The organism is Actinacidiphila epipremni (genome assembly GCF_012034175.1).
Taxonomy (GTDB): Bacteria; Actinomycetota; Actinomycetes; order Streptomycetales; family Streptomycetaceae; genus Actinacidiphila; species Actinacidiphila epipremni.
This window is the reverse complement of the sequence record NZ_JAATEJ010000007.1, coordinates 226,347-284,017: the sequence shown is the minus strand read 5'-3', so window position 1 is coordinate 284,017 and position 57,671 is coordinate 226,347. Positions and strand designations below refer to the sequence as shown.

Genomic DNA, 57,671 nt, shown 5'->3' with positions numbered 1-57,671 from the left:
CAGCTCAGCGGCGCGCCCCCGCGTCCTCGCGGTCGCCCGGCGCGTCCCCGGCGGCCGGCTGCGGCTCGGTCAGCAACTGCTCCAGTGCCGGCAGCGCCGCGAGCAGCGCGTCGAGCTGCCCGGCGTCGAGCCGGGCCATCCGGCGGGCCAGCAGCTCCGAGCGCCGGCGGCGGATCCGGTCGAGTACGTCACTGCCCTGCGCGGTGACGCTGACCAGCCAGGAGCGCCCGTCGGAGGGGTCGGGCTGCTTGGCGATGAGCCCGGCGGCGGCCAGCGGCGCGACGGTACGGGTCAGGGAGGGCGCGGCGACCTGCTCGTACGCGGCCAGCTCGCCGAGCCGCAGGGGGCCGTGCTCCTGGATCCTGGCCAGCGCGGACAGCTGGGCGTAGGTGAGGTTGAGGTCGTCGTTGCTGGCCTGCGCGAGCTGGCGGTAGAGCCGGGCGATGACCAGCCGGAGCCGGGCCACGGCGGCGGAGGAGGGCGCCCCGCGCCCGTCGGTGTCGGTCATGGCGGGGCGCCTCCTGGGTCGTACCGCGGTCAGCTGTCCTGGGTCTGGCTCACATGCGTCGGGGCGACGCGCCGGCTGCGGATCAGCGAGGCGCCCGCCGCGACCAAGGACATCACGATCGCCAGGGCGAACACCACGACCAGGCCGTCGTGGAAGGGTCCGGAGATCAGGTGCGGGAAGAACTCCCGGCCGGTCAGGGTGTGCGCGTTGGCCTTGGGCAGCGAGCCCAGCAGGTCGGGGCCGAGCAGCTGCTGGATCGGGTTGTAGCCGAGGAAGGCCGCGAAGAGCGTGCCGACCGGCGGCAGGTTCGCCACGTCGTGCGCGTTGGAGGCGGGCACGCCCTGGGCCATCAGGCCGGTGCTGAGGGTGTGCGGCAGCGAGCGGGCGAGACCGGCGACCATCAGCGAGAAGAACACGCCGATGGACAGCACCATGCCGGCGTTCTGGAAGGTGGCGCGCATGCCGGAGGCGGCACCGCGCGACTCGGCGGGCACGCTGGCCATGATGATCGAGGTGTTGGGCGCGGCGAACAGCCCGCCGCCCAGGCCGTTGAGGAAGACCACCAGCGCGAAGACCCAGTAGCTGAAGTCGGTGGGGATCAGCAGCAGCCCGGCGAAGGAGCCGGCCATCACCACGAAGCCGGACGCGGCGAAGAGCCGGGCGCCGTAGCGGTCGGACAGCGCGCCGGCGATGGGTCCGGCGGCCAGGAAGCCGACGGTGAGCGGCAGCAGGTAGATGCCGGCCCACAGGGGCGTGTCGGCGTAGTTGTAGCCGTGCAGCGGCAGCCAGATGCCCTGGAGCCAGATGATGAGCATGAACTGCAGGCCGCCGCGCGCGATGGAGCCGAGCAGCGTCGCGGCGTTGCCGCCGGCGAAGGCGGCGTTGCGGAAGAGCTTGAGCGGGAACATCGGCTCGGCGACCCGGTCCTCGATGAGGCAGAAGGCCACCAGGACGGCGACGCCGCCGATGAGGCCGGCGAGCACCCACGGGTTGGTCCAGCCCATGGTGTGGCCGCCGTAGGGCTGGATGCCGTAGGTGATGCCGGCCAGCAGCGCGGTCAGGCCCACGGCGAAGCTGATGTTGCCCCACCAGTCCATCTTGGCCGGGCGGCGCACCCCGGTCTCGTGCAGCGAGCGGTAGGCCCACACGGTGCCGATCAGGCCGATCGGCACGTTCACCCAGAAGATGGAGCGCCAGTTCCACTCGGCGAGCAGGCCGCCGAGGACCAGGCCGATGAAGGAGCCGGCGATGCCGGCGACCATGTTGACGCCGAGCGCCATGCCGCGCTGGCGGGCCGGGAAGGCGTCGGTGATGATCGCCGCGGAGTTGGCCATCAGCATGGAGCCGCCGACGGCCTGGGCGACGCGCCAGCCGATGAGCCACAGGGCTCCGCCGCCGCCGTGCAGCGGGTCGACCGACAGGATCACCGAGGTGACGGTGAAGATCAGGAAGCCGGCGTTGTAGATCTTGACCCGGCCGAAGATGTCGCCGAGCCGGCCGAGCGTGACCACCAGGACCGCGGTGACCAGCATGTAGCCCATCAGCATCCACAGCAGGTAGCTGACGTTCCCGGGCTGGAGCGGGTCAAGCCTGATGCCGTTGAAGATCGCGGGCAGCGAGATCAGCACGATCGACGAGTTGATCGTGGCGATCAGCATGCCGAGGGTGGTGTTGGACAGCGCCACCCACTTGTAGTGCGGATGGTCGGCCGCGATGCGCGGTGTCCTTCGCTGTATTCGCTTGGTCGCGTCCTGTGTCGCCATCAGGCCCTTCACACCCCGCCCGGGTCAGTGGGTCAATTACTTAACTTAGGTTAAGTAACTCTATCACCGGGGTCAGGGCCTCGGCATCCGGTCACCCCCGGCGGCGCAGCAGGTGGCCGCGCAGGAAGGCGGCCTGCCCGGCGTGCTGGAGGTCGTCGCCGATGACGCTGACCAGCCGGACGCCGAGCGTCACATGCGGGGTCCAGCGGCGGTCCACGACCCGGTCGAGGTCGGCGTCGGCCAGGCCGCCGAGGTAGTCCAGGCTCTGCTCGTGGACGGCGTCGTAGTAGCCGGTGAGCAGGTCGGCGGAGGCGGGGCGGACCTGGGCGACATCGGCGCAGTCGTGGCCGTAGCCGATGTCGGCGGGGTCGAAGGGCAGGCCGAAGCGCTCGTCCCAGCCGCCCGCGGTCCACACCTGCGGGCGGCCGGCGACATCGGCGACATGGTCGTCCTGGACCCGGGTGAGGTGCCAGACCAGCCAGCCGACGGTGTTGGCGTCGGGGTCGACGCGGTGGGCGAGCTCCTCGGCGGTCAGTCCCTCGACGGCGGAGTGGACGGCCTCCTTGATCCGGCCGTAGCCGTCGGCGAGCAGTTCTGCGGTGTTCATCGGGCTCCTCGCGGGGGTACGCGGCGGTGCCGCCGGCGGGGCCGGATGCCCCGGTGGCGGCGTGATGATCCGATCTTCGCCGATGTGCGCCGCGCGGGCCGGGATAGACGCCCCGGCGCCGGGCGGGTCCGCCGACCCGCCCGGCGCCGGGCGTTCACCGCTGCTGCCGCCGGGTCAGGACGGCAGCGTCCACTGCTGGTTGGTGCTGCCGGCGCAGTCCCAGATCTGCAGCCGGGTGCCGTTGGCCGAGCTCGGCCCGGTGGCGTCCAGGCACCTGCCGGACTGCGGGTTGCGCAGGGTGTTGCCGGTGTTCTTCTGCCACACCTGCGAGCCGGTGCCGTTGCAGTCCCACAGCTGCACCTTGGTGCCGTTGGCGGTGCCGGCGGACGTCACGTCCATGCACTTGCCGAGCGCCCGCAGGGTGCCGTCGGAGCCGACGGTCCAGTTCTGCGCGCCCGTGCCGTTGCAGTCGTAGAGCTGCACGGCGGTGCCGTTGGCGGTGGCTGCCGCGGCGACGTCGACGCACTTGTTGGCGTAGCCGGAGCGGATCGGGCCGGTGGAGCCGGTGGGCGGCGGCGGGGTCGTGCCACCGCCGCCGGTGATGCCGTTGAAGATGCTGGAGAACTGCCACGCGGACTGCGAGGTGCCGCTGCAACCGCTCTGCGCGGAGCCGCCGTTGCTGGCGCACGCCTTGTCGCGGCCGAGCGCCCAGAAGGACAGCTCCTGGATGCCGTTGGACTTGGCGAAGTTCGCCACGTCCTGCGCGTCGGAGGTGGAGAAGACCTCGCTGGAGGTGTCGTTGACCCCGATCATCGGGGTGTTGCCCTCCATGGCCCACAGCTGCGCCGAGGACTTGCCGGTCCAGATCTGGCCGAGCTGGTTGTGCAGGCCCTGGGCGGCGCTGATGGCGGCGTTGCCCATGTCCATGGCCGAGCCGTAGTCCATCGTCATGATGTTGACGAGGTTGACGGTGAGGTTGTGGCTCTTGGCATTGTTGAGCAGGCTGATGGAGTTGGACTCCAGGCCGCTCGGCGAGACCGGCAGGGTGTACTGCACGTCCAGGCGCTTGCCCTGGGCGGCGTACTGCTGCTGGAGGTCGGCCAGCGCGGTGTTGCGGCGGTCGTTGGCGGCGGTGTTGTTGAGCGCGCTGCCCTCGATGTCGAAGTCGACGCGGGTGAGGTTGAGGCCGTCGATGACCCGCTTGTACTGGGTCTCCAGCGCGGAGACCGACGTACAGGCCAGCGCCTCCTCGGTGCCGGAGGCGCCGCCGAAGGAGGCGATGACGTCGCCGCCGGCCGCGCGCAGGCTGTTGATCGCCGAGGTCCAGTTGCCGTCGGTGATGGAGGTGTCGCCGTTGAAGGTGGCGTTGCAGCCGCCGCCGTCGATGACGAAGGCGAGCGTGAAGTACTTCAGGCCGGTGGCGTTGCGGACGGTGGTGAGGGCCGAGGGCGAGTTCCAGACCTCGGCGTAGGGGGCGGCGTACTGCGCGGGGAAGCCGGGTCCGGGGTTCGCCGCGGCGTGGGCCGTGCCGCCGGTGGCGAGCAGCAGGCCGGCGGCCAGGGCGGGGACTGCGGTGAGGGCGCCGAGCCTTCTCAGCTCGATGCGCGGTCTTTGCATGGGGGGAGGCCTTCCGTTGCGGACAGACCACACCGTCCGCCGCGTTCAGCGGATGGAACGGTGGACGCCGACCTGACTGTCGGGCGCATCGGTGACCGTAGGACTAGACCAATGCCCCGTCAAGACCCCGCGTTCACCAACTGAATACGAAACCGGGCCCATGACCGCCTGTCCCTGGGCCGTCAGCGGGCACGCGCGGGTGCCCGCGTTCAGCTTTCGAACGCGGGCACCCGCTCTGGCCTGCGGAACTCAGTTGTTGACGTTGATCGTGAACGTGGTGGTGGGGTTCTGGATGTCCACGGCGTTGTCACTTTCGTGCAACCCGTTGATCGTCACCGAGCCCACCGCCGGGCCCTGCCCGGGTTCCGGCTGCGGGTTGGCCCACAGGCCGAAGCCGGACTTGGCGTCGAAGGCGTCACCGCTCTTGTGCGCCCCGGTCACCGACAGGTTGGTGAAGACGGTGTCGGAGATCGGGTTGAGCGAGGTGCTGCCGTTCCACTTGGTCTGGAACATCACGCCCTGGTACGTCGGGTCGGAGATGTCCACGTCGCTGATCCTGATGCCCTGGAGCTTGAACTCCGCGGAGTAGATCCACAGCGCCGGGAAGGCCTGCTGGCCCCAGAAGTGGCCGCCGTCCCTGGCCAGGGTGATGTTGGAGAAGTTGGTCGTCGGCGAGGACTCGAAGCCCAGCGCCGGGATGCCGCCGAAGGCCAGCGAGCCGATGGTGATGCCCGGGTAGGTCAGGCTGTCGGCGATGTAGAGGTTGCTGAAGGTGTTGCCACCGCCGCCGTAGACCGCCAGGCCCGCCGCGCGCCATACCGTCTGCACGCTGAGGTTCTGGAAGGTGTTGCCGGTCTCCTGCTCGTTGTGGTTGTCGATGGCCGGGAAGAGGGCGAAGGAGTCGTCACCGGTGCTGCGGGCCTCGCTGTTGGTGACGGTGTTGCCCGTCGAGCCGTTGGTGAGGTTCACGCCGTCGGCGAACGTGTCGCGGATCCGCAGGTTGCTGATCGTGGAGTTGTCGACGTTGGTCGCCCACACCCCGCAGATCGTGTGCTCGATCCACAGGTTGTCGATCGTCAGGTTCGCCACGCCGTTGAGGTCGAAGACCTTGCCCGGCCCGTCGATCCGGCTGGTGTAGTTGCCGAAGAAGCCGAAGCCGGTGAAGCTCGAACCGCTGGAGCCGGACTGCAGCGAGAAGCCGCCGTCGGTGTTCTCCTGGGTCTGCGGCGTGAAGAACCGGGTGAACCAGGGACCGGCGCCGATCACCTTGATCGCCCGGCCGTAGACGGTGAACTTGTTGGCGGTGGAGTAGTCGCCGGCGGGCAGGTAGACGCCGAGCTTGCTGGTGTCCTGCCGCGCGGTGTCCAGTGCGTTCTGCACATCCTGCTGGGTGAAGCCGGCCGGCACGACGTACTTCGTCGGGTCGGGGTTGGCGACCGGGGTCGCCTGCTCCAGGTTGATGTAGTCGATGTTGTAGTACGAGGCGGTGTTCGCCGCGTCCTTCTCCAGCCGAATCTTGTGGCCGGCCGCGACCGTGGTGCCCAGCAGCACGTTGGCCTCGTCGTAGATGTGCCGCGGGGAGCCGGAGCCGGGCGAGTTGTTCGGGCTCGCCTCGTCGCCGTACAGCCACTCGAACTTCGAGGTCAGCGTGATGGTCTTGAGGAAGGTGCCGTCCACGTAGACGTTGAGCGTCGTGGAGTCGGTGCCGTCGGGGATGTTGAAGCGGGTGACCAGCGTGTTGGTGGGGTTGCGGGTCGTCCACTCGACGTACTGGCCGTTGCCGCCCAGGTGCACCGCCTTGCGGCCGGACGCCTCACCGGCCGGGTCGCCGATGGTGCGGTTCGGCCCGAGGACTGTCGCGCCGCCGCCGGTGACGCCGTCCTCGGCCTCGTAGACGTCGTACGGCATGTTGGCGCCGCGGCCGACGAAGAGGGACTGCGTGCTGGTGTTGTTGGCCTGCTTGATCGACAGCTCGTTGGCGTCCGCGGCGATCACGGTCTTGACCGTGTACTTGCCGTTGGCGGCCGTCCAGCTGCCCAGGTTGACCGGTGCGGTGGTGGCGCCGGCGGCGATCGCGCCGTTGTAGGAGCCGGTGAGGGTCTTCACCACGCTGCCGCTGGAGGCGTCGGCGACGGTGAGGGTCACGTTGTGCGCGCCGGAGGCCGCCGCGACGGTGCCCTGGTTCTTGATGGCGACCGAGAAGGTGACGTTGTTGCCCGCCGACGGGTTGCCCGGCGACCACGCCACCGGGGAGGCCAGCAGGTCGGAGGTGTCGACCGGCTTGACGACCAGGGCGGTGGGGTTGGTGTAGGAGTTGTTGGTGTCGTTCTGCTCGACGACCGTGTTCGCCTCGTCCACCTTGGCCGTCAGCTGGTAGCTGCCGGCGTCCCTGGCGCCGATCGCCGCCTGGACGGTGGTGCTGGCGCCCGCGGCGAGCGCGCCGACGTTGGCGGTGCCGACCTTGGCGGTGCCGAGGTAGAAGTTGACGTTGCTGGCCGGCGAGGCGTTGGTGCCGATGTTCTTCACCGTCGCGTTGAGGGTGATCGGGTCGGTCTCCACCGGGGCCGCGGGCGACGCGGTCAGGCCGGTCACGGTCAGGTCGGGGTTCGGTCCCGGCGTGCCGATGACCTGGAACTCCGCGGCCTGGCCGCCGCCGGCACCGGAGTTGGCGCTGAAGACCAGCCGGACGTCCGCGACCCGGGCGGTCACCGGGATGGTGACGGTGTTGCCGCCGCTGGACGGGCTGAAGGAGTAGCTCTTGGGCGCCACCAGCTGGGTGAAGCCGCTCGCGCTCTGCTCGCGGCCCTGGACCTCGATGGTCTGGGTGCGCGGGCCCCACGCCGGGTCCGGGTTGAGCTTGACCACGACCGAGCTGGTGTCGACGTTGGCGCCGAGCTGCACGGTCAGCGTGCTGGTGCCGGTGCCCTCCCAGTAGGTGGTGACGCTGTCGTCGTTGGCGTTGGTCGCGACGAAGTTCTGCACCGTGGAGGACGCGGTGATCGGCTTGCCGACCGCCTGGTTGGTGCCGCCGGTGGGCGGGGTGGTGCCGGTGCGGGTCACCGTGTTGCTGTTGGCCGACTCGTTGCCGGCCGCGTCGATCGCCCGTACGAAGTACGAGACGGTGGCGCTGTCGGGCTGGTTGTCGGTGTAGGTGAGGGTGCTGCCGCCGGTGGTGGCGATCTTGGTCCCGTTGGCGAAGACCTCGTAGCCGGTGACCGCGGTGTTGTCGCTCGCGGCGCTCCAGGTCAGCTTGATCTGGCCGGAGCCGGGCTGGGTGAACGCCAGGTTCGACGGGGCGCTCGGCGGCTGGGTGTCGCCGGAGGTGCCGGTGCGGGTGACGGTGTTGCTGCTCGCCGACTGGTTGCCGGCCGCGTCGCGCGCCTTGACGTAGTACGACACGGTCGCGGTGTCGGGCTGGCTGTCGGTGTAGGTCAGCACGTTGCCGGCGACCGAGGTGCGCAGCTGGCCGTTGGCGTAGACGTCGTAGGCGGTCACGCCGGTGTCGTCGGTCGCGGCGTTCCAGGTCAGCTTGACCTGGCCGGACGCGGGCTGGGTGTACGCCAGGTTCGACGGCGCCGACGGGGCGGTGACGTCACCGGTGGCGGGGCCGTAGACCTCGAACTCCGAGACCTGGCCGGCCGGCCAGCCGGTGTTGCCGGTGATGTTCAGCCGGACGTACCGGGTGGTGGCGGTGTTGAAGGTGATGGTGACCGTGTTGCCGGTGGCCGGGTTGAACGTGTAGCCCTTGGAGGCCACCAGGTCGGTGAAGGTCGTGCCGTTGGTGCTGCCCTGCACGGCCAGCGTCTGGGTGCGGGTCTGCCACGCGGTGGCCGGCGGCAGCTTCAGGGTGACGGTGTTGACCGGCACCGCGGAGCCGAGGTCGACGCGCAGCCACTGCGGGAAGGCGTTGTTGGTGCTCTCCCAGTAGGTGTTGGCGTTGCCGTCGACCGCGTTGCCCGAGCCGTAGACGTCGGCGTGGCCGGACTCGGCGGTGGGCTTGCCGGCGGCGAGGTTGGCACCGGCCGCGGCGGCCTGCACGGTGATCTCCGACAGCTGCGCCGCGTCGGCGGCGGAGTTGCCGGAGACCTCGGCGCGCACGTAACGCGCCGTCGTGGCCGGGAAGTCGACGGTGACGGTGTTGCCCTTGTCGGGCGAGAAGGTATACGCCTTCGAGCCGACGATCGTGGAGAACAGCGTGCCGTCGTCGCTGGCCTGCAGCGACAGGGTCTCGGTGCGGGCCTTCCAGGAGGCCGGCACCTTCAGCTGCACCCTGTCCACCAGGGTGCTGGCGCCCAGGTTGACCTGGGCCCACTGCGGCTTGGCGGCGCTGACGGCGCCGCTTTGCCAGTACGTGCCCTGGTCGCCGTCGCTGAGCCGGTCGGCGGTGTTCCGGCCGCTGGCGCTGCTTGCCTGCGCCGCCTTGCCGGCCGCGAGGTCGTGGGCCCCGGCGGCGACGGCGGGCAGGGCCGTGCCGCCGAGCAGCAGCAGGCTGCCGGAGACCACCCCCGCCAGCAACCGTGGTATCGAGCGCTTCGTTCTCATGAAGTCCCTCTGTGTGTGTGGGGGATCAGGGGGTTGTCGAGAAGAGCCGAGCCATAGAAGAGCTATTCGAAACGTGCGGGATCAGCAAGTGAAGTTGCGCTCATCCCATGCAGTTCCATCGCTGATCTGCTCATAATTTGCGTACGTGTTGGCAGAGTGTTACAGACGGGCTACGGCGGCGTCTACGCCTGGGAAGGCAACGATTCCTGCACGGAGGGGGCACGTCGGGGCGCGCCGGCCGCCCGGCACCCCGGGGGCGCAGGGACGGGTGCGCCGGGAGGTGCGGGCAAGCGCTTTCCCGCACAGCCGCCGTACAGCCGTGCCGCAGCCGGTGCGGGGCGGCCGGGCAGGCTACCTGAAGACGTCGCGGACCGCGGCCTGCGAGCGGCGGAAGAGGCCGCTGTCCCCCATCCGGCGGCGGATCATCGCCAGCCGCGGATGCCGCTCGCTCAGCTCGCCGCCGATCCGGTCCAGCTCCTCCACCAGCCGCTCCGAGCGCTTCTCCAACCCCAGCTCGTCGAGGATCCGGTCCACCTCGGCCAGCAGCGCGCCGTGCAGCTGCCACTGCCGGGGATGCTCCTGGACGTTGGCCAGCAGCATGTCGGCGATCTTGTCCCGGCTCTCGGCGCTGTCGGAGAGCGCTTGCCCCAGCCGGTCCTCGGCCGCTTCGGCGTTGGCCGAGACCTGACTGGTGATCAGCACCGCGAAGCTCTCGATGGCATAGGCGATATGGTCCATCAGCCGCTCCAGCTCCGCCGACACCTCGTCGGGGAACAGATGCTCGTCCATCCGGTGCTTGGCCAGGTCGGTGAGGGTGCGGGAGAGCACCCGCAGCACCACCGCGCAGATCTCCAGGGTGTCCAGGCCCGTGCGCAGCACGATCCGGGAGAGCGCTCCCTCGCGCACCCGGGGGTTCCACCGCAGGCTGTCCTCGGCCTGCCGCAGCGAGACGTCCACCTCGGCGATGTCGTGGTCGACCCGGCGCGCCTCGTGCAGCCGGGCGGCGGCCCGCTCGACCGGCAGGTGGCCGGCGACCTGGCCGCCGATGTCCCGGAAGAGCCGGCCCATCCGGTGCGCCATGGACTCGATCGAGTCACCGGCGGTCTGCACCCACACCGGCGGGGCCAGCAGGTTGAACAGCAGCCCGACGACGGCGCCGATCAGCGTCTCCCACACCCGGTCCCACGCGGTGTTCGCCACCCGGGTGACGCCCAGCACCAGCATCGCCGAGATCGCCACCTCGATCTCGAACTCGCCGGCCCGCACGAACCGCCCGATCAGCAGCGACGTCAGGATGATCAGCCCCAGGCTCCACCAGCTCAGCCCCACCAGCCAGCTGAAGCCGATCGCGATGAGCACGCCGGCGACGACGGCGTTGACCCGGCTGACGCCGGTGGTGAGGGTGGAGTAGAGCGTCACCTGCACCACCAGCAGCGCGGTGAGCGGGGCGGTCAGCGGCGCCGGGTTCGGCAGCAGCCAGACGGCGACCACATAGGAGATGACGGCCGCCGTGGTGGACCGCAGGATCTGCGCGGCCACCGGCTCCGCGCTCCAGCGGACGAGCTTGACCACAGGTTCTGGTACGTCGGGCATCGCGGGCATCCCATGGTCCTTCCCGCTCTCCTGGCGATCTCACTGGCCCGGCTCAGCCTAGGGTCGGGGCGGTGCGCCGCCGCGGCGCGGCGCGTCCGCAAATGGCCGGTTCACACCCCCGGCGCCACCGGCCGCGCGGGCGCCGACACCGTGTCAAGATCTTGCACTCAGCGACAAGCCGCATAAGTCGTCTATACGGGCAAGGAGTTCACGGACCGTTCGAATATCGACGACAGCCGACGGCGGGCTGAAACAGCCGTACCAATCTCGTTCACTTTCTTGACGGGTCAGCAACAGCGCCGTAATCATCGCTGCCATCAGAGAGCGCTCTCACTCGCACCCAGGAGACGCCGTGACAGGCAACCCCCCACCTGTGTCCCGACTGACCAGACGCACCCCCCGCACCCTCGTCCTCGCGTTCGCCGCCGCCGTGCTCGCGGCCTTCGCGCTCGTGGCGACCCAGAGCCCGGCCAAGGCGGCGGGCACGCTGCTGTCGCAGGGCAAGACCGCGACCGCCTCCTCCACCGAGAACGCCGGCACCCCGGCCTCCGCCGCGGTCGACGGCAACACCGGCACCCGCTGGTCGTCGGCGGCCTCCGACCCGCAGTGGCTCCAGGTCGACCTCGGCGCCACCGCGACCCTCTCCCAGGTGACGCTGAACTGGGAGACCGCCTACGCCAAGGCCTACCAGATCCAGACCTCGGCCGACGGCTCGAACTGGACGTCGGTCTACTCCACCACGACCGGGCCCGGCGGAACGCAGAACCTCGCCGTAAACGGTTCCGGGCGCTATGTCCGGATCTACACGACGCAGCGCGCCACCCAGTGGGGCGTGTCGCTGTGGGAGTTCCAGGTCTACGGCACCTCCGGCACCGGCAACAACGCGTGCGGCACCACCAACGCGGCGCTGAACAAGACGGCGACGGCCTCCTCGACCGAGAACGCCGGCACCCCCGCCTCCTCGGCGGTGGACGGCAACAACGGGACCCGCTGGTCGTCGGCGGCCTCCGACCCGCAGTGGATCCAGGTCGACCTCGGCTCCTCGCAGAACATCTGCGGGGTGCAGCTGAACTGGGAGACCGCCTACGCCAAGGCGTACCAGATCCAGGTGTCGGCCGACGGCAGCAACTGGACGACCGCCTACTCCACCACCACCGGCCCCGGTGCGACCGAGCTGATCACCCTGACCGGCACCGGCCGCTACGTGCGGATGTACGGCACCCAGCGCGCCACGCAGTACGGCTACTCGCTGTGGGAGTTCCAGGTCTTCACCGGCGGCACCGGCAGCAACGGCGGGGCCAACGGCGGCGGCACCAACGGCGGTTCGACCGGCGGCACCCCCCCGCCGCCCGGCAACGCGACGCTGCTGTCGTACAACAAGCCCGCGACCGCCTCGACGTTCCAGGACGACGGCAACTGCCCGGCCTGCAACCCCGCCAAGGCGTTCGACGAGGACCCGGCGACCCGCTGGGCGACCAGTGACGTCAACGGCTGGGTGGACCCGGGCTGGATCCAGGTGGACCTCGGCGCGACCGCGCACATCACCCAGGTCGTGCTGCAGTGGGACCCGGCCTACGCGACCGCGTACCAGATCCAGACGTCCGCGGACGGCAGCAACTGGACGCCGATCTACTCCACCACGACCGGCAAGGGCTTCAAGGAGACCCTGAACGTCGACGGCAACGGCCGCTACGTGCGGATGTACGGCACCGCGCGCAGCAACGGCTACGGCTACTCGCTGTGGACCTTCGACGTCTACGGCACCGGCGGCAACCCCACTCCCCCGCCGGCGCTGCCGCCGAACCCCGGCAACCCCGAGCACCTGGTGTGGAGCGACGAGTTCAACGGCGCGGCCGGCACCAAGCCGGACACCAGCAAGTGGACGCAGGACACCGGCGGCGGCCAGAACGGCGAGCTGGAGTACTACACCAACGGTGACAACACCACGATGGACGGCAACGGCAACCTCGTGATCGAGGCCAGGAAGGAGAACGTCCAGGGCCACCAGTACACCTCGGGCCGGATCAACACCTCGGACCACTTCAACTTCACCTACGGGCACGTGGAGGCGCGGATCAAGGTCTCCGGCACACAGGGCCTGTGGCCGGCGTTCTGGATGCTGGGCTCGAACTTCAAGACCGGCACCCCGTGGCCCAACTCCGGTGAGATCGACATCATGGAGCACGTCGGCAAGGTCCCCGACTCCGTCTACTCCACGCTGCACGCCCCCGCCTACAACGGCGGCAACGGCTACGGCCAGCCGTACCAGATCGCGGGCGCGGACTTCGCGAACGACTTCCACACCTACGCCGTGGACTGGGACTCCAGCCACATGACCTTCTCGGTGGACGGCCACGCCTTCTTCACCGCCGACAAGGCCACGGTGGAGTCCACCCGCGGCCCGTGGGTCTACGACCACCCGTTCTACATCATCCTCAACAACGCGGTGGGCGGTGACTGGCCGGGCGCGCCCGACGCCAGCACGGTCTTCCCGCAGCGGATGCTCGTGGACTACGTCCGCGTCTCGCAGTGACCGCACGGCAGTGACCGCATGACCGCATGACCGCCGGCCGTCCGGGCCCCGCCGCAGCGCGGGGTCCGGACGGCCGCCCCCCACACAGCTCCGACGGCCCCTCAGGGCCGCGCGAGAGAGGCTTCCGACCATGCTGCACACCCTGTACAGCACTCCCCCCCACCTCAGAAGGCGGCTGACCGTGGCGCAGGCCCGGTTGGCCGCCGTCGTCGGTTTTGTGCTGGTGATGGCGCTGGCGCTGGTGGCCGCGCCCCGGCTGGCGCACGCCGCCGACCCGGTCCTGCTCTCGCAGGGCAAGCCGGCGACCGCCTCCTCCACCGAGAACGCCGGGACCCCCGCCTCGGCGGCGGTGGACGGCAACGACGGCACGCGCTGGTCCAGCGCCTTCGGCGACCCGCAGTGGATCCAGGTCGACCTCGGCTCCAGCCAGCCGGTCAGCCGGGTGGACCTGCACTGGGAGGCGGCCTACGCCACGGCCTTCCAGATCCAGCTCAGCGACAACGGCACGTCCTGGTCCAACGTCTACTCCACGACCACGGCGACCGGCGGCAACCAGTCGCTGACGGTGTCCGGCACCGGCCGCTACGTGCGGGTGAACGGCACCAAGCGCGCCACGCAGTACGGCTACTCGCTGTGGGAGTTCCAGGTCTACGGCGGCTCCGGCGGCGGCGGCACCGGCGGCACCACCGGCGGTGGCGGCACCACGCCGGGCGCGTGCGGCAACTCCGGCGCGGCGACCGGCCGGCCGGCGACCGCGTCCTCCACGCAGGACGACGGCACCTTCCCGGCGTCGGCGGCCTTCGACGGCAACACCGGTACGCGCTGGTCGTCGGCGGCCAGTGACCCGCAGTGGATCCAGGTGGACCTCGGCTCCTCGCAGGACATCTGCGGGGTGACGCTCAACTGGGAGACCGCGTACGGCAAGGCGTACCAGATCCAGACCAGCGACAACGGCTCGACGTGGGCGAACGCCTACTCCACCACGGCGGGCAACGGCGGCGTGGAGACCCACGACTTCACCGCGCACGCCCGCTATGTGCGGATCTACGGCACGCAGCGCGCGACCCAGTGGGGCTACTCGCTGTGGGAGGTGCAGGTGCTCTCCCCCGGCGGCGGCCAGACCGAGCCGCCCGGCGGCGGCACCGGCGGTGACGGCGGCAACGGGGTGTGCCCGTGGGTCGGTTCGACCGCGCCGGTCGCCGACCGGGTCGCGCAGGTGCTCTCGCACATGACGCAGGCGCAGAAGCTGACGATGCTGCACGGCAACGGCCAGGCGTACCCGTACATCGGCAACACCGACGCGATCCCGTCGCTGTGCATCCCGGCGATGGGCTACCACGACGGGCCCAGCGGCGTCGGCGACGGCTTCGGCGGGGTGACGCAGCTGCCGGCCGCGGTGTCGTCGGCGGCGACGTGGGACACCGGGCTGCAGAAGCAGTACGGCACGGTGGCCGGCGCGGAGTTCGCGGGCAAGGGCGCGGACGTGGCGCTTGGCCCGACGATGAACATCGTGCGCGACCCGCGCTGGGGACGGGCGTTCGAGACCTACAGCGAGGACCCGTACCTGAGCGCGCAGATGGCGACCGCGAGCATCCAGGGCATCCAGAGCCAGGGCGTGATGGCGCAGGCCAAGCATGTCGCGGTCTACAACCAGGAGACCAACCGCAACGGGCCGGCCGACAACGCGATCGTGGACCAGCGCACGCTGCACGAGATCTACCTGCCGGCCTTCCAGGCGGCGGTCAGCAAGGGCGCGTCGGCGTCGGTGATGTGCGCGTACTCCACCGTCAACGGGGTGTACGCGTGCCAGAACGCGGACCTGCTGAAGAAGGGCCTCTACCAGGAGGCGGGCTTCAACGGCTTCGTCACCAGTGACTGGGGCGGCGCGCACTCCACGGTGGACGCGGCCAACAACGGCATGACGGTGGAGATGCCGGGCGGCTACTTCTACGCCGACTTCCTGGCCCAGGCGGTCGCCAACGGGTCGGTCAGCCAGGCGACGTTGGACACCATGGTGACCCGGGTGCTGACCCAGATGTTCGCCTTCGGCGAGTTCGAGAAGCACAAGAGCGGCAACCGCGACTCGGTGGTGACCAGCGCCGCGCACCAGACCACCGCGCGGCAGGTCGCCGAGCAGGGCACGGTGCTGCTGAAGAACAGCGGCAACGTGCTGCCGCTCAGCGGCGCCAACGCCACCTCCATCGCGGTGATCGGCCCGGACGGCGGCGCGGGCGTGCGCAGCGTCGGCGGCGGCAGCGCGACCTCGACCAGCTCGGGCACGATCGCGCCGATCGACGCGATCAAGAAGCGGGCCGGGACGAGCGCGAGCGTCACGTACAACGACGGCACGGACGTGGGCGCGGCGGTCAACGCGGCGCGTGCGGCGAGCGTGGCGATCGTGTGCGTGGGCTACGGCGAGAACGAGGGCACCGACCAGGCGAACATCGACCTGCCGGGCAACCAGAACTCGCTGGTGCAGCAGGTCGCGGCGGCCAACCCCAACACCGTCGTGGTGCTCAACACCGGCTCCGCGGTGACGATGCCGTGGCTCGGGCAGGTCAAGGGCGTGGTGGAGGAGTGGTACGCGGGCCAGGAGGTCGGCAACTCCCTCGCCGCGCTGCTGTTCGGCGACGTCAACCCGTCCGGCAAGCTGCCGGTGACCTTCCCCGCCTCGCTGGGCGACGTGCCGGCGCACACCGCGGCCCAGTGGCCGGGGCAGGGCAACGTGCAGTACAGCGAGGGTCTGAAGGTCGGCTACCGGTGGTACGACGCGCAGAACATCACGCCGCTGTTCCCGTTCGGGTTCGGGCTGTCGTACACCAGCTTCTCCTTCTCCTGGCTCCAGGTGGGCGGCCTGGACGGCAACGGCAACGCGACGGTGAGCGCCACGGTCACCAACACCGGCAGCAGGGCCGGGGCGGAGATCGCCCAGCTCTACGTCGGCGACCCGGCGTCCACCGGTGAGCCGGCCAGGCAGCTCAAGGGATTCCAGCGGGTGGACCTGCAGCCGGGCGCGAGTGCCAAGGTGACCTTCACGGTGACCGCGCACGACCTGGCGTACTGGAACACCGCGTCGTCGTCCTGGACGACGGCGGCCGGCGCGTACCAGATCTCGGTGGGCGACTCCTCGCGGAACCTGCCGCTGACCGGGACGCTCAACGTGGCGACCGCGATGACGGCCAGGACGGTCGACGCGGCCACGACGGCGTCGGCGTCCGTCGCGGTGGTCAACCCGCAGGGCATGAGCGGGCCTTCGGGCAAGGCGGTGTCGCTGCCGGTGGCCGCGAAGGTGTCGTCGGGCGGCGCGGTGACCTTCACCGCGACGGGCCTGCCGGCCGGGCTCTCGATCGCGAAGGACGGGCTGATCTCCGGCACGCCGACCGCGAAGGGCACCAGCACGGTGAGCGTGACGGCCTCGGACGGCAGGGGCGCGGCGGACACCGCGACCTTCGTCTGGACGGTCACCTGACCGGTGGGCGCGCCCCGGGACCCGCGCGGTGAGGGCCGCGCGGGCCCCGGGGTGACACGCTCCGGGACCCGCGGGGTGAGGGCCTCGCGGGTCCCGGAGCGGCAAAGACTCCAAAGATTCCAAAGACTCTGCCTCCCCATGGGTGAAATCGGTTCCCCATGGGGAGGCAGATGTACATGACAATACGGAGCCGGGTGGGCTCAGCCGCCGTACCAGACGGTGGTGGCGTTGCAGAACTCGCGGATGCCGTGCCCGGACAGCTCCCGGCCGTAGCCGGAGCGCTTGACGCCGCCGAAGGGCAGCGCCGGGTGCGAGGCGGTCATCCCGTCGAAGTACACCCCGCCGGCCTCCAGATCGCGCACGAACCGCCGCCGCTCGTCCTCGTCCGCCGTCCAGACGTTGGAACTGAGCCCGAACGGCGTGTCGTTGGCGATCCCGACGGCGGCGTCCAGGTCCGCGGCCCGGTAGAGCGTCGCGACCGGCCCGAACGCCTCCTCGTGGTGGATGCGCATGTCCTTCGTGATGCCGGCGAGCACGGTGGGCTCGTAGTACCAGCCGTCCGGCAGCGCCTCGGGGCGGCGCGCCCCGCACAGGGCCTCGGCTCCCTTGGCGAGCGCGTCCTGGACCAGCTCCTCCAGGTCCGCGCGGCCCTGCTCGCTGGAGACCGGGCCGACGTCGGTGGACAGGCTCGTCGGATCGCCGACCCGCAGGGCGCTCATGGCGCGCGTGAAGCGCTCGGCGAAGGCGTCGTGGACGTCGGTGTGCACGATGAAGCGCTTGGCGGCGATGCACGACTGGCCGTTGTTCTGCACCCGGGCGGTGACCGCGACCTCGGCGGCCCGGTCGAGGTCGGCGGACGGCATGACGATGAAGGGGTCGCTGCCGCCCAGTTCCAGGACGGTCTTCTTGACCTCGTCGCCGGCGACCGAGGCGACCGCGCGGCCCGCGCCCTCGCTGCCGGTCAGCGTCGCGGCGGCCACCCGCGGGTCGCGCAGCACGTCCTCGATGGCGCCGGAGCCGATCAGCAGCGTCTGGAAGCAGCCCTCGGGGAAGCCGGCCCGGTGGAACAGCTCCCCGAGGTAGAGCGCGGTCTGCGGCACGTTCGAGGCGTGCTTGAGCAGCCCGACGTTGCCGGCCATCAGCGCGGGCGCGGCGAACCGGACGACCTGCCACAGCGGGAAGTTCCACGGCATCACCGCGAGCACCACGCCGAGCGGCCGGTAGCGGACGTACGCGCGCACCGCGCCGCTGTCCTCGACGTCGGCGGGGGCGGGGTGCTCGTCGGCGAGCAGCGCCTCGGCGTGCCCGGCGTACCAGCGCATCGCCTTGGCGCACTTGGCCGCCTCGGCGCGGGCCGCGGTGAGGGTCTTGCCCATCTCCAGGGTCATGGTGCGGGCGATGTCGTCCTGCTCCTTGTCGAGCAGGTCTGCTGCGGCGCGCAGCAGCCGGGCCCGCTCGTCGAAGCCGGTCAGCCGCCACTGGCGGAAGGCGGCGTGGGCGGCGGCGATCCGCTGCTCGATCCCGTCCCTGCCGAGGGCGTCGAAGGTACGGACCGTCTCCCCGGTGGCGGGGTTCACGGTGGCGATCGGCATGGTGCTCCTCCTCGTGCCACGGGCCGTGCGGGACGGGCGCGCGGGCCGGACGCGGGCATGGCGCGGGCCGGCCGCCCACCACGCGCGGGTACCCGCGCCGGGCCGGTCCATGCGGCTGCGCCACCCGCCCGGCGCAACCCGGCCGGCCGACACTCCCTCGTGCGGGTGAATCCGGCGGGATCCCCGGCGGTCGCGGGGAGCCGACCGGCAGCGTTCATCCCGTGGTAACGCACGACACATCGGTCACATTTTCTACGCGCGCAGAATCGTTCCCCGCACCCCCACCCACCGCCCCCCACCTGGAGGTTGACGGATGCCCGGCTCCCGTGTCCCGCACACTCCGCCCGTCGTCGCCCACACCACCGGCTCCACCCGCTCCCACGGCTCGGGCCGCTCCACCGGCTCCGGCCGCACCGCCCGCCTGAGGCCGCGCAGGCTCGCGCTCGCCGCGTCGGCGGTCGTGGGCGCCGCGGCCCTGGCCGCCGCGGGTGTCGCGGCCGGCGGCAGCGCGCAGGCCGCGCCGACCGCCGCCGCGCCCGCGGCGGCGGCCACCCACCGGGTGCTCTTCGACAACACCAAGGCCGAGACGGCCGGCAACGCCGACTGGATCATCAGCACCAGCCAGCCCGACCCGCTCGGCCAGGACTCCTCCCCGAACGCCGAGACCGACTGGACCGGCGCGCTGTCCTCGTGGGGCGTGGCCCTGCAGAAGGCCGGCGGCTACAGCCTGAACACCCTGCCGTCCGGCCGCACCATCACCTACGGCAGCAGCTCCAACGCGCAGGACCTCAGCAAGTTCGACACCTTCGTGCTGACCGAGCCGAACGTGAAGCTCAGCGCCGCGGAGAAGACCGCGGTGATGACCTTCGTGAAGAACGGCGGCGGCCTGTTCCTGATCTCGGACCACAACAACAGCGACCGCAACAACGACGGTTGCGACTCGCCGTGCGTGATCAGCGACCTGCTGACCAACAACGGGGTGGACAACACCGACCCGTTCGGCTTCTCGGTCGACAAGCTCGACATCAGCACCGACAACCCGCGGGCGGTCGCCAGCTCCTCCGACCCGGTGCTGCACGGCCCGTTCGGCACCGTCACCGGCAGCATCCTGCGGGACGGCACGACCTTCACGCTGAACCCCTCGGACAACAGCAGCGTCAAGGGCCTGGTGTACCGCACCGGTTACTCCGGCAACACCGGCGCGTTCTTCGTCACCAGCACCTTCGGCAGCGGCCGGGTGGCGATCTGGGGCGACAGCTCGCCGGTCGACGACGGCACCGGCCAGTCGGGCAACACCCTCTACGACGGCTGGAACGACCCGGCCGGCACCGACGCCGCGCTCGCGCTCAACGCCACGGCGTGGCTGTCCGGTTCGGGCGGCGGCAGCACCAACCCGCCGACGACCCCGCCCACCACGCCGCCGTCCGGCGGCTGCACCTCCCGGCAGCTGCTGGCCAACCCCGGCTTCGAGTCGGGGAGTTCGTCGTGGTCGGCGAGCAGCGGGGTGATCACCAGCTCCAGCGGCGAGGCGGCGCACGCCGGTTCGTACAAGGCGTGGCTGGACGGCTACGGCACCGCGACCACCGACACGCTCTCCCAGTCGGTGGCGATCCCCGCCGGGTGCGCGGCGCGGCTGGCCTTCTGGCTGCACATCGACACCGCAGAGACCGGCAGCACCGCCTACGACACCCTCAAGGTGCAGGTGCTGAACTCCTCGGGGACGGTGCTGAGCACGCTCGCGACGTATTCCAACACCAATGCCGCGGCCGGCTTCACGCAGCGCTCGTTCGACCTGAGCGGCTACGCCGGGCAGACGGTCACGGTGAAGTTCACCGGGACGGAGGGCTCCAAGCTGCAGACGTCGTTCGTCGTGGACGACACGGCGCTCACCGTCGGCTGACGCCGGACCGCCGGCCGGCGGCGGGGCCGAACTCGCACCACACGGCCTTGCCGTCGCCACGCGGCTCGACGCCCCAGCGGCTGGCCAGCGCGTCGATCATCAGCAGCCCGCGGCCGGAGGTCGCGGCCTCGCCGGGGCTGCGGCGGCGCGGCCAGACGCTGGAGCGGTCCTGCACGGTCAGCCGGATCCGGCGCACCGGCTCGGGCAGCACCTCCAGGGTCAGCACCGCGCCGCCCTCGGTGTGCAGCAGCACATTGACCAGCAGCTCGCCGGCGGCCAGCTCCACGTCGTCGGCGAGCTCGGCCAGCTTCCAGCCGGCCAGCGTCTGGCGCAGCGCCACCCGCGCGTCGGCCAGGCCCTCGGGGTCGGCCTGGTGGACGTAGGAGTGCATACGCGGCGCCCGGTGGGTGCCCGGGTCGGGGTCGCGGCGCAGCACCAGCAGCGCCACGTCGTCCTGCGAGCCCCAGCGCTCCCACAGGTCGCCGGCGAGGTCGCCGGCCAGCTCCTCGGCCTCGCGCGGGCCGTCCCGTACGGCCTCGGCCAGCGCCTCCATGCCGATCGTGATGTCCAGGCCGCGCTCCTCGACCAGCCCGTCGGTGCAGAACACCAGCGTCTCGCCGGGCACCAGGTCCAGCCGGGTCTCGGGGAACTCGTGCATGTCGACGGCGGTGGCCAGGCCCAGCGGCAGCCCGCCGCGCACATGCGGCCAGCCGGTGCGGCCGTCGGTGTGCCGCACCAGCGGGCCCAGGTGCCCGGCGCGGGCGGCGCGCACGGTGCCGGTGGCCAGGTCCAGCTCGGCGTACGCGCAGGTCGCGAAGCGCTCGGTGTCCAGCTCGGCGAGGAAGCGGGAGGCGCGGGCCAGCACGGTGGAGGGCGGGTGGCCCTCGGCGGCGTAGGCGCGCAGCGCGATCCGCAGCTGGCCCATGACGGCGGCGGCGTGCGTGTCGTGGCCCTGGACGTCGCCGACGACCAGGCCGACCCGGTTCTGCGGCAGCGCCACCACGTCGTACCAGTCGCCGCCGACCTCCCGGCCGCTGGAGGCGGCGTGGTAGCGCACCGCGATGCCGACGCCGGCGAAGCGCGGGATGTCGCGCGGCAGCATCGACTCCTGGAGCTCGGTGGCGACCTCGCGCTCGCGGTCGAAGAGCATGGCGCGCTGCAGCGACTGCGCCACGATCGCGGCGAGCGCCCCGTACAGCTCGCGCTGCTCGCGGGTGAAGTCGCAGCCGGTGCGGTAGAAGAGCCCGAGGCCGCCGATGGAGCGGCCCTGGGCGATCAGCGGCAGGAAGGCCGCGGAGGCCATGTCGGTGGCGGTGAGGTACGCGCGGGCGGCGGGGAAGCGCTCGGTCAGCTCGGGGAAGGAGGCGGCGAAGCGGGACTGCTGGGTCATGACCGCCTCGCCGAGCGGCAGCGTCCCGTCCAGCCGGCGCGGCGCGGTGCCGTCCAGCCCGGCGACCGGGGAGCCGCTGATGCCGGCGATCCGCAGGTTGCCGCCCTCGACCAGGCCCAGCAGCAGCCCGTCGGCGCCGAACCGCTCCAGGCCGCCCGCGCCGGTCACCACGGCGGTGACGTCTTCCACGCTCACCGCGTTCGACAGCGCCTCGGTGGTGAGCCGGACGACCGGGGCGATGCTGCGGCTGTCGCCGCCGGTGTCCCGGGCCGGCACCTCGGGGGCCTGGGTCAGCTCGTCGGTGGCGTCCCGGACGATGCCGACGATGCGGTAGGCGTTGCCGCGCTCGTCGCGCAGGATCGTGCCCTGGGTGTGGGTCCACTGCTTGACGCCGTCCCTGCGGGTGACCCGGAAGTAGCCGCCGTAGCTGCGCAGGCCCGCCTGGAGCGCCCGGCGCAGCGCGTAGTCGAGCCGGGCGCCCTCCTCGGGCGAGACCCGCAGCACCAGCGACTCCAGGCGCGCGTCGAACTCGTCGGGCCGCAGGTCGAAGACCTCCAGGCCCTGCTCGTCGAGCTCGAAGACGCCGCGGTCGAGGTCCCAGTCGAAGCTGCCGATGCCGTTCAGGGCCAGCCGCTCCCCCGGGCCGATCTCCGGCTCCGCCGGCCGGACCGGCTCGACGAGGGGGCCGACCCTGGGGTCGTACCGGCTGCGGGCCGGCCGCTTGGGTAGTGCCATGCACACGCTCCGGGGGTCGGACCTGCGGGGGAACAGGCCGATTCCGCGGGGCCGCCGCAGGGGCGGCCTCACCGGGCTCTCCAGGCACCCATTATGCCCCGATCCGTCCGGTTTTCCAGGGGCGGAAAAGCCATGAGCCAGGCGGATGCGCACCGCATGGGCCCGCGGCGGCCGGGTACGCGAGAGGGCGACCGGACCGCGCTATCCAGGGAACACCCGATGACCACCTCGTCCCCGGACACCTTCCCCCCGGTGCCGGTACCGCCGGAAGAGCCGGTGCCGGGCCCCGACCCGACACCCTCGCCCGAGCCGCACCCGGTCCCGGGCCCCGTACCGACGCCGCCGTCGCCGACGCCGCCGGCCCCCGTACCGCCGCAGCCCGAGCCCACCCCGGCGCCGGGGCCGCCGCCGATCGACTGACCTCGCAGCGAGCCCTACGTCGAATATGCGGGCGAATATGTAATCCGTACGTGTGACCACTCGAAAATATGCTCGGCCATTCATCATTCAGGTCGATAATCCGCCCGCGGCGTATCCCGGACCAAGGTCATCGCCGCAGGTGGGCGGCACCCCCTGCACTTCCCCTCCTCGGTGCAGGGGGCACCCTTTTCGCCCGGCTTCCGACGACCTCCCCGGGACGGTCACAATTCCTCCGCGGAATGATCCACCATGGGTTCCCGGAAATACGGCCGGAAAAGAGCCGTTGTGAGCGGGAGTACGCCGATGCGCAGTCGGCGGCTGCCGGGGGAGAAAATTCATGGGCAGAACTTTGCGTGCCGCCGCGGTCGCCTCCGCGGCGGCGCTGGTGGCACTCGCCGTCACGCCGACCGCGGCGCACGCCGCAGCGACGGCGCCGCGGGTGGACCTGCGGGTGCTGGTGGTCGACGACGGGGGGCCGGCGACCGCGGCGGTCACCTCGGAGCTGGACGGGGCGGGGACCCCCTACACCACGGTGGACCTGACGGCGGCGGGGCGGCCGGTGATCACCGCGGGCTTCCTCAGCGACACCGTCTCCGGCCGGCCGCGGGCCAAGTTCCAGGCGGTGGTCCTGCCGAACGACAACCCGTTCGGCGCGGGCTCCGCCGAGATGGCCGCGCTCGCCGCGTACGAGACCGCCTTCGGCATCCGGCAGGTCGACGCCTACACCTACGCGCAGCCCTCGGTCGGGCTGAACTACGCGCAGACCGGCGGCTACATCGGCCAACTCGACGGCGTCCAGGGCCAGGTGACCGCGCAGGGCGCCGCCGGCGACTTCGGCTACCTCAAGGGCGCGGTGCCCTTCGAGGACAACGACCCCTACCAGGCCGAGAGTTACGGCTACCTCGCGACACCGCTGGCCGCCCAGGCGGCCGGCACGACCTTCACCCCGCTGGTGGACGCGCCCATCCCGGGCAGCGACCAGCGCGGCGTGCTCGTCGGCCAGTACACCCACGACGGGCGCAGCGAGCTGGTGATCCCGTTCGTCTACAACCAGTACCAGCAGCAGTTCCGGCTGCTGGCGCGCGGCATCGTGGAGTGGATGACGCAGGGCATCCACCTCGGCGCCGACCGCAACTACTTCGAGGTGCAGGTCGACGACGTCTTCCTCGCCGACGACCGGTGGAACGCCGACCTCAACTGCACGCCCGGAGACGTCGACTGCCCGATCGGCACCGGCGGGGACGACGACCCGATCCGGATGACCGCCGCCGACGCCGCCTACGCCGAGCAGTGGTCGGCCGCGCACGGCTTCACCTTCGACTTCGTCTTCAACGGCGGCGGCAGCGAGGACTGGAAGTCCGACCACGACACGACGAGCGACCCGCTCGCCACGCAGCTGCTGAACGACAAGAACAGCTACCGCTGGGTCAACCACACCTATCTGCACCCCTTCCTGGGCTGCGTGCAGAACGTCACGGTCGTGCCGTGGAGCTGCCTGACCACCGCGAGCGGCGCCACGCAGTGGGTGAGCAAGGCCGACATCACCGCCGCCGTCCAGGACAACCGCACCTGGGCCGCCTCCCACGGACTGAGCCTGAACAACAGCGAGTTGGTGACCGGTGAGCACTCCGGCCTGAAGGTGCTGCCGCAGCAGCCCGCCGACAACCCCAACCTCGCGCCCGCGCTCAGCTCGCTCGGCGTGAAGTACCTGGCGAGCGACAACTCCCGGGAGCCGGACCAGCGGACGGTCGGTCCCGCGGTCACGGTGCCGCGCTTCCCGATGAACGTCTTCTACAACGCCGGGACGGCGCAGGAGGAGACCGACGAGTACAACTGGATCTACACCAACTCCGCGCAGGGCGGCAGCGGGGCGTGCGCCACGTCCGGCACCTCCACCTGCCTGGTCGCCCCGCTGGACCCGGCCACCGGCTACGCCTCGTACATCGTGCCGCTGGAGGCGCGGATCGACCTCGGGCACGTGCTGGGCAACAACCCGCGCCCGCACTTCATGCACCAGTCCAACCTCGCCGAGGGCCGGATCGCCTACCCGGTGCTGGAGAAGATCCTCGCCGGCTACGCCGGCCTCTTCGCCGCGAACACCCCGGCGGTGAACCTGCGCACCTCCGACATCGCCGTCGAGCTGCAGCGCAGGGCCGCGTGGAGCGCGGCGTGGAAGGCCGGCAAGGTCACCGCGTACCGCATCGGCGCCGCCGTCACCGTCAGCGCGCCCTCCGGTGTGCAGGTCGACGCGACGATGCCGGCCGGCACCCGGCAGGCCCAGCTGCTCGGCGCCACCGCCTTCGGCACGGCCTACGCCGGGCGGCTGTCGGGGTGGGTCCAGCCCGGGCTGCTCCAGTCGGCGGTGACGCTCACGCTGCCGTCCGGCGCGGTGCCGGCGGCGGTGGCGGCGGGCGCGCCGCGTACGGCCGCGAAGCTCGCGGCGCCGGTGGGCCGGCTGCCGGTCCCGGCGGGCGTCGCGCAGGCGGTGCCGGCGGGGCCCGGCGACACCGGGCGCGGCGGCGAGCGCGGCAGCGCGCCCGGGTCCGGCGCGCACGGCCGCGGGGCACGCGGCTAGACGCACGGCAGCAGTACGTGCGGGCGGGGCGGTGGGCGCCCCGCCCGCACCGCCGGGCGCGCCCGCGGCCCGGCACCCACCCGACCGTCCAGGGGGACGACCACGCCATGCACGCAGTCTTCGGCACGCCGGCGGCGCGCACCGCACAGGTGACGCTGCTGACCGAGGGGACGTATCCGCACAGCCCCGGTGGGGTGAGCGTCTGGTGCGACCAGTTGCTCCGCGCCCTGCCGGACGTCGGCTTCCGCGTCACGGCCGTCACCGCCACCGGCGAGGAGCCGCTGGCCTGGCAACTGCCGCCGAACGTCACGGCGTTGCAGACCGTGCCGATGTGGGGCCGGACCCCGCGGGGGCGCGAGCCGCGCGGCCGGGACCGGCGGGCGCTGCTCGGCGCGTGGGAGGGCCTGCTCACCGCGCTGCTGGCCGAACAGGACGGCGAGGACCGGCACTTCGGGCTCGCGCTGTACGAACTCGGCGAATGGGCGCAGGCCGGCGTGCTCGCGGCGGGGCTGCGCTCGGAGGCGGCGGTACGCATCCTCGCCGCGCTGTGGCGGCGGCCGGGGACGGCGGTCGCGGCGGCGCGGCCGAGCCAGTACGACGCGCTGACCGGCACCGACCTGCTGGAGCACGCGCTGCGCCCGCTGGCCGCGCCCCCGCCGACCGGGGTCGCGCACGCCGTGAGCGGCGGGCTCGCCACACTGCCCGGCCTGCTGGCCCACCACCGCGAGGACGTGCCGCTGCTGCTCACCGAGCACGGCGTCTACCAGCGCGAGCGCTACCTCGGGCACCGCACCGGGCCGTACCGCTGGCCGGTCAAGGCGCTGCTGCTGCACTTCTTCCGGCTGCTGGCCCGCGAGGGCTACCGCAGCAGCGCCCTCATCACGCCGGGCAACCGCTACAACCGCCGCTGGGAGGAGCACGGGGGCGCGGCGCCGGACCGTATCCGCACGGTCTACAACGGCGTCGATCCCGCGGCCTTCCCGCTCGCCGGGCCCGAGCCGGCCCGCCCGACGCTCAGCTGGGCCGGGCGGATCGACCCGATCAAGGACCTGGAGACCCTGATCCGGGCGTTCGCGCTGGTCAGGGAGGAGATGCCGGAGGCCAGGCTGCGGATCTTCGGCGGCACGCCGCGCGGCGGCGAGGCGTACCGGGAGCGCTGCGAGGCGCTCGCGCAGGCGGTGGGCGCGGGGGAAGCGGTGACGTTCGAGGGCCGGGTGGACGACATCCGCACGGCGTACGCGGCCGGGCAGGTGGTGATGCTCTCCAGCATCAGCGAGGGGTTCCCGTTCACGCTCATCGAGGCGATGTCCTGCGGGCGCTGCACGGTCTCGACGGACGTCGGCGGGGTGCGCGAGGCGGTGGGCGACACCGGCCTGGTCGTGCCGCCGCGCGACCCGGCGGCGATGGCGCTGGCGGCGCTGTCCCTGCTGCGCGACCCGGCCCGCCGGGCCGCCCTCGGCGAGGCGGCGCGGCTGCGCGTCATCGACCAGTTCACCCTGCGCCGCACCGTCGACTCCTTCCGGGCGATCTACGCCGGCCTCTCCCCGGCCGAGCCCCGCACGGCCCAGCAGTACGCGGGCGTGACCTGGCTCTCCCGGGTCTGGCGGGAAGCGCCCGCGGCGAGCGGCCCGGCGGCGGAGGGCACGGCGTGAGGGCGGGACGGCCGGGCGTGGGCGCGACGGCGCGGGTGGGCGGCCGGGGCTCCGGCGGCGCCACGCCGGGCCGGCTGCCGCGGACACGGCCGCCCGGCGGCCGGGCGGCGCATGCCGCCGCGCGGCGGGGGCGGCGCGCGAACGGGACGCGAGCGGTGGCCGGTGGGAGCGTGCAGTGAGCGGGGGGCTGTCGCTGGTCGGGGCCGGGGAGCCGGGCGGGGAGTTGGCGGGGGGCGTCGTACGGATGCGGCCGGCGCCCGGCTGGGCGGTGGGGGATCCGCTGGCGGAGCTCGCCGAGCGGCTGGGCGGGCGGGTCGCGAGCGCGGTGCACGCCGAGGAGGTCGCGGCGCTGCTGGAGTCCGAGGGCCTGACGGACGAGCAGATCACCGGGCGGTACCGGCACCGCGACCTCTTCTCCCTCGCCGAGGCGCTGTTCGCGCTCGTGCCGCGGGCCTTCCCGGAGCCGGAGCCGGGCCCCGACCCGTGGCGTACGGGGCTGCTGCGGTGCGTGCTGCGCGGGCTGACCTTCGCGCTGCCGGGAGTCGGGTACGTCCTCGGCGGGCGGTGGGCGGACGGGCCCGCGGGCCCCTTCGGGGTGACGGCGGCGGTCGCCGGATGGGCGGCGGCGGCCCTGGTGAGCTGGGGCTGGAACCAGGGCCTGGCCCACCGCGCAGGGCTGCTGCTGCTCGCCGGCCGGCCGCGCGCCGCGGCCCGCTGCCTGCTGGCCGGCGGGGCGGCGGGCGTGCTGCCGGCGACGGGGGCGGCGCTCGCCCTGACCGGCGCCTCCCACCCGTCCGCCCCGCTCTTCGCCTTCGGCCAGGCCCTGTACATGGCCGCGGCGACCGTGCTGCTCGTCCTCGGCCGGGAACGCCTGCTGCTGTACGTGCTCGCGCCGCTGTGCGTGGCCGCGGGCCTCGGCGCCGCGGGGCTGCCTGACCCGGCGGTCGCGGGGGCGCTCACGGCGACGGTCGGCGCGGCGACCGCGGTCGCGGTACGCACGGCGGTGCGCTCGGCGCCGGGCGGCCGGGGGCGCGCCGCCGCACGCCGGGACGACGAGGCGCCCGTGCCGGTGCGGCGGTCGGCGGCGCCGGCGCTCGCCGGGTTCGCGGCCGGCGTGCTGGTGGTGGCCGCCGCGCTCGACGGGCAGCTGGTCGCGGCGCTCACCGTGAGCATGGGAGTGGCCGAGTGGCTGCTCTTCCGGTTCCGCAGCCGGTGCCTGGCGGCCCTACGCGCCACGGGCGTGGCCGAGCGGCTGCTCGCCCGCTCGTGGCGGGTGCTGGCGCGCTGCCTGGGCGGTTACGCGGTCACGCTGGTGGCCCTCGCGGGCGTCGAGTCGGCGGTGCTGCCGGGCGCGCCGGCGTGGGACGTACCGCACCTGAGCGTCCTGCTCGCGCTGGGCTGCGCGCTGTGGCTGACGCTGCTGCTCCAGTCGTGCGGGCGGCCCTGGACCGCCGCCGCCGTGCCGGCCGCCGCCGCGGCGACCGCGCTCGCGCTGCTGGCCGCGCACACCGCCGCGCCGGGCACCGTGCTCGGCCTGACCGGCGCGGCAGCCACCGCCGTCCTGCTGGCCGCCGCCGGCACGGTCACCGCGCGGGTGACCACCCACCGCTGAGCCGCACCAACCCCGACCTCACCTCAACTCACCGTCACCGCAGAGGAGATACCTCCGTGTCCACCGCAACTCCGGTCGCCGTCACCGGCGCCGAGGGCTTCATCGGCTCGCACCTGGTCGAGGCGCTGGTCGCCTCGGGCCGCCGGGTGCGCGCCATGGTGCAGTACAACTCCTTCGCCTCGCACGGCTGGTTGGAGCTGCTGCCGTCCGAGGTGCGCGACCACGTCGAGGTCGTGATGGGCGACGTCCGCGACCCCGGCTCGGTACGCGAGCTGGTCGCCGGCTGCGACACCGTCTACCACCTGGCCGCGCTCATCGCGATCCCGTACTCCTACCGCGCCCCGCGCTCCTACGTCGACACCAACGTCACCGGCACCCTCAACGTCCTCGAAGCGGTACGGGACGTGGGCGCCGCCCGCCTCGTGCACACCTCGACCAGCGAGACGTACGGCACCGCGCGGACCGTGCCGATCAGCGAGGACCACCCGATCAACACGCAGTCGCCGTACGCCGCTTCGAAGGCCGGCGCGGACCGGCTCGCCGACAGCTACCACGCGAGCTTCGGCACGCCCGTGGTGACGCTGCGGCCCTTCAACACCTTCGGGCCGCGGCAGTCGATGCGGGCGGTCATCCCGACCGTCATCGGCCAGGTCGCCGCCGGCGAACGCACCGTCACGCTCGGGGACCTGCGCCCCACGCGGGATTTCACCTTCGTCCATGACACCGCCGCCGCCTTCCTCGCGGCCGGCACCGCGCCGGCCGGGAAGGTCGTCGGCCGGACCTTCAACGCCGGGACCGGCGGCGAGATCTCGGTCGGCGACCTGGTCACGCTCATCGGCAAGCTCATGGGCACCGACCTCGCTGTCGTCGAGGACCCGGCGCGGCTGCGGCCCGCCGGTTCCGAGGTGATGCGGCTGGTGTGCGACGCGACCCGGCTGCGCGAGGCGACCGGCTGGGCGCCGGCGTACAGCCTGGAGGACGGGCTGGCCCGCACGATCGACTTCTTCCGCGACCCGGCGCACCTGGCCCGCTACAAGACCGCCGCCTACAACGTCTGACGCGACGTCAGTTCTTTTGCCTGCACCGACAGGACCTCATATCACCATGACCGCACGATATTTGGGGGGACCCACCATGCACGCTGTCATCCTCGCGGGCGGCAAGGGCGTACGCCTGCGGCCGTACACCACCGCGCTGCCCAAGCCGCTCGTGCCGATCGGCGACAGCCACGCGATCCTGGAGATCGTCCTCAGACAACTCGCCGGCTCCGGTTTCCGCAGCGTCACGATCGCCATCGGGCACCTGGGCAACATCATCCGGGCCTACGTCGGCGACGGCTCGCAGTGGGGGCTGGAGGTCGGCTACGCCACCGAGGACAACCCGCTCGGCACGATGGGGCCGCTGCTGACCATGCGCGACGACCTGCCCGAGCACTTCCTGGTGATGAACGGCGACGTGCTCACCGACCTGGACTTCGGCCAACTGCTGCGCGGGCACGCGGCGTCGGGCGCGGCGCTGACGATCGCCACGTATCCGCGCACGGTGCACATCGACTTCGGGGTGCTGACCACCGACGAGGGGCAGGTGGTGGGCTTCACCGAGAAGCCGAGCATGGACTACCGGGTGTCGATGGGGGTCTACGGCGTCTCGCGCGGCGCGCTGGCCGGCTACACGCCGGGCATGCCGCTGGGCTTCGACGAGGTCGTCCTGGACCTGCTGGCGGCCGGACGCCCGCCGCGGGCCCATGAGTTCGACGGGTACTGGCTGGACATCGGCCGGCCCGACGACTACGACCGGGCCAACGCGGAATTCAGCAGCCTGCGTCCGCTGCTGCTCAAGGGGGCGTGAGGGCGCGATGCGCAGGATCCTGGTGCTCGGCGCCCGCGGCTACCTCGGCGCCCCGGTCGCCGCGCGGCTCGCGGCGGAGCCGGACGTGACGGTGCTGTACGGCGGGCGGGGCGGGCCCCGCGAAGGCGCGCGGGGCGCGCAGGGCGCGCGGGGCGGCCGGCGGATGCCGGACCTCGGCGTGGACATCGGCTCGGTGCCGGTGGACGTGCTCGCCGCGGCCCTCGCGGGGCTGCGCCCCGACGCGGTCGTCAACTGCGCGGGCCTGGCCTCCGGTCCGGCGAGCGCGCTGGCCGCGGTCAACGCGCGGGGCGCGGCGGCGCTGTGCGAGGCGGTCGCGGCGGGGGTGCCCGCGGCCCGCCTCGTGCAGCTGGGCTCGGCGGGCGAGTACGGCCCCGGGGTGCCCGGCACGCCGCTGCGGGAGTCCGCGCCGGCCCGCCCAGCGGGGGTGTACGGCGCGACGAAGCTCGCCGGCACGCTCGCGGTGGCCGGCTCGGGCCTGGACGCGGTGGTGCTGCGGGTCTTCAACCCGGTGGGCGCCGGCGCGCCCCTGTCGGGGCTGCCCGGACGGCTGGCCGCGGCCTTCCGCGCCGCGCCGCCCGGCGCGCCGGTCCGCACCGGTGACCTGGGCGCGTACCGTGACTTCGTGGACGTGGCGGACGTGGCGGATGCGGTGGCCCTGGCGGTCGCCGCCCCCGGCCCCCTCCCGCCGGTGCTCAACATCGGCTCCGGCGAGCCGACCCTCGTACGCGACCTGGCCGGCCGCCTGGCCGGCATCGCCGGCTTCACCGGCCGTATCGAGGAGTCCGGCACCGGCTCCGAGCGCTCGGCCGCGGTCTCCTGGACCGCCGCGGACATCTCCCTGGCCGCCTCCGCCCTGGGCTGGCGCCCGACCCGCACCCTGGACGACGCCCTGAGGTCGCTCTATGAGGCGACGGCCCCGACGGCGGGGGCCCGGGTATGAGGCCACGCAGCGCCTCGGGCCCGGCAGTTCGGACCGCGGGAGCCGGGCGGGAAGAGCAGCACCCCGGCGACCGCACCCCCGCCCCGGCCACAGGCACGCCCGGGCCCGCCCCGCGGCCGGACGGGCGGGCGGGGCGGCTCGGGGGGTGCGGGGGCGGGGGTGGGCGGTCGCTGCTTGTGCCGTTGTATGTGCATCCGGATGTCGACCCCGCCGCGTGGCGGGCGTTGGAGCGGGCGGCGGCGCGGCTGTACGGCGTCGTCGTCAACGTGGCGGACGGGCCCGGGAGTTCGGGTCCTGACGGGGCTTTCGCCGCGGCGGCGGGGCGGCTCCGGGCGGCCGGGGTGCGGCTGCTGGGGTACGTCGACACCGACTACGCGACCCGGCCGGTGCAGGACGCCGCGCGGGATGTGGCGCGGCACCGGGAGTGGTACGGCGTCGCCGGCGTCTTCTTCGACCGCGCCGCCGCGGGCCGCGACCGGCTGCCGTACTACCGGCGGCTGGAGCGGGCCGCCCGCCGCGGCGGGGCCCGTACGGTGGTGCTCAACCCGGGGGTGCATCCGGACCCGGCGTACACCTCGGTCGGCGACCTGCTGGTGACGTACGAGGGCAGCTGGGCGGACTACACGGCGGCGGCCGTCCCGGGCTGGACCGCCGCCCACTCCCCCGCGCGCTTCTGCCACCTCGTCTACGGCGTCCCCGGCGGCGCCGCGGCCCGCGCGGTGGCCCGCACCGCCTCCGCCCGGGGCGCCGCCGTCCACTGCGCCGTCCCCGGCACCCCGCCGAACCCCTGGCAGCACGTCCCGGGCGCCACCGCGGAGGCCGCATGACCGGCGCCCCCGCCGCGGCGGGCCCGGCGCCCAGCGCCACGGGGGCCCACGGCCCGCCGTCACCGCCCACCCCTCCCCGTACCGCAGAGGCCCCATGAACCGCCCCTCCGCCAGGACCGCCCGCGCCCTCCGCCGGCTCGCCGCGCTCGGCGCCGCCCTCGGCGTGCTCGCCCTCGCCGGCTGCACCACCTCCGGCGGAGGCGATGACGGCAAGCCGTCCGTCGCGCCGCCGGCCCCGACGACCCGCGCGGCCACGCGCTGGCAGCCGCAGCCCGGCGTCGCGTGGCAGTGGCAGCTCAGCGGGACGGTCGACACCTCCGTCGACGTGCCCGTCTACGACGTCGACGGCTTCGAGAACGACGCCGCGCTCGTCGCGGAGCTGCACAAGGCCGGCCGGCACGTCATCTGCTACGTCAACGCCGGCGCGTGGGAGTCCTTCCGGCCGGACGCCAAGGACTTCCCCGCCGCCCTGCTGGGCCGCGGCGACGGCTGGGACGGCGAGCGCTGGCTCGACATCCGCGCCAGGGACCGGCTCCGCCCGCTGATGGCCGCCCGCTTCGACATGTGCAGGGCCAAGGGCTTTGACGCCGTCGAGCCGGACCTCCTCGACGGGTACACCAACACCACCGGCTTCCCGCTCACCGCGGCCGACCAGCTCGCGTACAACCGCATGATCGCGGCCCTCGCCCACGACCGCGGCCTCGCGGTCGGCCTCAAGAACGACCTGGACCAAGTCCCCCAGCTCCTGGGGGACTTCGACTTCTCCGTGGACGAGCAGTGCGCGCAGTACGGCGAGTGCAAGCAGCTCACGCCGTTCATCACCGCTCACAAGCCGGTCTTCCACGTCGAGTACGAGCTGAAGCCCGCGCAGTTCTGCCCGGCGGTGCGCAAGCTGGGCTTCAGCTCGATGGCCAAGCACCTGTCCCTGGACGCCTGGCGCGACCCGTGCTGACCGGCTCCGCCGCGGGCCCGCTCAGACGAACTGCCACAGATGGTCGGCGGTTCCGTTGTCGTCGTACTGCACCACATGCGCGCTGTTCGCCGTCGACATCAGATCGACGCCCGCCACTTTCCCCGAGTTCTTGTTGCGGAGCCGGAACCACCCGTCGCCGTTGTCGACCAGCTGCCACAGATGGTCCGCCGTCCCGTTGTCGTCGAACTGCACCACATGCGCGCTGTTCGCCGTCGACATCAGATCGACCCCCATCACCTTCCCGGAGTTGAGGTTGCGGATCCGGTACCAGCCGTCGCCGTTGTCGACCAGCTGCCACAGGTGATCCGCCGTCCCGTTGTCGTCGAACTGCACCACATGCGCACTGTTCGCCGTCGACATCAGATCGACCCCCATCACCTTCCCGGAGTTCTTGTTCCGGATCCGCCGGTACGGCGCCGGCGCCGTCCACGGGTGGCCGCCGGTGGACGTGGTGGGGAAGGCGGCGACCCGCAGCCGGGCCGCGCCCATCGGCACCAGCGTGACGGTCTCGACCGCGGCGGTGGAGCGGGCCGGGGAGTCCTGGAGCGGGGTGACGACATGCTGCGCGTCGGCCTGCCATTCGGCGATCCGGCGTGCGGGCACGGTGAGGCGCACCGGTGTGGTCGCGGGCGTGAACGGGTCGGCGGGCAGCGCCCCGCCCGTGCGGCTGAAGCCGGCGCCGCCCGCGTCGAGGGCGAGGCCGTAGTTCCAGGGCGCGGTGGCGTGCACCTCGTACTGCGGGAACTGCGCGGTGCCGCCGGTCCGGACGTAACTCTCGCCCAGGTTCAGGGAGTACGTGAGCGGGCCGTGGTCGACGGCGGTGGCGCCGTGGTTGCCGGGCCAGGTCCTGACGGTCGTGGACTGCGGGAGGGTGAGCACGACGGTGTCGCCGCTCCGCCAGGTGCGGCTCACGACGGTGAAGGCGGGGCCGGCCGGGACGGCGGTCGCGGTGCCGGCGACGGTGAGCCGGGGGCTGCCGCACCGGCCGGGGACGCGCAGGTAGAGCGGGAAGGCGGTCGGGGCGGGCACCGAGACGGTGAGGGTCACGCTCTCGCCGAAGGGGTAGTCGGTGGTCTCGGTGAGCGTGACCTGCGTGCCGCCGGCGACCTTCGCGGTGACCTTGCTGGGCGCGTACATCACCGCGGCCAGGCCCCGGTCGGGGGTCGCGGCCCACAGCTCCTCGGTGAAGTAGGGCCAGCCCATGCCGTAGTTGTGCGGGCAGCAGCGGTACTGGTCGACGCCGGCCATGAACGCCTGCATGGCGAAGCCGTTCTGGAACTGCCCTTGCGTCTTGGGGGTGTTGTCCAGGTCGATGCTGTTGGCGCTGGTGATGTAGTGCACGGCCTTGCCGGACGGGTCGAGGGCGGCGGGCAGCGAGTTGAAGGCGAGGTCCTCGCAGCGGTCGGCCCACACCGGGTCGCCGGTGATGCGGGTCAGCAGCTGGTGGCTGGCCATGAACTCGACGATGCCGCAGGTCTCGAAGCCCTGCCGGGGGTCGCCGAAGCCGGGCCTGGCGTTCTCGTCGCCGGCGAAGCCGCCGCCGGGGAACTGGCCGTAGGCGGACATGACGGCGGTGTAGTTCTGGTACGCGGCCTGGGTCAGCGCGGCCGAGGGCGCGCGCAGCGCGTACTGGGCGGGTTCGCGGAAGCCCTGGGCGATGTTGACGTTGTGCAGCGTGGGCAGGTTGTTCACCCAGTTCGCGCCGCCGGCGTGGATCCTGTCGGCGAGGTCGAGCAGGAAGGCGTCGCCGGTGCGGTTGTAGAGCCAGAAGACGCTGTCCAGTCCGTCGCCCCAACGCACCGACACCCAGCTCTGGTTGAAGGCGCCGGGCCCTTGCGCGTTCATGTAGCGGAAGAAGGCGGTGAGCAGCGGGACGATCCGGCTGTCGGCGCTGTACTCCTGCCAGTTGCGCAGCGCCCACGTCAGCGGCAGGAAGGGCCAGAAGTCGGGGCCGCCGCCGAGCGAGGTGCGCAGGGCGGTCGGGCCGAAGAAGCCGTCGGGCGCGGCGGTGGCGACGACGGCGTCGATCCAGCGGCGTACGGCGGTGAGCGCGGTGGCGTCGCCGGTGAGGATCGCCAGGTCGACGTAGCCGCGCAGCCAGTAGGGCACTTCCTCCCAGCCGGTCTTGTCGGGGTGGACCCAGCCGCTGGCGTCCATCGCCAGGAAGTGCGAGGTGGCGGCGTACTGCCCGCACAGGCCCGCGAGTTGCTGCTGGAGCCGGCCGGCGAGCCAGCCGCTCGCGGTGACCGCGCCGGGCGGCAGGCGCAGGAAGGCGGTGGGGGCGAGCGGCGCGGCGTTGGGGGTGTACAGGCCGCCGGGGGCGGGGGCGACGCGGGTCGAGGCACGGCCCGGCGCCCCTCCCCCGGCGGCGGCCTGGGCGGGCGTCGCGGCCCGTGCGGGCGGCGCGGCGCCGGTGGTGCCGGCGACGGCGGAGCCGGCGGCGGCCGTGGCTGCGGCGGCGGTGAGGAAGGTCCGGCGGTTCAGGGGCATGGGGGGTGGCCTCCTGTGCTACTCGCTCTTCCAACGTTGGAAAGATCGGTGCCGCCCTGCATGACAGCACGGTCCGGCGGTGATGTCCAGAGCACGCACAGAAGTGGTCTCACGCCCCACGGCCCCCGCAAGGAACCCGGAAGCACCGGGAGTTGGCCGGGCGTGGAAACTCGTGCGCGACTCCTTGTCGGCGCGCCCGCGTCGCCTATATAACGTTGTAAAGCCGCATCGGCACGAACACCTGTACGACCCATGGGGACGCGTCCTCGTCGAAGCCGTCGCAGCCGTCGAAGCCCTCGTCGAGACCTAGGAGTGTCGTTGAGCATGAAGCTGAGCAAGAAGCCGCGCACGAACAAGCACAGAACCCGCACCCTGGCCGCCGCCTGCCTGCTGCTCGCGACCGCGGGCCTGGCCGCCACCGGCTGCTCGAAGTCCGAGGACGACAGCTCCGGCGCCGCGCCGGCCGACTCCTCGCAGGCCGCCGCCCAGCAGCAGGTCACCGAGTCGCCGAGCGCCGCGGCGGGCGCCGGCTGCACGCTGTCCGCCTACGGGGCGCCCGAGCTGGACCTGAAGAACGCGATCGTGGGCTTCTCGCAGTCGGAGAAGGAGGACAACCCCTTCCGTATCGCCGAGACGCAGTCGATCAAGGACGAGGCGGCCAAGCTCGGGGTGAGGAAGCTGCTCACCACCGACGCGCAGTCCCAGCTCCCCAAGCAGATCAGCGACATCCAGGACATGCTCAACCAGGGCGCGCAGCTGCTGATCGTCGCACCGCTCAACTCCGACGGCCTGGAGCCGGCGTTGCAGGCGGCTGCCGCCAAGCACGTGCCGGTCATCACCGTGGACCGCAAGATCAACGCCACGCCCTGCAAGGACTACGTCACCTTCCTCGGCTCGGACTTCGTCAAGCAGGGGCAGCGGGCGGCCGACGCCATGATCAAGGCGACCAACGGCACGGGCCAGGTCGCGATCCTGCTCGGCTCGTCCGGCAACAACGTCACCACCGACCGCACCAAGGGCTTCCTGGACGAGATCGCCGCCAAGGCGCCCGGCCTGAAGGTCGTCGCCCAGCAGACCGGCGACTTCACGCGGGACAAGGGCCAGCAGGTGATGGAGCAGCTCATCCAGTCCAAGCCCGGCATCACCGCGGTCTACGCGGAGAACGACGAGATGGGCCTCGGCGCGGTCACCGCGCTCAAGAGCGCCGGCAAGAAGCCGGGCAAGGACGTCGTCATCGTCTCGGTGGACGGCACCCGCAACGCCGTGCAGGCCATCGTCGACGGGCAGTACAACGCGGTCATCGAGTCCAACCCGCGGTTCGGCCCGCTGGCCTTCGCCACCGCGCAGAAGTTCTACGCGGGCGAGGCGATCCCGCAGGACGTCATCATCTCCGACCGCGCCTACGACACCGGCAACGCCAAGGCATCGGTCGCCGGCGCTTTCTGAGCCACTCGACCAGGGGTTTCGTGAGGAAGGCAGGGCACCCCCATGGCACCACCCGAAGCCGCGGCGGCGCGCTCGGCGCCGCCCGGGCCCGGCGGACCGCCGGGCGGCGCGCCGCCGGCCCCCGTGCTGGAGGCGGCCGGCGTCGGCAAGCGCTTCCCGGGCGTGGTCGCGCTCGACGACGTCTCGTTCACCCTGCGCGCGGGTGAGATCCACGCGCTCGTCGGGGAGAACGGCGCCGGCAAGTCGACGCTCATCAAGATCCTCACCGGTGTCCACCGGCCCGACGAGGGCGAGTTGCGGCTGGCCGGGGAGCCCGTGGTCTTCCACCGCCCGCACGAGGCGCAGCAGGCCGGGATCTCCACGATCTACCAGGAGGTGAACCTGGTCCCGCTGATGAGCGTGGCCCGCAACGTCTTCCTGGGCCGCGAGCCGAAGAACCGGCTCGGGCTGATCGACTTCCGCCGGATGCACGAGGAGACCGCGGCCCTGCTCGGCGGCTTCGGCATCACCACCGACCCGCGCCGCCCGCTGCACACCCTGGGCGTCGGCACCCGGCAGATGGTCGCGCTCGCCCGCGCGGTCTCCGTCCGGGCCCGGGTGGTGGTGATGGACGAGCCGACCTCCTCGCTCGAACCGCGCGAGGTCGAGACGCTGTTCGGGGTGATGCGGGACCTGCACGCGCGCGGCATCTCGCTGGTGTACGTCAGCCACCGGATGGACGAGCTCTACCGCATATGCGACCGGGTCACCGTGCTGCGCGACGGCCGGGTCGTGCACACCGGCGACCTGGCCGGCACCGACCGGGTGCGGCTGGTCTCGCTCATGCTCGGCCGGGAGATGGCGCGGGTGCGGGCCGAGGGCGCGACCAGCTTCGGCGAGCAGCGGGACCCCGCGGCGCAGCCGGTGCTCACCGCGTCCGGGCTGACCCGGCGGCACGTCCTGGACGGGGTGGGCCTGAGCCTGCGGCCCGGCGAAGTGCTGGGCCTGGGCGGCCTGCTGGGCTCGGGCCGCAGCGAGACGGCCAAGGCGCTGGCCGGGGCGCTGCCGCTGGACGGCGGCGAGATCACGGTGGGCGGCCGGCGGCTGTCCCGGCTCAGCTCGGCCGCCGCGATCCGGGCCGGGATCAGCCTGCTGCCGGAGGACCGCAAGGCCGAGGGGATCGTGCCGGGCCTGTCGGTGCGGGAGAACATCGTGCTGGCGGCGCTGCCGCGGCTGACCCGGTTCGGCTTCGTCTCGCGGCGCCGCCAGGACCGGGTCGTGGACATCTTCATGAAGCGGCTGCGGATCAAGGCGGCGAGCCCGGAGCAGAAGGTCGGCGAGCTGTCCGGCGGCAACCAGCAGAAGGTGCTGCTGGCCCGCTGGCTGTGCCTGGAGCCGCGGGTGCTGCTGCTGGACGAGCCGACCCGCGGTATCGACGTCGGCGCCAAGGCCGAGGTGCAGACCCTCATCGACGAACTGGCCGCCGAGGGCTTGGCGGTGCTGCTGATCTCCTCGGAGCTGGAGGAGCTGGTGGAGGGCGCCGACCGGATCGTGGTGCTGCACGCCGGTTCGGTCGCCGGCGAGCTGACCGGGGACGACGTCACCGAGGGCGCGCTGCTGACCGTACTGGCCCGATCCGCACCGGACGCACCCGCCGAGCCCGCCGTACCCGCCGAGCCCGCCGAGCCCGCCGAGCCCGCCGCGCTGCCGCAGCCCGAGGGCGCGAAGGAGCCCCGATGACGACGCTGACACTCCCCCGCGGCCTGGACCGGCCGCGGCTCGCCGACGCCGCCCAGCGCTACGGGGTCTACGCCGCCGTGCTGGCGCTGCTGGCCTTCAACGGCCTGTTCACCGACCACTTCCTGACCGTCGACAACCTGCGTACGCAGGCGGTCCAGGTCGCCCCGGTCGTGATCGTCGCGCTCGGCATGGCGCTGGTCATCGGCACCGAGGGTGTCGACCTGTCGGTGGGCTCGGCGATGGCGCTGTCCGGCGCGCTGCTGCCGCTCTACCTCGGCTACGGGCTGCTGCCCGCGCTGCTGGTGTCGTTGCTGGCCGGCGTGGTGGTGGGGCTGGTCAACGGCTCACTGGTGGCGCTGGTCGGGCTGCAGCCGATCGTGGCGACGCTCGCGCTGTTCGTCGGCGGCCGGGGCCTGGCCCTGGTCATCGCCGACGGGCAGCTCAAGCAGATCCGCAACGACGACCTGCTCGGCCTCGGCACCGACAGCGTCCTCGGCGTCCCGCTGGTGGTGTGGATCGCGGCGGCCCTGGCCGCGGCGGTCGCCGTGCTGGTCCACCGCACCGCCTTCGGCCGCCGGCTGGTCGCGGTCGGCGGCAACCGGCAGGCCGCCGCGCTCGCCGGGCTGCCGGTGCGCCGGGTGCTGATCGGGGTGTACGTGATCTGCGGCGTGCTGGCCGCGCTCGCCGGTGTGCTCGCCACCGCCCGGCTGACCGCGAGCGACCCGTCCTCGCTCGGCAACCTGATGGAGCTGTCCGCGATCACCGCGGTCGTGGTCGGCGGCACCCCGCTGACCGGCGGTTCTGTGCGGGTGCTCGGCACGGTCTTCGGCGCGCTGCTGATGCAGCTGCTGCACGCCACCCTGGTCACCCACGACCTGCACGACTCCACCGCCCAGATGGTCCAGGCGGGCATCATCCTCGTCGCCGTCTACGTCGCCAGGGAGCGCAGAACCCGATGAAGTCCCCGATGAAGATGCTCGCCCCGGCGCCCGCGGGGCCGCCGCCGGCGCTGGTGGCAGAGCCCCGCCCGGGCGGGGCGCAGCGGGCCGCGGAACTGCTCCAGCGGCAGGGCGTGCTGGCCGTGCTGGTCCTGCTGTGCGTGATCTCCTCCGTCGTCTTCTCCTCCTTCGGCACTCTCGACAACGCCCGCGGCATCGCCATCCAGGGCTCGTTCCTGGCGGTCGTCGCGCTCGGCATGACGCTGGTGATCGTGACCGGCGGCATCGACCTGTCGGTCGGCTCGGTGTTCGCGCTCGGCGGCGTGCTCGCCGCGTGGGCCTCGCAGTACGGCTTCGTGCCGGCGCTGCTGGTGCCGCTCGCGGTGTGCGGGGCGATCGGGGCGGTCAACGGGCTGCTGGTCGCGAAGGCCGGGATGGCGCCGTTCATCGTGACGCTCGCGTCGCTGCTGGGCGCCCGCGGGCTGCTGCTGGCGCTCACCCACGAGGGCGCGACGACGTATCTCGTACCGCGCGGCTCGGCCTTCCACGAACTGGGCGCCGGCACGGTGTGGGGCTTCGGCTACCCGGTGCTGATCGCGCTGGCGCTGTTCGGCCTGGGCGGTGTGGTGCTGCAGCGCACCTCGTTCGGGCAGGCGCTGTTCGCGGTGGGCGGCAGCGGCGACGCGGCGCTGCTCATGGGGCTGCCGGTGGCGCGGACGAAGGTGCTGGTCTACACGCTCAGCGGGCTGCTGGCCGGCTTCGCGGGTGCGCTCAACGCGGCGCGGCTGTCGTCGGGGGTGACCATCATCGGCGTCGGCATGGAGCTGGACGCGATCTCCGCGGTGGTCATCGGCGGCACACTGCTGGTCGGCGGCGCCGGGTCGGTGTCCGGGACGCTGTGGGGCGTGCTGCTGCTGGGCGTCATCCAGAACCTGATCAACCAGATCGGCTCGCTCGACTCGTCCTACCAGTCGGTCGTCAGCGGCGGCTTCCTGATCGTCGTCGTGGTCGCCCAGCGCTACCTGTCCGGCGCCCGGCGCGGCACCTGACGAGGCCGGCGGGCACGTGCCCGCGACCCTGCGGCGAGCGGCAGACTTGGGGCCGGGGAAGCGCCGTGCCCAAGGGGGCCGGCCTAGGGAAGGAACTTCGTGGGCGCCAGCCTCAAGGACGTCGCGCAGCTGGCCGGCGTGTCCGTCAAGACCGTGTCGAACGTGGTGAACAACTACCCGCACGTCACCCCGGCGATGCGCGAGCGGGTCCAACGCGCCATCGACCAGCTCGGATACCGGCCGAACCTCACCGCCCGGCACTTGCGCAAGGGCCGCACCGGGATCATCGCGCTGGCCGTGCCGGAGCTCGGCAACCCGTACTTCGCGGAGCTCGCCGGCGCCGTCATCGACGCCGCCGCGCGGCACGACTACACGGTGCTGCTGGACCACACCGCGGGGCTGCGGGAGAAGGAGGTGCTGGTCTCGCACGGCTTCCGGGCGCATGTCATCGACGGGCTGATCCTCAGCCCCATCGAGCTGGAGACCTCCGATCTGCTGGCCCGGCCGGGCGACGCGCCGCTGGTGCTGCTGGGCGAGCGCGAGTACGACGCGCCCTACGACCACATCGCGATCGACAACGTGGCGGCGGCCCGCACGGCGGTACGGCACCTGTCGGGGCTCGGCCGGCAGCGGATCGCCTTCCTCGGCGCCCGCCGGGAGATGGCCCGGCAGCCCGCGCATCTGCGGCTGCGCGGCTGGCGCGAGGAGCTGGCGGCGGCCGGGCTGCCGCACGACGAGACGCTGGTGGCCGCGACGGACGGCTACGGCCGGTGGGACGGCGCCGCCGCGATGAACGCGCTGCTGGACCGGGGCGCGCGGCCCGACGCGGTGTTCGCGTACAACGACCTGATGGCGCTCGGCGCGATGCGGGCGCTGGTGGAGCGGGGGCTGCGGGTGCCGCAGGACGTGTCGGTGGTGGGCTTCGACGACGTGGAGGAGGGCCGCTTCTCCACGATCGCGCTGACGACCGTCTCGCCGGACAAGCAGTCCATCGCCCGGCTGGCCGTGGAGCGCGTGGTGGCCCGGCTGACCGGGGCGCCGCAGCTGGAGCCCGAGCGGATCCGCCCCGGTTACACGCTGGTGGCCCGCGAGTCCACGGCCCCGCGCACCGCCTGACGCGAACGCCACGCACCGCCCGCACAGCCCGCACAGCCCGTACCGCACGCAACCGCCCGTACGACGCCGCACCGCACCCGCCCGTACCGTCCGCCGCCACCGACCGCCGAGGACCGCCGATGCCCCGACCCGTACCGCAGTGCTCGCCCTTCGGAACCGCCCCGGGCGGGCGGCCCGTGGAGCGCTGGCGGCTGGAATCCGCGGCCGGCGTCGGGGCGGAGATCCTGACGTACGGCGGCATCCTGCACGCCCTGCACGTGCCGGACCGGGCTGGGCGGCGGGCGTCGGTGGTGCTCGCACTGCCGGACGTGCCCGCGTACGCCGAGCGCAGCCCGTACTTCGGGGCGATCGTCGGGCGGTACGCCAACCGGATCGGCGGCGCGCGGTTCCTGCTCGACGGGCGGCTGCACCGGTTGCCCGCCAACGACGCGGGCCACACCCTGCACGGCGGCCCCGACGGCTTCCACCGCCGGGTGTGGGACGCCGAGCCGCTGCCCGGGGCGCTGCGGCTGACGCTGCACAGCCCGGACGGCGAGATGGGCTTCCCGGGCGCGCTGGACGTCACGGCGACATACGCGCTGGACGACGAGGGCACGCTGGCGCTGTCCTTCGAGGCCCGCACCGACCGGCCCACCGTCGTCAACCTCACCAACCACGCGTACTTCAACCTCGCGGGTCCGGCGGCCGAGCCGGGGCCACCCGGCGGCGGCATACTGCGTCACATGCTGCGCATCGACGCCGACGGATTCCTGCCGGTCTCCTCCGAGGCGATTCCCTGGGGGCCCGAACAGCTCGTCACCGGCACGCCGTTCGACTTCACCTCGCCGCGGGCGATCGGCGAGGGCATCGGCTCGCCCGACCCGCAGATCACGGCGGCAAAGGGCTACGACCACTGCTACGTGCTGCGGCCGGGCGCCGGTCCTGCGGGCCTGCGGACGGCGGCGGTGCTGCACGACCCCGGCAGCGGGCGGACGCTGGAGGTGCGCACCACCGAGCCCGGCGTGCAGCTCTACACCGCCAACCGCCTCGACGGCACGCTGGCCGGCCCGGACGGCCGGCGGTACGGCAGGCACGACGCGGTGTGCCTGGAGACCCAGCACTTCCCCGACTCGCCGAACCGCGCCGCCTACCCCTCGACGGTGCTGCGGCCCGGCGAGGTCGCGCGCAGCCGCACGGAGTTCGGTTTCCCGCACCTGGCGGGCGGGGGCCGGCCGTGAGCGGGCCGGTGCCGCTGGTGGTCGTGGACGGCGCGAACGTCGTCGGGTCGGTGCCGGACGGCTGGTGGCGGGACCGCAAGGGGGCCGCGGCCCGGCTGCGCGACGCGCTGGTCCCGTACGCGGCGGCGGGCCTCCCGGCGAACTCCGGCGCCCCGCAGTGGGCGACCGCCGGGCCGGTCGAGCTCGTCCTGGTCACCGAGGGCGCCGCCCGCGGTGTCCCTTCCGTGCCGGGCGTGCGCGTCGAGGAGGCCCCGGGCTCCGGCGACGACCTGATCGCCGCGCTGGCCGCCGAGGCGGCCGGCCGCCCATGCCTCGTGGTGACCGCCGACCGGGGCCTGCGCGCCCGCGTGGAGTCCGCCGGCGCGGTGTGCGCGGGGCCGCGCACGGTCCGCCCGCGCTGAGCCGGCCCCCAGGGAGCCACGCCCGGGACAGCAGCCGGACGACGGTGCGGGGCACGACGACACGGGCCCTCCGCACCGGGCCGCGGGCCCCGCCGACGCGGCCGGGCGCGCGGGCGCCGGGAGCCGGGTGCCGGGCCGCCGGACGTGCGGGTGCGCGTCCGAAAACCGCCAGGCCCGGGCCTGGCCCGGCGGCATACTGGGGGCATGATGACCGCGGACAGCAGGTACGAGGCCGTGCGCAGCAGGGACGCGCGGTTCGACGGCGTCTTCTTCTTCGGGGTGTCCAGCACCGGTATCTACTGCCGGCCGAGTTGCCCGGCGATCACGCCGAAGCGGGCGAACGTGTCCTTCTACCGGACCGCCGCGGCGGCGCAGGGCGCCGGGTTCCGGGCCTGCCGGCGGTGCCGGCCGGACGCGGTGCCGGGGTCGGCGGACTGGAACGTACGGGCGGACGTGGTGGGCCGGGCGGTGCGGCTCATCGGGGACGGGGTCGTGGACCGGGAGGGCGTCGCGGGTCTCGCGAGCCGGCTCGGCTACAGCGCGCGGCAGGTGCAGCGGCAGCTGAACGCCGAACTGGGCGCCGGGCCCATCGCCTTGGCGCGGGCGCAGCGCGGGCACACCGCGCGGGTGCTGCTCCAGACGACGACGATGCAGGCCGCGGAGATCGCCTTCGCCGCCGGGTTCGCAAGCGTGCGGCAGTTCAACGAGACGATCCGGGAGATCTACGCGGCGACGCCCACCGAGCTGCGCCTGGCCCACCGCAGGCGCGGCGGGCGGGTGCCGGAGGGACCGTGCGGGGACTACGCCACCGCGACCGGGGTGCCGCTGCGGCTGGCGTACCGGGGCGCGTACGACGCCGGCCACGTCGTCGGCTTCCTCGCCGCGCGGGCGGTCGCCGGGGTGGAGGAGGTGACGGGGGCGCCGGGCCGGCGCACGTACCGCCGCACGCTGCGGCTGCCGCACGGCTCGGGCGTGGCGGAGGTCGCCGAGCGGCCGGGGCGCGGCGGCTGGCTGGAGTGCCGGCTGCACCTGGGCGACCTGCGCGACCTCACGACGGCGACGCAGCGGATGCGCCGGCTGTTCGACCTGGACGCGGATCCTTACGCGGTGGCCGAGCGCCTGGGCGCGGACCCGGTGCTCGCGCCGTCCGTGGCGGCCAGGCCGGGCCTGCGGGCGCCGGGCAGCGCGGACCCGGAGGAGTACGCGCTGCGGGCGGTCATCGGCGACCCGGAGCGCTGCGCGGCGGTCGCGGCGGCGTACGGCGAGCCGCTGCCGGCCCCGAGCGGCACCCTGACCCGGCTCTTCCCCCGCCCGGCGGACCTCGCGGACGCGGAGCTGACGCAGGTGCCGGGGAGCGTGCGCCCGCTGCTGCGCGCCCTGTCCGCCGCGCTCGCCTCCGGCGCCGTCCGGCTCGACCCGGGCGCGGCCCGCGAAGAGGCCGAGCGCTCCCTGCTGGCCCTCCCGGCGATGCCCCCGCACACCGCCGCCGCCATCCGCATGCGCGCCCTCGGCGACCCCGACGTCCTCCTCCCCGGCACCCCCGCCTCCCCCGCCTGGCACCCCTGGCGCACTTACGCCACCCACCACCTGGGAGCCGCCGACCTCCCCTGACCCGCGCGCGGGGCGCCCGCACGCCGGCCACGTCGTCGGCTTCCTCGCCGCCCGGGCGGTCGCCGGCGTGGAGGAGGTGACGGGGGCGCCGGGCCGGCGGACATACCGCCGCACGCTGCGGCTGCCGCACGGCTCCGGCGCGGCGGAGGTCGCCGAACGCCCGGGGCACGGCTCGGCACGCCCACCCGGGGCGCAGCCCCCGAAGCCCCCCGCAGGGGAAGCTCAGGCGCAGGCCGCTGCCCCGGCCCTCAGGAGCCCCGCAGGGCTTGGCGGCGGCGTCTTTCCTCGTCGAAGAGGCGGAGGAAGCGCAGGGTGCGTTCGTCGGGCTCGTCGGCGGGGTCGTCGTCCTCCGGGCAGTGGTCCTGGTCGCGCAGTTCGCGGTCCTGGACCATCAGGGGCGGGACCGGGTCGGGGTCGGAGGGGCGCGGGCCTTCGGGGCCCTCGGGGCCGACGCGGAGCAGGCGTTCGACCCGGACGATACGGAAGTGGCGCCCGGCGACGGCGAGTTCGTCGCAGCGGTCGGCGTCGAGGCGGTCGGCGGCGCGGTTGTAGACGGCGCGCTGCTCGTCGGTGAGGTCGCGCTGCCAGGGGAGCATGACGCGCAGCTGCATCGCCAGCGCGTCCCGCGCGGACTGCGGGGTGGGCGCGGTGCCGGTGGAGCCGGGGCGCCAGCGGTCGCCGTCGCGCTCGGCCGTCATGAAGGTCGCGGGCAGCAGCACCCCGCCGGGGTGGCTGAGCGCGGCGGCGTGCGAGTCGGCGCGCACCTCGCCGGGCACGGTGCCGTGCTTGCGCAGCGCCGCGAGCAGTTCGGCCTTGAGCAGCCCGTCGGGCACGCCGGTGGGGTCGTAGGGGTCGACGACGAGCCCGGCGGCCGGGTCGATGCCCTCGCACTCGCCGGGGTCGCCGGGGTCCGGGTCGGTGACCCGGGGCGGCTCGGGCCCGTCCGGGCCCATCCTGATGAAGCGTTCGGCGCGCACCACCCGGTAGCGCCGCCCCGCGACCGTGAGGTCGTCGCGCGCCTCCCAGTCCAGCAGCTCCCCCGCGGCGGCGTATTCGTCGGCGCTACGCGCGTCACCCCGGGCCCGGCACTCCTCGGCGCCGCGGCGGAAGTACGCGCCGAGCCCGTCCCTGGCGTCCTGCGGGGCGAGCCCGCTGAAGTGCGGCAGGAGCTCCCACCGGCCGGCCTCGCACGCGCGGGCGGCACCGAAGACCGGCCCGCCGGCGAAGAGCATCGACGGGTAGGTCTTGCGCGCCTTCCACGCCTCGATGTCGGCGAGCGCGGCGACCGGCGACTCCGGGGCGCTGACCGGGATCGTCCGGTGGACGGTGGCAGGGCCGCCGGGGGTGGCGGAATCGGCACGATGCTCCATGGCACCAGGATGCCCACCCGCCGCGCCCTCGCGCGGTTGTTCGGTGAAACGCCCGCCGATTTCTGGGGTCGTGGCGTATGCTCGCGCGCCACCGGTAGGGGTGGCGCTGGGGTCAGCCGGGCGCGCCGGCGAGCATATGGGCGATGCCCTCGGGCGAGAGCAGGTGCTGGACGGCGCGGCGCCGGGCGCCCTCGATACCGGCCCGCCGGCCCAGCAGCGTGGTCTCGATCGCGACGGTACGGGTCGCCAGCGGCAGCGCGCGCCGGTAGACGGCGGCGCGGATGTCGGCGAGCAGGTCGTCGTGCAGGCTGGCGATGCTGCCGCCGAGCACGATCGTGTCCGGGTTGTAGAAGCTGACCAGCGAGGCCAGTACGTCCCCGAGCCGCTGCGCGGCCAGCCGCACCTGGCGGCGGGCGACCGGGTCGCCGGCGGCGACCAGCTTGACGACGTCGGAGGCCCGCTCGGCCGGCAGCCCCGCCTCGCGCAGCGTCGCGGCGATCGCGGCGCCGGAGGCGACGGCCTCGACGCAGCCGGTGTTGCCGCAGTGGCACAGCACCTCGTCGTGGCCCGGCACCCGGATGTGCCCGATGTCGCCGGCCGCGCCGGTCGCACCGCGGTGGACGACGCCGCCGGAGACGATGCCGCAGCCGATGCCGGTGCCGACCTTGACGTACAGCAGGTGCGCGGTCGCGGGCCGGTGGGCGTACTCGCCGAGCGCCATCATGTTGACGTCGTTGTCGACGAGGACGGGCGCGTCGTAGCGGCCGGCGAAGAACCCGGGCACCCGGTAGCCGTCCCAGCCGCGCATGATCGGCGGCCGGATGACGGTGCCGGAGGCGGCCTCGACCGGTCCGGGCACGCCGATGCTGATCGCCCGTACGTGCGTGTCGGGGTGGCCGGCCTCGGCGACGAGCCGGCCGAGCTGCCGGTGCACACCGGTCAGTACCGCTTCGGGCCCGTCGTTGATGTCCAGGTCCTCGGTGGCCTCGACGAGGACCCGGCCGCCGAGTTCGGCGACGGCGACGTTGCTGTGGGTCGCGCCGAGGTCGACCGCGCACACCACGGCGCCGGCCGACGCCAGTTGCAAGGTGAGCGGCGGGCGCCCGCGCTCGGTGGCGACGGTGCCGGTCTCGACCAGTACGCCCTTGTCGATCAGCAGGTCGACCCGCTGGGCGACGGCGGCGCGGGACAGGCCCGTGGCGGTCGCGAGCTGGCTGCGCCGGGTGGCGCCGCCGGCGACCAGGCCGGCGAGTTCGCTGAGCGCCGCCAACTGCCGGTCTGCTGCTGCCGCCACCGGGCGCCGCCTTTCGTCAGGTTTTCCCCCGGCTTACCCCGCGGTTTCACCAAGGCGGTCACCGGGCCCGCCCCCCGCTATTTATGACAGAAGTTAGCGGAATTCTTGCCATTGTCAACCGAAACCCGGATGGCTAGCGTTTTCAGCAAGCGGAATGGGAGGGCATTTGTGGGCGGTATCGCAACGTCCGTGCCCGGTTCGTCGCTGCGTACGGCGATCGCCGGCGTGGGGATGATCGGGCGCGTACACATGGACGCCGTACGCCGTACGGGAGCGCAGGTGGTCGGGGTCAGCGCCTCCAGCCCGGCGCGGGCCAAGGAGGCCGCCGCCGCGCTCGGCGTGGAGCGGGCCTTCGACAGCTCGCAGGAGCTGGTCACCAGCGACGACGTGGACGTGGTGCACATCTGCACGCCCAACGACGCGCATGCCGCACTCGCCGCGCTCGCGCTGCGCGCCGGCAAGCACGTGGTGTGCGAGAAGCCGCTCACCACGGACGCCGCCACCGCAGGTGAACTGGCCGCGCTCGCCGCGGAGTCGGGCCGGGTCGCGGCGGTGCCGTTCGTCTACCGCTACCACCCGATGGCCGCCGAGGCCCGGGAGCGGGTGCGCGACGGCCGGACCGGCGACGTACGGCTGCTGCACGGCCACTACCTCCAGGACTGGCTCTCGCAGCCGGCCGACACCAACTGGCGGGTGGATGCGATCGCCGGCGGCCCGTCGCGGGCGTTCGCCGACATCGGCTCGCACTGGTGCGACCTGGTCGAGTGGGTCACCGGGCACCGCATCGCCGAGCTGACCGCCACCAGCCGGACGCTGCCCAGGGCCGGCGGCACACCGCGCACCGAGGACGCGGTGCAGATGCTCTTCCGCACCGACCGCGGCGCGACCGGCGCGCTGACCGTCTCGCAGATCTCGCCGGGCCGGAAGAACCGGCTGTGGTTCGAGATCGACGGCGCCACCACGTCGCTGGCCTTCGACCAGGAGAACCCCGAGACGCTGTTCGTCGGCAGCCGCGGCGAGAACGCCGCCGTGCAGCGCGACCCCGCGGTGCTCTCGCCGGCCGCGGCGCGGCTGTCGGTGGTGCCCGGCGGCCATCCGATGGGCTATCTCGACTGCTTCGCCGCGTTCGTCCGCGATGTGCACGCCGCCGTCCGGGGCGAGGCACCCGCGGGCCCGCCCGCCTTCCCCACGTTCGACGACGCCGCCCGCATGGTGCGCGTCACCGAGGCCGTCCTCGCGTCGGCGGCCGACCGGTCCTGGAAAGAGGTCTCCTGAGATGAAGCTGGGCTTCCTGACCGCCTGCCTTCCGCAGCTGCCGCTGGACGAGATCGCCGCATGGGCGGCGGCGCACGACTACCAGGCGCTGGAGGTGGCCACCTGGCCGTCCACCGGGTCGCGGGACTTCGAGGCGAGCCATATCGACGTCACCGCCCTCGGCAAGCGCGAGGCCGACGAGGTCCGCGCGCTGTTCGACCGGCACGGCCTGACGCTGTCGGCGCTGGCGTACTACGAGAACAACCTGCACCCCGACCGGGCCCGCAGGTCCGAGATCGCCGCCCACGTACGGGCCAACGTCGACGCGGCGGCGCTGCTCGGCGTGCGTCATGTCGGCACGTTCGTCGGCCGCCACCCGGGGCTGACGGTCAAGGAGAACATCGCGCTGGCCGAGCGCGAGCTGCCGCCGCTGGTGGAGTACGCGGGCGAGCGCGGGGTGCGGATCATCATCGAGAACTGCGTCATGGAGGGCTGGCACCCCGACGGCTACCCGGGCAACCTCGCCTACTCCCCGGAGCTGTGGGAGTGGATGTTCGGCCTCGGCCTCTACCTCAACTACGACCCCTCGCACCTGATGTGGCTGGGCATCGACCCGGTCGCGGCGCTCAAGCCGTACGTCGACCGCATCCCGCACGCCCAGGCCAAGGACGCCCAGCTCGACCCGCGCGCCCGGGACCGGCACGGCTTCTTCGGCCGCACGGTGGAGCGCGCCGACGGCTGGGACAGCGGCTGGTGGCGCTACCGGGTGCCGGGGCTGGGGGACGTGGACTGGCGGCGGATCGTGGACACCCTCTACGAGGGCGGCTTCACCGGTGTGCTGTCCGTCGAGCACGAGGACCCGGTGTGGAGCGGGGACACCGCCCGCGTCACGCAGGGCCTGGAGATCGCCCACCGCACGCTGAGCCCGCTGATCCTGCGCTGAAGCGCCACCGCACGACCGCAAGAGCCGCACCGCACCTGCCGTATTTCCAGGAGGCTTCGTTTCCATGGCATCGCCGCTGAGCATCCAGCTCTACACCCTCCGGGACCGGATCGCCGCCGACCGCGACGGCACCCTGGCCCGGCTCGCCGAGATCGGCTACCGCTCGGTGGAGCCCTACGACCCGACCGCCGATCCGGCCGGCTTCCGCAAGACCGCCGACGAGCTGGGCCTGGTCGTGCCGAGCACCCACGCCTACGCGCTGTTCAGCAAGGACGCCGGGGAGGTCTTCGAGGCGGTCCGCACCACCGGCACCGACCGGGCGATCATCCCCGGCGGCATCGACCACGACGAGTTCACCACCCTCGACGGCCTCCAGCGGGTCGCCGACACCCTCAACGGCTTCGCCGCCAAGGCCGCCGAGCACGACGCGCTCATCGGCTACCACAACCACTGGTGGGAGATCGAGCCGCGTTTCGAGGGCCGTACCGCCCTGGAGGTGCTGGCCGGGCTCCTGGCGCCCGAGGTGTTCCTCGAAGTGGACACCTACTGGGCGGCGGTGGGCGGCGCGGACGTGCCCGCGCTGCTGCGCACCCTCGGCGACCGGGTCTACGCGCTGCACGTCAAGGACGGCCCGGGCGTCAAGGACGAGCCGCACACCGCAGTCGGCAAGGGCACCATCGACGTGCCGCCGATCCTGGCCGCCGCGCCCGGCGCGGTGCGGATCGTGGAGCTGGACTCCTGCGCCGGCGACGTGTTCGAGGCCGTCGCCGAGAGCCACGCCTACCTGACGGAGCTGGAGGGCCGGGCATGAGCGGCGGACCGGTCGGCGTCGCGCTGATCGGCGCCGGCGTCATCAGCACGCAGTATCTGACGGCGCTGTCCACCTTCCCCGACATACGGGTGCTGGGCGTGGCCGACCTGGACGTGGCGCGGGCCCGGGCGGCGGCGCAGACGTACGGGGTGCCGGTCGCCGGCGACGTCGCCACCGTGCTGGCGGTGCCCGAGGTCGAGATCGTCGTCAACCTCACGATCCCGGCCGCGCACGCCGAGGTCGCGAGCGCCGCGCTGCTGGCGGGCAAGCACGTCTACGGCGAGAAGCCGCTCGCGCTGACCCCCGCCGACGGGGCGAAGATCCTCGCCGAGGCGCAGGCCGCCGGCCTGCGGGTGGGCAGCGCGCCGGACACCTTCCTCGGCGCGGGCCTGCAGTCGGCGGCGCGGGCGGTGGCCGCGGGCGTCATCGGCGAGCCGGTGAGCGTCACCGCGGTGACCCAGGGGCCGGGACCGGAGAGCTGGCACCCGAGCCCGGAGTTCCTGTTCCAGTACGGGGCGGGTCCGCTGTTCGACATCGGCCCGTACTACCTGACCGCGCTGGTGGCGCTGCTCGGCCCGGTGAGCCGGGTGTCGGCGACGGCACGGCAGGCGCGGGCCGAGCGGGTCATCGGGTCGGGGCCGAAGGCCGGCACCCGGTTCGCCGTGGAGGTGCCGACGCATGTGCACGCGCTGCTGGACTTCACCGGCGGCCCGAGCGCGGCGGCGACCTTCAGCTTCGACTCCTCGGTGCCGCGCCGGATGATCGAGATCACCGGCACCGAGGGCACGCTGTCGCTGCCCGACCCGAACACCTTCGACGGGCCGTTGCGCTTCCAGGCGTTCGGCGAGCAGGAGTGGCGCGAGCTGCCGGTGGCCGGCTCGACGGCCGGGCGCGGCATGGGCGTGCTCGACATGGCCCGGGCGATCCGCTCGGGCACGCGGCACCGCGCCTCCGGCGAGCTGGCCCAGCACGTCCTGGACCTGATGGCCACGATCACCGCGTCCGCGGACCAGCACCTGGTGCTCGCACTCGACTCGGGCGCGCCCGATGTGCCGGTCCTGCCGGACGACTGGGACCCGGTGGCGTCCACGCTGACCTGACCCGGCGTGGCGGCCACCGAACCGCCCGGCCGGCCCTTCCGTGGGGGGAGGGGTCGGCCGGGCATCTTCCTGCCCGGCGCTGTCCCGCCGGGCCGCGCTTTCCCTCCCGGACAAAGCCGCGCTTGACGTTCTGACATTCCGACCGCGCGCCGGCCGCCCCGTACCGCCCGCCGTACCGCCTCGTACCGCGCACGGGCCGGCCGCCCCGGGAAGCTCTCCCGGGGCGGCCGGCCTTCTGGCGCTGCGTTCGCGTGCTTACGGGTAGCTGGTCAGGTCCGTCACCTGGTGGCCGCTGTTGACGGCGGCGCCCGTGGTGTTGATGACGTGGCTGATCGTGCCGGTGCCGCCGAGCGAGACGGTCACCATGTCGTGGAAGCGCACGCCGGAGGTGTTGGGCACCTGGAAGGCGTTGGCGGAGACCACGGACGGGTTGCTGCTGAAGTAGCAGTAGCTGCCCAGGCCCCACGCCTCATGGCCGGTGACCGAGTCGGCGACCTTGTAGGCCGGGTAGCCCTGCGAGGAACCGTTCATCCAGGCGGCCTGGTTGGGCGGGTCGTAGGGCATCTCGTTCTGGAAGAAGTACGTCCGCCCGCCGTTGCCGTTCCACAGGACTTGCGTCTTCTGGAAGTGCTCGACGAACAGGCCGTACGCCGTGACGTTGCTGCCGTTGACGATCAGGCCGGTGTCGGCGGTGTTGGTGCCCCAGCCGACCGTGCCGCCGTTGCCGTGGTCGGCGCGCCAGATCCATGTGTGGTCGATGATCGTGTTGCTGCTGTTGACCACCAGGGAGTTGACGGCCTTGCCGACCGTCGCGCCGCCGATGCGGAAGAAGACGTCCGACAGGCTCGTCGGGTCGGCCGCGTGCGTCGCCGAGGAGCCGGCCGGGCCGACCGTCATCAGCTGCTGGGAGCTGGTGGTGCCGGCGTCGATGAGCAGCCCGGCGAGCTTGATGCCGTCGACGTCCGCGGTGCTGACCGCGGTGATGCCGTTGTCGGGCACCAGTGTCGCCAGCCCCAGGCCCAGCACGACGGTGTCGGGCCGGGTCACGTTCAGCGTCTGGTTGAGGTGGTAGACGCCGGGCGTGACGAGCAGGTTCTTGCCGGCGGCGAGCGCGGCGTTCATGTCGGCCGCGGTCGCGCCGGGCTTGGCGACGTAGAACTGGTCCAGCGGGAGCGACTGGCCCTGCGGGGTCTTTCCGCTCCAGGTGGTGCCGGAGGCGTTGGTCTGCAGCGCCGGCACGAAGACCTGGTACTTGCCGGAGCCGTCGACGTACAGGAACGGCTTCTCGCGGATGGTGGGCGAGGAGGCGACGTTCGTGTAGGTCGGGAAGGACTGCGCGGGGGCGCCCTGGTCGCCGACGAAGACCATGTTCCAGTTGGAGCCGGACCAGCTGCCCATGGTCGAGTCGCGGGTCAGGAACTGCTGCTGGGAGCCGGAGCGGATCTGGCCGTCGACCTTGGTGTCGGAGATGAAGCCGCCGCTGGACCAGCCGCCGTCGTCCAGCGCCAGGTTGCCGCGTACGTGCATCCGGCGGTACGGGGCGGCCTGCGAGACCGCCCAGCGGTCGCTGCCGCCGGTGGGGTTGACGGACATGTTCTCGGCGTCGCGCCAGAAGTTCTGCGTGGCGTTGCCGCCGAACCAGTCGGCCTCGGCGTGCACGGCGCCGTTGATCGTGACGTCGTCCGGGCTGAGTCCGAGACCGGCGACCTGGGTGTAGAAGCCGACGTTGACGTCGGCGCTGTAGGTGCCGGGCTTGAACAGCACCGCGTAGCGCTGGCTGCCGAACTGGTTGCTCTGCTGCTGGTTGAAGATGGTGTTGAGCCGGGACTGGATCGACGAGGCGGACATCGACGGGTCGAAGACCACGACGTTCGGCCCGAGGTCCGGGTCGCCGCCGGTGGGCGGGGTGGTGGTGCCGCCCCCGGAGCCGCTGACGGTGAAGGACTGCGCGGCGGTGCCGTTGCAGGTGTACTGCTGGAGCTGGACGCTGTCGGCGGTGGACGCGCCGGCCACGTCCAGGCACTTGCCGCTGTTGCGGTTGACGAAGTGGAAGGCGCCGGAGGACTCGGCGACCGGCAGCCACTGCTGGTTGGCGCCGCCGCCGTAGAGCCACAGCTGCGTCTTGGCGCTGTCGGCGGTGGACACGTCGGTGACGTCCCACACCTGGTTGGGTGCCGGGGAGACGCCGACGCGGTAGTAGCCGGAGTCGGTGGCGGTGAACTGCCACTGCTGGGCGCCCGAGCCGTTGCAGGTGTACTGCTGGACGGCGGTGCCGTTGGCGGTGGCGGCGGCGCGGGCGTCCACGCACTTGCCGCTGCCGACGTTGGTCACGGTGGCCGGGGCCGTCGGGAGGGTGGCGGCTCCGGCGCTGGGGGCGGAGACCAGGGCGAGGCCGGCGCCCGCCGGAACGAGGAGCGCCGCCACGAGGGCGGCCGTTCGTCTGCGGTGGGAGCGGGGGCGGATGGGCGTGCCGGGCCCGGTGGATACCTGGGTCACACGTGTCTCCTCGGTCGCGTTGTGGGGTCGCGATGCGCGAAGGACGCTAGGGGCCGCCTCACGGGGAGTCAATACACATCAAAAAATAAGTCGTGAATTATGCGAACGCAGCAGCGGGCCGGACCTGGTGGCCCGGCCCGCCGCAGGCGCGTGATCGCAGGTCAGTTGTCGAGCGCTCCGGACACCAGCAGGCCGATCAGCACGAAGCCGATCACGATGCGGTAGATCACGAAGGAGTTGAACGAGTGCCGGGCGACGAAGCGCAGCAGCCAGGCGATGGACGCGTAGGCCACGACGAAGGACACCAGCGTGCCGACCGCGAGCGCGCTGGTGCTGACGCCGCCGCCGGTGGCGTCCTTGAGCTCGTACAGCCCCGCGCCGGTGAGCGCGGGCAGGCCGAGGAAGAACGACAGCCGGGTGGCCGCCATCCGGTCCAGGTCGCGGATCAGGCCGGCCGACATGGTCGCGCCGGAGCGGGAGAAGCCCGGGAAGAGCAGCGCGAGGATCTGCGAGGTGCCGACGATCAGCGCGTCCTTGATCGTCACATCCTCCTCGCCGCGCTTGAAGCGGGCCATCTGCTCGGCGGCCCACATCACTATGCTGCCGACGATCAGTGATCCGGCGACCACCCACAGGCCCCCGAGCGGCCCGTCGATCAGCGGCTTGGCCGCGAGGCCGACGATCACGATCGGGATCGTGGAGTAGATCACCCACCAGGTGAACTTGTAGTCGTGGTTGTCGCGCTCCCTCCTGTTCGCCAGCCCGCGCAGCCACGCCGAGACGAAGCGCACGATGTCCTTGTAGAAGTAGACGAACACCGCGGCGATGGCGCCGACCTGGATCACCGCGGTGAAGGCGACGACGGAGGTGTCGTCGACCTTGATGTTCATCAGGCCCTCGGCCATCTTCAGGTGGCCGGTGGAGGAGACCGGGAGGAACTCGGTCACTCCTTCCACGACTCCGAGAATGACGGCCTGGCCGACGCCGATGGCACTCATGTGGGTGGTTGGTCCTGTCCCGTGGTCCGCCGGTGGTCAGCCGGCCCGCTCCCGACGACTACACAGCCGTAGACGTCGGTTGCGACTCTAGAGGATCAGCGGCCGGACCCCGAATCCGGGGAGGTCCGGCCGCCGCCTCGGGACAGGTCCCGGGGTGCTGCTAGCAGGGACCGAGGTCCTGCCACACCCCCCACTCACCGGTGGTGCCGGGCACCTCGCCGGTCGTCCACCACTTGGCCTTCCAGGTGTGGCCGCCGTACGAGACGGTGTTGCCGCCGACGTAGATCGCCGAGCTGCTCCACGGGGCCGCGGTGCAGGCGCTGGCGCCGCCGGTGACGGTCAGGGTGTACGTGGCCTGGTGGCTGACGCCGGCCGCGGTGCCGGTGACGGTCAGGGCGTACGTCCCGGAGACCGCGGAGGCGCTGGTGGAGACGTTCAGCGTGGCGTTGCCGCCCGCGGTGACCGAGCCGGGGCTGACGCTGGCGGTGACGCCCGCCGGGGCGCCGCTGACGGCGAGGCTCACGGACTGGGCCGAGCCGGTGGTGACGGCGGTGTGCACGCTGGAGGTCGCCGAGCCGCCCGCGGTGACGGTGGCCGACGCCGGGGACAGCGACACCGAGAAGTCGTTGGCGGGCGGCGGGGTGGTGGTGCCGCCGCTGGTGAACGGCTCGAAGGTGTGGCTGAACTGCCAGGTGCTCTGCGTGGTGCCCGAGCAGGTGTCGGAGCCGCCCTGGCCGGGGCAGTTGCCGTTGTCGCGCTGGAGCGCCCAGAAGGACAGGGTGTTGATGCCCTTGCTGACGGCCCAGTTGTAGACGGTGGTGGCGTTGGCGGTGGTGAACGTCTCGGCGGCGCCGAAGTCGTCGATGCCCGGCATCTCGGTGACGCCGATCATGCCCCACAGCTGCGCGTCGGACTTCGAGGGATAGAGTCCGGCGAGCTGGTCGTGCAGGCCCTGCGCGGCGGTCTGGGTGTCGGTCGCCATGTTGTGGGTGGCGTTGTCGTAGTAGTCGAACGTCATGAGGTTCACGACGTCGACGTTCACGCCGTTGGAGAGGGCGTTCTGGATCACCGACAGGCCCGAGCCGTCGCCGGCGGTGCCGGTGGTCAGGCCGCGGGTGGTGGTGGGCAGGGTGTAGGAGAACTGCAGCGGGCGGCCGTTGGCCTTGGCCCAGTCCTGGACCTGCTTGACGGCCTTGTTGCGGCGGTCGATGCCGGCGGCGTTGGTCAGCGAGTTGTCCTCGATGTCCAGGTCGATCCGGCTGATGTCGTAGGTCGTGACGACCTTCTCGTAGGCCGCGGCGATCGAGGCGACGTTGGTGCAGCTGTCGGCGATCTCGGTGCCGGAGTCGTCGGCCGCGTAGCCGCCGAAGGACGGGATGACGTCGCCGCCGCCGGCCTGGATGGTGTCGATGTCGGCGCCGAAGTTCGCCTGGGCGATCGGCATCGAGCTGTCGCCGTTCCAGTACGGGGTGCACGAGCCGACCGACGCGGTCTGGATGAAGGCCATCGTCAGGTACTTGTTGCCGGAGGCGGCGGCGAGCCCGGAGAGGCTGTCGCCGTTGTACGCCTCGAAGTACGGGGCCGCGACATGGGCCGGCAGCGCGGTGGCCGCGTGGGCGGTGCCGCTGCCGGTCAGGGCGAGCCCCGCGGTGGCGGCGGCGGTGACGAGTCCGGTGAGCAGGGCGCGCACGCGCGTTTTTCGAACGGGTCCGGTCATGGACCGCGCTCCTTCCAGGTGGGGGGATCAGCAGACGGCGGTCTGCTGGTCTGGACCAATACTGATGGTCTGGACCACCCGACTGTCAAGAGTCCTAACAGATACTGGAGTTGGACCACTTCCGGCCCGCCGGAGGGCGGAAAACCGGCCTTTCCGGCACTGCGGACGACGCAGGTCACCGCCGCGCCCGGCCGGCGCGGCGGTGACCTGTCGTAACACCGGCGCCGCGGTCAGCGGCCCCAGCTGGTGAGCGCGAGCGCGGGGACAAACCGCGCGGCGTCCAGCGAGCCGACGCCGGTCGCCATGTCGTAGCCCTTCACCGAGGTGTAGCCGGTGACGCCGTCGTAGCTGTTGTCCGTGCCGTCCGCGACGTCCACGATCCCGCCGAGCTTGGGCGCGCCCTTGGCGAGCGCGTACAGCGCCTGGTGGATGTCGCCCACCCGGTGCCCGCCGGCCTGGTCGGCCAGCGCGACGATGCCGGAGAACAGCGGGCTGGCCTCGCTGGTGCCGCCGTAGACGTCCCAGCCGGTGGCCGTCGGGTCGTAGCTGGAGTACACCCACGCGCCGCCGTCGACGGACGCGGC

Annotated in this window: 39 protein-coding genes and 1 pseudogene (1 of these 40 only partly in view); 25 read left to right on the top strand and 15 right to left on the bottom strand. The window is 73.1% G+C overall.

The annotated features are described in order from the left end of the window. Nucleotides 1-4: 4 nt before the first annotated feature. From HCN08_RS12615 to HCN08_RS12590, 6 genes are all read right to left on the bottom strand, one after another. Entirely contained in the window at nt 5-508 is a 504-nt protein-coding gene (locus HCN08_RS12615) for a MarR family transcriptional regulator (protein WP_167983081.1), read from the bottom strand. A gap of 29 nt (nt 509-537) precedes the next feature. Continuing rightward, nucleotides 538-2,271 (bottom strand): MFS transporter, encoded by a 1,734-nt coding sequence (locus HCN08_RS12610; RefSeq protein ID WP_167983080.1) that lies wholly within the window; start codon nt 2,269-2,271, stop codon nt 538-540. Nucleotides 2,272-2,362: 91 nt separating this feature from the next. Beyond that, a complete protein-coding gene (locus HCN08_RS12605) occupies nt 2,363-2,878 on the bottom strand; it encodes a mycothiol transferase (RefSeq protein WP_167983079.1) in 516 nt (171 codons plus the stop codon). A 174-nt stretch (nt 2,879-3,052) separates the two neighbouring features. Next, complete coding sequence (locus HCN08_RS12600; protein WP_167983078.1) at nt 3,053-4,495, bottom strand: chitinase; 1,443 nt, start codon at nt 4,493-4,495, stop codon at nt 3,053-3,055. A 249-nt stretch (nt 4,496-4,744) separates the two neighbouring features. Then, entirely contained in the window at nt 4,745-9,037 is a 4,293-nt protein-coding gene (locus HCN08_RS12595; protein WP_167983077.1) for a discoidin domain-containing protein, read from the bottom strand. 351 nt (nt 9,038-9,388) lie between these two features. Then, the gene (locus tag HCN08_RS12590; protein ID WP_167983123.1) at nt 9,389-10,630 is read right to left on the bottom strand and encodes an FUSC family protein; all 1,242 of its coding nucleotides are present in this window, start codon (nt 10,628-10,630) and stop codon (nt 9,389-9,391) included. Between the two features lie 382 nt (nt 10,631-11,012). Between HCN08_RS12590 and HCN08_RS12585 the strand changes: the two genes are divergently transcribed. Together HCN08_RS12585 and HCN08_RS12580 are read left to right on the top strand one after the other, a co-directional pair. Further along, entirely contained in the window at nt 11,013-13,163 is a 2,151-nt protein-coding gene (locus HCN08_RS12585) for a discoidin domain-containing protein (RefSeq protein ID WP_206318732.1), read from the top strand. Between the two features lie 130 nt (nt 13,164-13,293). After that, the gene (locus tag HCN08_RS12580) at nt 13,294-16,632 is read left to right on the top strand and encodes a glycoside hydrolase family 3 C-terminal domain-containing protein (protein WP_206318679.1); all 3,339 of its coding nucleotides are present in this window, start codon (nt 13,294-13,296) and stop codon (nt 16,630-16,632) included. Between the two features lie 200 nt (nt 16,633-16,832). Here the strand turns inward: HCN08_RS12580 and HCN08_RS12575 are convergent, their stop codons facing one another. Beyond that, nucleotides 16,833-18,224, bottom strand: coding sequence for an NADP-dependent succinic semialdehyde dehydrogenase (locus HCN08_RS12575; RefSeq protein WP_167983076.1), 1,392 nt, complete (start codon nt 18,222-18,224; stop codon nt 16,833-16,835). Nucleotides 18,225-18,537: 313 nt separating this feature from the next. Here HCN08_RS12575 and HCN08_RS12570 point away from each other — a divergent pair, with 313 nt between their 5' ends. Continuing rightward, nucleotides 18,538-20,124 carry an immune inhibitor A gene (locus HCN08_RS12570; RefSeq protein WP_240970019.1) on the top strand — a complete coding sequence of 529 codons (1,587 nt, stop codon included), beginning with the start codon at nt 18,538-18,540 and terminating at the stop codon, nt 20,122-20,124. On the opposite strand, the gene HCN08_RS12565 is transcribed toward HCN08_RS12570, so the two are convergent. After that, nucleotides 20,111-22,249, bottom strand: a complete 2,139-nt coding sequence (locus tag HCN08_RS12565; protein ID WP_167983075.1) for a SpoIIE family protein phosphatase — start codon at nt 22,247-22,249, stop codon at nt 20,111-20,113. The genes HCN08_RS12570 and HCN08_RS12565 overlap by 14 nt on opposite strands. A 219-nt stretch (nt 22,250-22,468) precedes the next feature. Here HCN08_RS12565 and HCN08_RS12560 point away from each other — a divergent pair, with 219 nt between their 5' ends. From HCN08_RS12560 to HCN08_RS12520, 9 genes are all read left to right on the top strand, one after another. Beyond that, nucleotides 22,469-22,669 carry a hypothetical protein gene (locus tag HCN08_RS12560; protein WP_167983074.1) on the top strand — a complete coding sequence of 67 codons (201 nt, stop codon included), beginning with the start codon at nt 22,469-22,471 and terminating at the stop codon, nt 22,667-22,669. 337 nt (nt 22,670-23,006) lie between these two features. Beyond that, on the top strand, nt 23,007-25,244 hold the full coding sequence (locus HCN08_RS12555) for a hypothetical protein (protein ID WP_167983073.1): 2,238 nt from the start codon (nt 23,007-23,009) through the stop codon (nt 25,242-25,244). Between the two features lie 107 nt (nt 25,245-25,351). Continuing rightward, a complete protein-coding gene (gene pelF, locus HCN08_RS12550) occupies nt 25,352-26,896 on the top strand; it encodes a GT4 family glycosyltransferase PelF (RefSeq protein WP_167983072.1) in 1,545 nt (514 codons plus the stop codon). A 175-nt stretch (nt 26,897-27,071) separates the two neighbouring features. Continuing rightward, nucleotides 27,072-28,508, top strand: a complete 1,437-nt coding sequence (locus tag HCN08_RS12545; protein ID WP_167983071.1) for a hypothetical protein — start codon at nt 27,072-27,074, stop codon at nt 28,506-28,508. Nucleotides 28,509-28,564: 56 nt separating this feature from the next. Beyond that, the gene (locus HCN08_RS12540; RefSeq protein WP_167983070.1) at nt 28,565-29,566 is read left to right on the top strand and encodes an SDR family NAD(P)-dependent oxidoreductase; all 1,002 of its coding nucleotides are present in this window, start codon (nt 28,565-28,567) and stop codon (nt 29,564-29,566) included. A gap of 76 nt (nt 29,567-29,642) precedes the next feature. After that, entirely contained in the window at nt 29,643-30,356 is a 714-nt protein-coding gene (locus HCN08_RS12535; RefSeq protein ID WP_167983069.1) for a sugar phosphate nucleotidyltransferase, read from the top strand. Between the two features lie 7 nt (nt 30,357-30,363). Next, nucleotides 30,364-31,317 (top strand): NAD-dependent epimerase/dehydratase family protein, encoded by a 954-nt coding sequence (locus tag HCN08_RS12530; protein WP_167983068.1) that lies wholly within the window; start codon nt 30,364-30,366, stop codon nt 31,315-31,317. A gap of 188 nt (nt 31,318-31,505) precedes the next feature. Beyond that, complete coding sequence (locus tag HCN08_RS12525) at nt 31,506-32,144, top strand: spherulation-specific family 4 protein (RefSeq protein ID WP_407648749.1); 639 nt, start codon at nt 31,506-31,508, stop codon at nt 32,142-32,144. A gap of 94 nt (nt 32,145-32,238) precedes the next feature. Then, nucleotides 32,239-33,096, top strand: a complete 858-nt coding sequence (locus HCN08_RS12520) for an endo alpha-1,4 polygalactosaminidase (RefSeq protein WP_167983067.1) — start codon at nt 32,239-32,241, stop codon at nt 33,094-33,096. Between the two features lie 21 nt (nt 33,097-33,117). Here the strand turns inward: HCN08_RS12520 and HCN08_RS12515 are convergent, their stop codons facing one another. Then, the gene (locus HCN08_RS12515; RefSeq protein ID WP_167983066.1) at nt 33,118-35,607 is read right to left on the bottom strand and encodes an RICIN domain-containing protein; all 2,490 of its coding nucleotides are present in this window, start codon (nt 35,605-35,607) and stop codon (nt 33,118-33,120) included. Nucleotides 35,608-35,931: 324 nt separating this feature from the next. Here HCN08_RS12515 and HCN08_RS12510 point away from each other — a divergent pair, with 324 nt between their 5' ends. The 9 genes and pseudogenes from HCN08_RS12510 to HCN08_RS36125 form a co-directional block, all read left to right on the top strand. Continuing rightward, complete coding sequence (locus HCN08_RS12510) at nt 35,932-37,053, top strand: ABC transporter substrate-binding protein (RefSeq protein ID WP_167983065.1); 1,122 nt, start codon at nt 35,932-35,934, stop codon at nt 37,051-37,053. A 42-nt stretch (nt 37,054-37,095) separates the two neighbouring features. Beyond that, the gene (locus HCN08_RS12505; protein WP_167983064.1) at nt 37,096-38,772 is read left to right on the top strand and encodes a sugar ABC transporter ATP-binding protein; all 1,677 of its coding nucleotides are present in this window, start codon (nt 37,096-37,098) and stop codon (nt 38,770-38,772) included. Continuing rightward, nucleotides 38,769-39,731, top strand: a complete 963-nt coding sequence (locus HCN08_RS12500; protein WP_167983063.1) for an ABC transporter permease — start codon at nt 38,769-38,771, stop codon at nt 39,729-39,731. Before HCN08_RS12505 ends, HCN08_RS12500 begins: the two co-directional genes overlap by 4 nt. Further along, nucleotides 39,728-40,759, top strand: coding sequence for an ABC transporter permease (locus HCN08_RS12495; protein ID WP_167983062.1), 1,032 nt, complete (start codon nt 39,728-39,730; stop codon nt 40,757-40,759). Before HCN08_RS12500 ends, HCN08_RS12495 begins: the two co-directional genes overlap by 4 nt. Before the next feature lie 99 nt (nt 40,760-40,858). Beyond that, the gene (locus tag HCN08_RS12490) at nt 40,859-41,875 is read left to right on the top strand and encodes a LacI family DNA-binding transcriptional regulator (protein WP_167983061.1); all 1,017 of its coding nucleotides are present in this window, start codon (nt 40,859-40,861) and stop codon (nt 41,873-41,875) included. 119 nt (nt 41,876-41,994) lie between these two features. Further along, the gene (locus tag HCN08_RS12485) at nt 41,995-43,092 is read left to right on the top strand and encodes an aldose epimerase family protein (RefSeq protein WP_167983060.1); all 1,098 of its coding nucleotides are present in this window, start codon (nt 41,995-41,997) and stop codon (nt 43,090-43,092) included. Next, entirely contained in the window at nt 43,089-43,493 is a 405-nt protein-coding gene (locus tag HCN08_RS12480; protein WP_167983059.1) for an NTP pyrophosphohydrolase, read from the top strand. Before HCN08_RS12485 ends, HCN08_RS12480 begins: the two co-directional genes overlap by 4 nt. Nucleotides 43,494-43,700: 207 nt before the next feature. Continuing rightward, nucleotides 43,701-45,104 (top strand): bifunctional transcriptional activator/DNA repair enzyme AdaA, encoded by a 1,404-nt coding sequence (locus HCN08_RS12475; RefSeq protein ID WP_167983118.1) that lies wholly within the window; start codon nt 43,701-43,703, stop codon nt 45,102-45,104. A 34-nt stretch (nt 45,105-45,138) separates the two neighbouring features. Beyond that, nucleotides 45,139-45,258: pseudogene (locus HCN08_RS36125) on the top strand (AlkA N-terminal domain-containing protein); the annotation flags it as partial. A 94-nt stretch (nt 45,259-45,352) separates the two neighbouring features. Here HCN08_RS36125 and HCN08_RS12465 read toward each other — a convergent pair. Beyond that, nucleotides 45,353-46,474, bottom strand: coding sequence for a DUF5954 family protein (locus tag HCN08_RS12465; protein WP_206318677.1), 1,122 nt, complete (start codon nt 46,472-46,474; stop codon nt 45,353-45,355). Between the two features lie 112 nt (nt 46,475-46,586). Beyond that, entirely contained in the window at nt 46,587-47,768 is a 1,182-nt protein-coding gene (locus HCN08_RS12460) for an ROK family transcriptional regulator (protein ID WP_167983058.1), read from the bottom strand. 168 nt (nt 47,769-47,936) lie between these two features. On the opposite strand from HCN08_RS12460, the gene HCN08_RS12455 reads away from it, so the two are divergent. The 4 genes from HCN08_RS12455 to HCN08_RS12440 all read left to right on the top strand — a co-directional run bounded on the left by HCN08_RS12455 (nt 47,937) and on the right by HCN08_RS12440 (nt 51,876). Beyond that, a complete protein-coding gene (locus tag HCN08_RS12455; RefSeq protein ID WP_322974402.1) occupies nt 47,937-49,043 on the top strand; it encodes a Gfo/Idh/MocA family protein in 1,107 nt (368 codons plus the stop codon). 1 nt (nt 49,044) lies between these two features. Further along, nucleotides 49,045-49,965 (top strand): sugar phosphate isomerase/epimerase family protein, encoded by a 921-nt coding sequence (locus tag HCN08_RS12450; RefSeq protein WP_167983056.1) that lies wholly within the window; start codon nt 49,045-49,047, stop codon nt 49,963-49,965. A 64-nt stretch (nt 49,966-50,029) separates the two neighbouring features. Beyond that, entirely contained in the window at nt 50,030-50,776 is a 747-nt protein-coding gene (locus HCN08_RS12445; RefSeq protein WP_167983055.1) for a sugar phosphate isomerase/epimerase family protein, read from the top strand. Continuing rightward, entirely contained in the window at nt 50,773-51,876 is a 1,104-nt protein-coding gene (locus HCN08_RS12440; protein WP_167983054.1) for a Gfo/Idh/MocA family protein, read from the top strand. Before HCN08_RS12445 ends, HCN08_RS12440 begins: the two co-directional genes overlap by 4 nt. A 255-nt stretch (nt 51,877-52,131) precedes the next feature. Here the strand turns inward: HCN08_RS12440 and HCN08_RS12435 are convergent, their stop codons facing one another. The 4 genes from HCN08_RS12435 to HCN08_RS12420 all read right to left on the bottom strand — a co-directional run. Continuing rightward, on the bottom strand, nt 52,132-54,300 hold the full coding sequence (locus HCN08_RS12435) for an RICIN domain-containing protein (RefSeq protein ID WP_322974408.1): 2,169 nt from the start codon (nt 54,298-54,300) through the stop codon (nt 52,132-52,134). A 233-nt stretch (nt 54,301-54,533) separates the two neighbouring features. Beyond that, nucleotides 54,534-55,370, bottom strand: coding sequence for an undecaprenyl-diphosphate phosphatase (locus HCN08_RS12430; RefSeq protein ID WP_167983053.1), 837 nt, complete (start codon nt 55,368-55,370; stop codon nt 54,534-54,536). A 160-nt stretch (nt 55,371-55,530) separates the two neighbouring features. Continuing rightward, nucleotides 55,531-57,087 (bottom strand): glycosyl hydrolase family 18 protein, encoded by a 1,557-nt coding sequence (locus HCN08_RS12425; RefSeq protein WP_167983052.1) that lies wholly within the window; start codon nt 57,085-57,087, stop codon nt 55,531-55,533. 230 nt (nt 57,088-57,317) lie between these two features. Next, on the bottom strand, nt 57,318-57,671 hold the 3' portion of the coding sequence (locus HCN08_RS12420) for a S53 family peptidase (RefSeq protein ID WP_167983051.1). The gene runs 1,026 nt beyond the window's last position; only the last 354 of its 1,380 coding nucleotides appear in the window; the start codon falls outside the window, past its right edge; it ends in the stop codon at nt 57,318-57,320.

Coding starts and splice junctions, on each gene's coding strand:
- HCN08_RS12615 (WP_167983081.1), bottom strand. CDS start 508: ATGACCGACACCGACGGGCGCGGGGCGCCCTCCTCCGCCGCCGTGGCC.
- HCN08_RS12610 (WP_167983080.1), bottom strand. CDS start 2,271: ATGGCGACACAGGACGCGACCAAGCGAATACAGCGAAGGACACCGCGC.
- HCN08_RS12605 (WP_167983079.1), bottom strand. CDS start 2,878: ATGAACACCGCAGAACTGCTCGCCGACGGCTACGGCCGGATCAAGGAG.
- HCN08_RS12600 (WP_167983078.1), bottom strand. CDS start 4,495: ATGCAAAGACCGCGCATCGAGCTGAGAAGGCTCGGCGCCCTCACCGCA.
- HCN08_RS12595 (WP_167983077.1), bottom strand. CDS start 9,037: ATGAGAACGAAGCGCTCGATACCACGGTTGCTGGCGGGGGTGGTCTCC.
- HCN08_RS12590 (WP_167983123.1), bottom strand. CDS start 10,630: ATGCCCGACGTACCAGAACCTGTGGTCAAGCTCGTCCGCTGGAGCGCG.
- HCN08_RS12580 (WP_206318679.1), top strand. CDS start 13,294: ATGCTGCACACCCTGTACAGCACTCCCCCCCACCTCAGAAGGCGGCTG.
- HCN08_RS12575 (WP_167983076.1), bottom strand. CDS start 18,224: ATGCCGATCGCCACCGTGAACCCCGCCACCGGGGAGACGGTCCGTACC.
- HCN08_RS12570 (WP_240970019.1), top strand. CDS start 18,538: ATGCCCGGCTCCCGTGTCCCGCACACTCCGCCCGTCGTCGCCCACACC.
- HCN08_RS12565 (WP_167983075.1), bottom strand. CDS start 22,249: ATGGCACTACCCAAGCGGCCGGCCCGCAGCCGGTACGACCCCAGGGTC.
- HCN08_RS12560 (WP_167983074.1), top strand. CDS start 22,469: ATGACCACCTCGTCCCCGGACACCTTCCCCCCGGTGCCGGTACCGCCG.
- HCN08_RS12555 (WP_167983073.1), top strand. CDS start 23,007: ATGGGCAGAACTTTGCGTGCCGCCGCGGTCGCCTCCGCGGCGGCGCTG.
- pelF (WP_167983072.1), top strand. CDS start 25,352: ATGCACGCAGTCTTCGGCACGCCGGCGGCGCGCACCGCACAGGTGACG.
- HCN08_RS12535 (WP_167983069.1), top strand. CDS start 29,643: ATGCACGCTGTCATCCTCGCGGGCGGCAAGGGCGTACGCCTGCGGCCG.
- HCN08_RS12530 (WP_167983068.1), top strand. CDS start 30,364: ATGCGCAGGATCCTGGTGCTCGGCGCCCGCGGCTACCTCGGCGCCCCG.
- HCN08_RS12520 (WP_167983067.1), top strand. CDS start 32,239: ATGAACCGCCCCTCCGCCAGGACCGCCCGCGCCCTCCGCCGGCTCGCC.
- HCN08_RS12515 (WP_167983066.1), bottom strand. CDS start 35,607: ATGCCCCTGAACCGCCGGACCTTCCTCACCGCCGCCGCAGCCACGGCC.
- HCN08_RS12510 (WP_167983065.1), top strand. CDS start 35,932: ATGAAGCTGAGCAAGAAGCCGCGCACGAACAAGCACAGAACCCGCACC.
- HCN08_RS12505 (WP_167983064.1), top strand. CDS start 37,096: ATGGCACCACCCGAAGCCGCGGCGGCGCGCTCGGCGCCGCCCGGGCCC.
- HCN08_RS12500 (WP_167983063.1), top strand. CDS start 38,769: ATGACGACGCTGACACTCCCCCGCGGCCTGGACCGGCCGCGGCTCGCC.
- HCN08_RS12495 (WP_167983062.1), top strand. CDS start 39,728: ATGAAGTCCCCGATGAAGATGCTCGCCCCGGCGCCCGCGGGGCCGCCG.
- HCN08_RS12485 (WP_167983060.1), top strand. CDS start 41,995: ATGCCCCGACCCGTACCGCAGTGCTCGCCCTTCGGAACCGCCCCGGGC.
- HCN08_RS12475 (WP_167983118.1), top strand. CDS start 43,701: ATGACCGCGGACAGCAGGTACGAGGCCGTGCGCAGCAGGGACGCGCGG.
- HCN08_RS12465 (WP_206318677.1), bottom strand. CDS start 46,474: ATGGAGCATCGTGCCGATTCCGCCACCCCCGGCGGCCCTGCCACCGTC.
- HCN08_RS12450 (WP_167983056.1), top strand. CDS start 49,045: ATGAAGCTGGGCTTCCTGACCGCCTGCCTTCCGCAGCTGCCGCTGGAC.
- HCN08_RS12445 (WP_167983055.1), top strand. CDS start 50,030: ATGGCATCGCCGCTGAGCATCCAGCTCTACACCCTCCGGGACCGGATC.
- HCN08_RS12440 (WP_167983054.1), top strand. CDS start 50,773: ATGAGCGGCGGACCGGTCGGCGTCGCGCTGATCGGCGCCGGCGTCATC.
- HCN08_RS12430 (WP_167983053.1), bottom strand. CDS start 55,370: ATGAGTGCCATCGGCGTCGGCCAGGCCGTCATTCTCGGAGTCGTGGAA.
- HCN08_RS12425 (WP_167983052.1), bottom strand. CDS start 57,087: ATGACCGGACCCGTTCGAAAAACGCGCGTGCGCGCCCTGCTCACCGGA.